43 protein-coding genes, 1 tRNA gene and 2 pseudogenes (1 of these 46 running past the window's edge) are annotated in these 57,671 nt (G+C 39.9%); 25 read left to right on the plus strand and 21 right to left on the minus strand.

Annotation, left to right across the window (positions count from 1 at the left end):
* Positions 1–157: 157 nt before the first annotated feature.
* The 4 genes and pseudogenes from ASL19_RS07660 to ASL19_RS18555 all read right to left on the minus strand — a co-directional run.
* A complete protein-coding gene (locus tag ASL19_RS07660) occupies positions 158–823 on the minus strand; it encodes a hypothetical protein (RefSeq protein WP_057177887.1) in 666 nt (221 codons plus the stop codon).
* 121 nt (positions 824–944) lie between these two features.
* Positions 945–2,558, minus strand: a complete 1,614-nt coding sequence (locus tag ASL19_RS07665) for an iron uptake porin (protein WP_057177888.1) — start codon at positions 2,556–2,558, stop codon at positions 945–947.
* 184 nt (positions 2,559–2,742) lie between these two features.
* Positions 2,743–3,318, minus strand: a complete 576-nt coding sequence (locus tag ASL19_RS07670; RefSeq protein ID WP_057177889.1) for a Crp/Fnr family transcriptional regulator — start codon at positions 3,316–3,318, stop codon at positions 2,743–2,745.
* A 346-nt stretch (positions 3,319–3,664) separates the two neighbouring features.
* A pseudogene (locus ASL19_RS18555) lies at positions 3,665–3,796 on the minus strand (Uma2 family endonuclease); the annotation flags it as partial.
* Between the two features lie 381 nt (positions 3,797–4,177).
* On the opposite strand from ASL19_RS18555, the gene ASL19_RS07675 reads away from it, so the two are divergent.
* Positions 4,178–5,212, plus strand: a complete 1,035-nt coding sequence (locus ASL19_RS07675) for a site-specific DNA-methyltransferase (RefSeq protein ID WP_100068177.1) — start codon at positions 4,178–4,180, stop codon at positions 5,210–5,212.
* Positions 5,213–5,406: 194 nt separating this feature from the next.
* Here the strand turns inward: ASL19_RS07675 and ASL19_RS07680 are convergent, their stop codons facing one another.
* Together ASL19_RS07680 and ASL19_RS07685 are read right to left on the minus strand one after the other, a co-directional pair.
* Entirely contained in the window at positions 5,407–7,011 is a 1,605-nt protein-coding gene (locus tag ASL19_RS07680) for a bifunctional pantoate--beta-alanine ligase/(d)CMP kinase (protein ID WP_057177890.1), read from the minus strand.
* Between the two features lie 143 nt (positions 7,012–7,154).
* A complete protein-coding gene (locus ASL19_RS07685; protein WP_057177891.1) occupies positions 7,155–8,237 on the minus strand; it encodes a septal ring lytic transglycosylase RlpA family protein in 1,083 nt (360 codons plus the stop codon).
* Between the two features lie 1,006 nt (positions 8,238–9,243).
* On the opposite strand from ASL19_RS07685, the gene ASL19_RS07690 reads away from it, so the two are divergent.
* The 5 genes from ASL19_RS07690 to ASL19_RS07710 all read left to right on the plus strand — a co-directional run bounded on the left by ASL19_RS07690 (position 9,244) and on the right by ASL19_RS07710 (position 14,633).
* Entirely contained in the window at positions 9,244–11,250 is a 2,007-nt protein-coding gene (locus tag ASL19_RS07690) for a family 10 glycosylhydrolase (protein ID WP_057177892.1), read from the plus strand.
* A 60-nt stretch (positions 11,251–11,310) separates the two neighbouring features.
* Positions 11,311–12,126, plus strand: a complete 816-nt coding sequence (locus tag ASL19_RS07695; protein ID WP_057177893.1) for a TlyA family RNA methyltransferase — start codon at positions 11,311–11,313, stop codon at positions 12,124–12,126.
* Positions 12,123–12,587, plus strand: coding sequence for a DUF29 domain-containing protein (locus ASL19_RS07700; protein ID WP_057177894.1), 465 nt, complete (start codon positions 12,123–12,125; stop codon positions 12,585–12,587). Before ASL19_RS07695 ends, ASL19_RS07700 begins: the two co-directional genes overlap by 4 nt.
* A gap of 82 nt (positions 12,588–12,669) precedes the next feature.
* Positions 12,670–14,256: a lysine--tRNA ligase gene (gene lysS, locus ASL19_RS07705; protein WP_057177895.1), complete on the plus strand. Its 1,587-nt coding sequence runs from the start codon at positions 12,670–12,672 to the stop codon at positions 14,254–14,256.
* Positions 14,257–14,420: 164 nt separating this feature from the next.
* Positions 14,421–14,633, plus strand: coding sequence for a hypothetical protein (locus ASL19_RS07710; RefSeq protein ID WP_235528948.1), 213 nt, complete (start codon positions 14,421–14,423; stop codon positions 14,631–14,633).
* A gap of 105 nt (positions 14,634–14,738) precedes the next feature.
* On the opposite strand, the gene ASL19_RS07715 is transcribed toward ASL19_RS07710, so the two are convergent.
* The 4 genes from ASL19_RS07715 to ASL19_RS07730 form a co-directional block, all read right to left on the minus strand.
* Complete coding sequence (locus tag ASL19_RS07715) at positions 14,739–16,112, minus strand: D-alanyl-D-alanine carboxypeptidase (RefSeq protein WP_057177896.1); 1,374 nt, start codon at positions 16,110–16,112, stop codon at positions 14,739–14,741.
* Positions 16,113–16,272: 160 nt separating this feature from the next.
* The gene (gene trxA, locus ASL19_RS07720; RefSeq protein ID WP_057177897.1) at positions 16,273–16,611 is read right to left on the minus strand and encodes a thioredoxin; all 339 of its coding nucleotides are present in this window, start codon (positions 16,609–16,611) and stop codon (positions 16,273–16,275) included.
* A 294-nt stretch (positions 16,612–16,905) separates the two neighbouring features.
* Entirely contained in the window at positions 16,906–18,069 is a 1,164-nt protein-coding gene (locus tag ASL19_RS07725) for a GuaB3 family IMP dehydrogenase-related protein (RefSeq protein WP_057177898.1), read from the minus strand.
* 85 nt (positions 18,070–18,154) lie between these two features.
* Positions 18,155–19,213 carry a sulfate ABC transporter substrate-binding protein gene (locus ASL19_RS07730; RefSeq protein ID WP_057177899.1) on the minus strand — a complete coding sequence of 353 codons (1,059 nt, stop codon included), beginning with the start codon at positions 19,211–19,213 and terminating at the stop codon, positions 18,155–18,157.
* Positions 19,214–19,528: 315 nt separating this feature from the next.
* Here ASL19_RS07730 and ASL19_RS07735 point away from each other — a divergent pair, with 315 nt between their 5' ends.
* From ASL19_RS07735 to ileS, 4 genes are all read left to right on the plus strand, one after another.
* Positions 19,529–20,605: a sulfate ABC transporter substrate-binding protein gene (locus ASL19_RS07735; protein WP_057177900.1), complete on the plus strand. Its 1,077-nt coding sequence runs from the start codon at positions 19,529–19,531 to the stop codon at positions 20,603–20,605.
* A gap of 25 nt (positions 20,606–20,630) precedes the next feature.
* Positions 20,631–21,506 carry a sulfate ABC transporter permease subunit CysT gene (gene cysT, locus ASL19_RS07740; protein ID WP_057177901.1) on the plus strand — a complete coding sequence of 292 codons (876 nt, stop codon included), beginning with the start codon at positions 20,631–20,633 and terminating at the stop codon, positions 21,504–21,506.
* Positions 21,493–22,350 carry a sulfate ABC transporter permease subunit CysW gene (gene cysW, locus ASL19_RS07745; protein ID WP_006278420.1) on the plus strand — a complete coding sequence of 286 codons (858 nt, stop codon included), beginning with the start codon at positions 21,493–21,495 and terminating at the stop codon, positions 22,348–22,350. Before cysT ends, cysW begins: the two co-directional genes overlap by 14 nt.
* A gap of 92 nt (positions 22,351–22,442) precedes the next feature.
* Entirely contained in the window at positions 22,443–25,334 is a 2,892-nt protein-coding gene (ileS, locus tag ASL19_RS07750; RefSeq protein ID WP_057177902.1) for an isoleucine--tRNA ligase, read from the plus strand.
* A gap of 159 nt (positions 25,335–25,493) precedes the next feature.
* Here the strand turns inward: ileS and ASL19_RS07755 are convergent, their stop codons facing one another.
* On the minus strand, positions 25,494–26,765 hold the full coding sequence (locus ASL19_RS07755) for a hypothetical protein (RefSeq protein WP_006278690.1): 1,272 nt from the start codon (positions 26,763–26,765) through the stop codon (positions 25,494–25,496).
* An 84-nt stretch (positions 26,766–26,849) separates the two neighbouring features.
* A tRNA-Gln gene (locus ASL19_RS07760) sits at positions 26,850–26,921 on the minus strand.
* A 153-nt stretch (positions 26,922–27,074) separates the two neighbouring features.
* Between ASL19_RS07760 and ASL19_RS07765 the strand changes: the two genes are divergently transcribed.
* Together ASL19_RS07765 and plsY are read left to right on the plus strand one after the other, a co-directional pair.
* Positions 27,075–28,232, plus strand: coding sequence for a DUF3086 domain-containing protein (locus ASL19_RS07765; protein WP_057177925.1), 1,158 nt, complete (start codon positions 27,075–27,077; stop codon positions 28,230–28,232).
* Between the two features lie 17 nt (positions 28,233–28,249).
* Positions 28,250–28,933, plus strand: a complete 684-nt coding sequence (gene plsY / locus ASL19_RS07770) for a glycerol-3-phosphate 1-O-acyltransferase PlsY (RefSeq protein WP_057177903.1) — start codon at positions 28,250–28,252, stop codon at positions 28,931–28,933.
* Here plsY and ASL19_RS18925 read toward each other — a convergent pair.
* Positions 28,830–29,168 (minus strand): Uma2 family endonuclease, encoded by a 339-nt coding sequence (locus ASL19_RS18925; protein ID WP_341275337.1) that lies wholly within the window; start codon positions 29,166–29,168, stop codon positions 28,830–28,832. The two genes, plsY and ASL19_RS18925, sit on opposite strands and share 104 nt — an antisense overlap.
* Before the next feature lie 6 nt (positions 29,169–29,174).
* On the opposite strand from ASL19_RS18925, the pseudogene ASL19_RS17475 reads away from it, so the two are divergent.
* The 3 genes and pseudogenes from ASL19_RS17475 to ASL19_RS07780 all read left to right on the plus strand — a co-directional run.
* A pseudogene (locus ASL19_RS17475) lies at positions 29,175–29,237 on the plus strand (photosystem II protein D1); the annotation flags it as partial.
* 192 nt (positions 29,238–29,429) lie between these two features.
* Positions 29,430–30,974 (plus strand): AAA family ATPase, encoded by a 1,545-nt coding sequence (locus ASL19_RS07775; RefSeq protein ID WP_057177904.1) that lies wholly within the window; start codon positions 29,430–29,432, stop codon positions 30,972–30,974.
* A 156-nt stretch (positions 30,975–31,130) separates the two neighbouring features.
* Complete coding sequence (locus ASL19_RS07780; protein ID WP_057177905.1) at positions 31,131–32,678, plus strand: AAA family ATPase; 1,548 nt, start codon at positions 31,131–31,133, stop codon at positions 32,676–32,678.
* 84 nt (positions 32,679–32,762) lie between these two features.
* On the opposite strand, the gene hpnH is transcribed toward ASL19_RS07780, so the two are convergent.
* From hpnH to ASL19_RS07795, 3 genes are read right to left on the minus strand one after another with little or no spacing between them, the layout of a single operon-like run.
* The gene (hpnH, locus tag ASL19_RS07785; RefSeq protein ID WP_057177906.1) at positions 32,763–33,779 is read right to left on the minus strand and encodes an adenosyl-hopene transferase HpnH; all 1,017 of its coding nucleotides are present in this window, start codon (positions 33,777–33,779) and stop codon (positions 32,763–32,765) included.
* An 11-nt stretch (positions 33,780–33,790) separates the two neighbouring features.
* On the minus strand, positions 33,791–34,777 hold the full coding sequence (gene hpnA / locus ASL19_RS07790) for a hopanoid-associated sugar epimerase (RefSeq protein WP_057177907.1): 987 nt from the start codon (positions 34,775–34,777) through the stop codon (positions 33,791–33,793).
* A gap of 52 nt (positions 34,778–34,829) precedes the next feature.
* Positions 34,830–35,030 carry a hypothetical protein gene (locus ASL19_RS07795; protein ID WP_057177908.1) on the minus strand — a complete coding sequence of 67 codons (201 nt, stop codon included), beginning with the start codon at positions 35,028–35,030 and terminating at the stop codon, positions 34,830–34,832.
* An 11-nt stretch (positions 35,031–35,041) separates the two neighbouring features.
* On the opposite strand from ASL19_RS07795, the gene mnmE reads away from it, so the two are divergent.
* Entirely contained in the window at positions 35,042–36,424 is a 1,383-nt protein-coding gene (mnmE, locus tag ASL19_RS07800) for a tRNA uridine-5-carboxymethylaminomethyl(34) synthesis GTPase MnmE (protein ID WP_057177909.1), read from the plus strand.
* Here mnmE and ASL19_RS07805 read toward each other — a convergent pair.
* Positions 36,383–36,760: a pentapeptide repeat-containing protein gene (locus ASL19_RS07805; protein ID WP_006278681.1), complete on the minus strand. Its 378-nt coding sequence runs from the start codon at positions 36,758–36,760 to the stop codon at positions 36,383–36,385. The genes mnmE and ASL19_RS07805 overlap by 42 nt on opposite strands.
* Before the next feature lie 449 nt (positions 36,761–37,209).
* On the opposite strand from ASL19_RS07805, the gene pflA reads away from it, so the two are divergent.
* From pflA to ASL19_RS07830, 5 genes are all read left to right on the plus strand, one after another.
* Positions 37,210–37,980: a pyruvate formate-lyase-activating protein gene (pflA, locus tag ASL19_RS07810; protein WP_057177910.1), complete on the plus strand. Its 771-nt coding sequence runs from the start codon at positions 37,210–37,212 to the stop codon at positions 37,978–37,980.
* Positions 37,981–38,076: 96 nt separating this feature from the next.
* Entirely contained in the window at positions 38,077–40,692 is a 2,616-nt protein-coding gene (gene adhE, locus ASL19_RS07815) for a bifunctional acetaldehyde-CoA/alcohol dehydrogenase (RefSeq protein ID WP_057177911.1), read from the plus strand.
* A gap of 61 nt (positions 40,693–40,753) precedes the next feature.
* On the plus strand, positions 40,754–43,030 hold the full coding sequence (gene pflB / locus ASL19_RS07820) for a formate C-acetyltransferase (protein WP_057177912.1): 2,277 nt from the start codon (positions 40,754–40,756) through the stop codon (positions 43,028–43,030).
* A 33-nt stretch (positions 43,031–43,063) separates the two neighbouring features.
* Positions 43,064–43,510 (plus strand): hydrogenase maturation protease, encoded by a 447-nt coding sequence (locus ASL19_RS07825; protein ID WP_006278677.1) that lies wholly within the window; start codon positions 43,064–43,066, stop codon positions 43,508–43,510.
* Positions 43,511–43,546: 36 nt separating this feature from the next.
* Positions 43,547–46,315 (plus strand): bifunctional acetate--CoA ligase family protein/GNAT family N-acetyltransferase, encoded by a 2,769-nt coding sequence (locus ASL19_RS07830; protein ID WP_057177913.1) that lies wholly within the window; start codon positions 43,547–43,549, stop codon positions 46,313–46,315.
* 322 nt (positions 46,316–46,637) lie between these two features.
* Here ASL19_RS07830 and ASL19_RS07835 read toward each other — a convergent pair whose 3' ends face one another.
* Positions 46,638–47,678 (minus strand): PstS family phosphate ABC transporter substrate-binding protein, encoded by a 1,041-nt coding sequence (locus ASL19_RS07835; protein WP_057177914.1) that lies wholly within the window; start codon positions 47,676–47,678, stop codon positions 46,638–46,640.
* 28 nt (positions 47,679–47,706) lie between these two features.
* Positions 47,707–49,059, minus strand: coding sequence for a serine/threonine-protein kinase (locus tag ASL19_RS07840; RefSeq protein WP_057177915.1), 1,353 nt, complete (start codon positions 49,057–49,059; stop codon positions 47,707–47,709).
* Positions 49,060–49,364: 305 nt separating this feature from the next.
* On the opposite strand from ASL19_RS07840, the gene ASL19_RS07845 reads away from it, so the two are divergent.
* Positions 49,365–50,150 carry an ABC transporter ATP-binding protein gene (locus ASL19_RS07845; RefSeq protein ID WP_057177916.1) on the plus strand — a complete coding sequence of 262 codons (786 nt, stop codon included), beginning with the start codon at positions 49,365–49,367 and terminating at the stop codon, positions 50,148–50,150.
* 49 nt (positions 50,151–50,199) lie between these two features.
* Here ASL19_RS07845 and ASL19_RS07850 read toward each other — a convergent pair whose 3' ends face one another.
* On the minus strand, positions 50,200–51,519 hold the full coding sequence (locus ASL19_RS07850) for an NYN domain-containing protein (protein WP_006276802.1): 1,320 nt from the start codon (positions 51,517–51,519) through the stop codon (positions 50,200–50,202).
* A 259-nt stretch (positions 51,520–51,778) separates the two neighbouring features.
* On the opposite strand from ASL19_RS07850, the gene ASL19_RS07855 reads away from it, so the two are divergent.
* Entirely contained in the window at positions 51,779–52,444 is a 666-nt protein-coding gene (locus tag ASL19_RS07855) for a PAP/fibrillin family protein (protein WP_057177917.1), read from the plus strand.
* Between the two features lie 7 nt (positions 52,445–52,451).
* Here the strand turns inward: ASL19_RS07855 and pgmB are convergent, their stop codons facing one another.
* On the minus strand, positions 52,452–54,491 hold the full coding sequence (gene pgmB, locus ASL19_RS07860; RefSeq protein ID WP_057177918.1) for a beta-phosphoglucomutase: 2,040 nt from the start codon (positions 54,489–54,491) through the stop codon (positions 52,452–52,454).
* Positions 54,492–54,996: 505 nt separating this feature from the next.
* Between pgmB and ASL19_RS07865 the strand changes: the two genes are divergently transcribed.
* Both ASL19_RS07865 and nifJ read left to right on the plus strand, forming a co-directional pair.
* The gene (locus ASL19_RS07865; RefSeq protein WP_057177919.1) at positions 54,997–55,254 is read left to right on the plus strand and encodes a HetP family heterocyst commitment protein; all 258 of its coding nucleotides are present in this window, start codon (positions 54,997–54,999) and stop codon (positions 55,252–55,254) included.
* Between the two features lie 227 nt (positions 55,255–55,481).
* On the plus strand, positions 55,482–57,671 hold the 5' portion of the coding sequence (gene nifJ, locus ASL19_RS07870) for a pyruvate:ferredoxin (flavodoxin) oxidoreductase (RefSeq protein ID WP_057177920.1). Its footprint extends 1,413 nt past the window's final position; the window shows 2,190 of its 3,603 coding nt (coding positions 1–2,190); its start codon is at positions 55,482–55,484; its stop codon lies off the right edge, out of view.

A 57,671-nucleotide genomic window follows, 5' to 3' on the forward strand; every position in this document is an offset into this window, starting at 1 on the left:
GTGGAGACTTGGACTACTAATCTCTAATGTGGGGGAAGATTTGACACCTTCCCCCAAGTGGGTAAGTGGAATTAAATATAAGATGAACGTAGGTTGGGTTGAAGTATGAAACCCAACACCCCCATGGGTTACGCTCCTACTTATGATTTAAGGAATATTAGCGGGATAGCACCAGATTGCTAGTTAATGTAATAGCCAAATCCTGTTCTGGGCGTAGAACAAACACATCAGCCCTGTTTTTTCTCAGTAACACACTGGCTAAAGCGCCCGCTGCTGCACCACCGATGGGTTCTAAAACCTCCACCTTTTTATTACCAGTGACCAGAGCGATCAAGGTTGCAGCACCAGCACCAATAGCAGCATCGGTTAGAATTTGACCAGTGTTACTTCCCTTAGTGATAGTTTCTGTTCTGGTGATGGTTCTGGAGTTGGCACTAATTGGTTGTGTTTTACCATTAGGAAACACCAATTCTGTAGCGACGAATCTTACCCCCCTTCTATTATTGCCACCTAAATTAACCGGTGTCAATTCTCCTGTTACCTCGCTATTAGCAGGGATTAAGATATTTCTATTACTATCCATAATATCATTAGCTATTCTCAGGGTCAGGGGTATTCTTTCCCCCGGTTGGAGAATTATTTTTTCTTTTTCATAGGTTACAGGTAGGGTCACATTAGCTGGAATGGTAATCGTGCGCGGTTGGTTAAAGTTAAATTGTGCTTGAGCAGGATTAGGGTAGATCCAGGGAATAACAGCCCCTGTGTTAATGGCTATGGTCATTAGTGTAGCTGCAGTTGCTTTCCAAGTTATTAGACCACTCATAAGATATTACCAATAATTGTCTTGGATAGTATGACCTAATCCTGGCAAAATAGGTTCCAAATAATAACCCGCCCTAGGGCGGGTTATTAGAGTTTAACAGGTTACTAAGTCAATGTTGAGCTTAGAAGCTGAAGGTAGTACGTATTGTACCTACATAGATATTGGGGTTATTTTTGTTGTGTTCGGGATCTAGGATCACTAACACACCTGGGGTAATGAGAACATTGTCAGAAACCTTGATTTTATACAAACCTTCTAAGTGGAAGGAAGTATCAGTTTCTCCTTTTATATTAGTACCTCCACTCTTACCGCCAGTGAATTTGGGAGGTTGACCGAAGACGAAACCAAGGGTGTTGCCTTCTCTAACGAAGTCTTTAATTGCCAGATTACCAGCCCAGTACCAAAAATCCCCAGTGCTACGAGTACCAGTTAAGGTGCTAGCAGTTGTGTAGCCGGCCCAACCACCTAGTGAAATCTTAGGAGTAGCTTTTAGGTTCAGTTGCACACCATAGTTACTGGCTTCGACTTTACCAGTAGATAGTCCGGTGCCTACTACACCACCACCGGTACTGTCAAACCCACCACTAAACCCACCAGATGTTTGGTAAACATGGGCGTAGGTTAATCCGAGATTGATAGCCTGATTCGGCTTAAACGCCAACTGACCAATAATGGTACTGTCGCCCTCAAAAAGTCCTTTATTGGGACCCGGGTCAGACGCAGTAGCACTACCTCTAGCATAGTAACCAGCACCCAGGGTGATAGCGTCATTAGCTTTGAGGTTCAGTGCGATACCAGATCCACCACGAGCTTGACGATAGATGGGACTAAAACGTCCGTAACGGGAGATGGAACCTGATCCACTGCTCTTAAAGTCAGGGTTAAAGGCTTCAAAGTTGTCATCTAGGTCAGCACCTATGGCATCAACCTTCACACTAAGATTGGGAAGGGGGTTGAAGGCGTAGTTGAGTTTATCAACTGAAAGCGCGTTATCCGCAGTGCTGTCATAACCCAAACGAGCCATGTTAGTACCCGTGCCACCTGCAGCAGCATTGCCGGATAGACTGCGAATATTCCCAGCATTTAACCTAGTTTGCAACCTATCCTTACCGCTAAAGCTGCTTTCCAAAGTCAACCTTACCCGGTCAGAGAAAGTGAAGTTGGAATTAATTTTCTCAGTACCGCCAGCTACACCGTTTCCAAAAGCTTGGGTAAGACCAAAAATAGCTTCACCCTTCAACTTGGTGGTGGTGGAGAACTGATTAGCTTCCAACTCACCAGTACGTGCTTCCAACGCATCAACTTGACCACGGAGAGTAGCCAATTCAGCGGAAAATTCTTCTTGTAAACGCTGTAAGGTGGCCAAATCTTCTTTTTTAACTGCATCAGCCGTTGAAGAAGCAATTAGCTCACTAACTCTTTCTAAACAAGCATTTAAACTAGCCGCGAATTCAAAGCGGTTTAGGGTGCGGTTACCACGGAATGTACCATCGGGATAACCAGAAATACAATTATAACGCTCAACTAAGGATTGCAATGCTTGGAACGCCCAATCTCTTGGCTGGACGTCACGAAACTGAGAAACAGAAGTTGTTTGACTAATCTTATCAGACGACAATTGAGCAACGCTGGTGGTTGGCTCTTTCACTTCATTTGCTAATACGCTGTTGGCAGAAAGGATGGTAGCTGCAACAACCGGACTCACTCTGAGAACACTCCAAAATAGTTTTGTCATGTTTTTACCTTTTCTCACACCTAAAGAAAATCAGGAAGATTTAAATCCCTATCATCAAATCCATTGATGGTTCGGGGAATTTACATATCATACCCTTACTGACTACTATACACTATTTTTGTTCCGGAACACAAATTATAAATTTTAATTTTTTATAGCCTTGGCTATCTCCAAGCCAGAATGGCTATTCTACCTGGCTCAACCGGAGAATAATACTGCGTTTGTGACGTGATATTTTTCCCTGGACCTCAAATTTCTGCAACAGTCTGGTAATTGTCACCCTGGTTGTGTTCAACACCTCTGAAATATCTTGATGGGTCAGGTTCAAATCAATCAACTTGCCCTGTTCCAAATCCCTACCAAATTTATCCCCTAACCACAGCAAAAAATGCCACAATCTTAACGACGTGGGCTTACAATGCAAAATATGTAAAATTTGTTCTGTCTGTTGAATGTGGGATAGCAAGCACTCAATGTGTTCATGCCACAAATGGGGAGGTATGATTGTTGCTTCTACACTAGTTAAACACTGAATTTGATAAGGTGTGACTTTTGACAAAGCATGACCAGTAATATCTCCAGGTCCCCAGTAACCTAGGGTAATACCCGTGCCCTCTTCATTCCAGGTCAAGGTGCGCACTACACCACGCTCAATCCGCCACAGAACATCATTTCTGACCGGAATAATTGAGTGCTGGGTAAGTATCTGTTGCGGCAAACTCTTTCTTGGTAGATGGATGATATTTTCAGTAGGGTTCATTGCCAGAAATGCCAGAAGGGTTTATTAATAGAGGTTAGTTACTGCAATGTTAAATAGTGACATCTTAATAATTGTTAGACTTTATAATCAGTTATTAAGCTCTACAAGCTTTAGCTATATGGTTTAAAGGCAATTTTAAGAGCCTATCACCCTTTGGCTAAAGCCGTAACATATTGTTTGACAATATCTGACTACAATAGCAAAGATTAATAATTAAAAGGTTAAGAATGAGTTATCATCTGGTAAAAAATTGAACCCAGCTTAAGACCCCCAAGGGTAAGCTGTCGTGCAGGTAATAATTTATTGATCGAGCGCAAAACCCCATCCCCTTGTGGGTGGGGCGGTTGACTTTGACAATCCATGTAAATTGTCTAGTATTGTCCGCCATCGGTTGACCGTCACTTTCTGGGTAGACAATTTCAGGCGTCTTTGCACCCTGATGAACGTCACGTAATAAGGTTGTTTCCAACAACCTTATTACGTCACAACACCTATTCCTTCTTACGAAGGTCAAGACTATTTAAGTCTAATGCGGATGTGTTTGTGGCTGGGGGGTTTCTAGTCGCAATACCTATTCCTTCTTAAGAAGGTCAGGACACTACCATAACACACCTTTTTTTGGTTGTCAACCAATTGTCGCAATACCTATTCCTTCTTACGAAGGTCAAGCTTACGTACAGCAGAAGAAGTGCCAACCGTTTTTTGTTGACCTTCGCACTTTCTTCGTTAATTACTGATTTTTCTGTCTAAAGATAGATGTAACTATTCCTATAGACAGAAGACAAAGTTTTTATTACCAGGTTAATATTATATTTAACCAGTTACGTTCATGTTTAATTCCAATTTTATGCTTATAAATATGCCATTACAAGAAATATCACACTTTAAAAATAAAATTATCTTTGGTGATAACTTATCTGTTCTTAAACAAATAGAAAATGATACTTTTGATTTAATTATTACCTCACCTCCATATTTTCAGCAGCGTAATTATGGCAATGGTGATTTAGAAATCGGTAATGAATCCACAGAAGCAGAATATTTAAACAATATACTAACTGTTTTTCAAGAATGTGTAAGAGTTTTGAAAAGCACAGGAGCAATAGTTTTTAATTTGGGAGATAAATATATTAATGGAAGTTTATCCCTCATACCTTATAAATTTGCTATTCAAGCTACTGAAAATAATAATATTTTTTTGATTAATCAGATTACTTGGTCAAAACTTAACCCTACACCACGTCAGGATAAAAAAAAGTTAATACAAGCTACAGAACCTTTTTTCATATTTGCTAAATCTAAAGATTACTATTTTAATCTAGATAATTATTTACAACATTTAGATACATTCAATAAAACAGCAAAAACTAAACCATCAGATAAATTAGGTAAAAAATACCTGGAATTAATTAAAAATTCTGACTCGAGTGCAGAACAAAAAGCAAATGCCATTAAAGCATTAAACGAGGCAATTTCAGCAGTGCATAATGGCGACATTGAAGGATTTAGAATGAAAATAAACGGCGTGCATAAATTGGCTTATGGTGGTCAAAATGGAGGTAGAAATAACCAAATCAAAAATAATGGATTTACTATTATTAGAATTTTAGGAAATGCCATGAAAAAGGATATTATAGAAAGTCCGGTAGAAGTAACTAAAAATAATCATCATCCAGCAGTTTATCCTTTATATATTATTCAGGAACTTATTAAGTTATTAAGTAAAGAAGGAGATTTTGTCCTTGATCCTTTTTGTGGTAGTGGTACAACTTGTTTAGCAGCTAAAAATTTAAATCGTCATTATTTAGGAATTGAAATCAATCCTGATTATGTTAATCTAGCTAATAGTCGTATGGCAGAATCTAATTTTCAACAACAGGAATTATTTATATAAGCAGAAGTTTTGAATGTTAAAAATATCGGTTCTAGAATAGAATCGGTAAGGTTATTTTTTAAAAACTTCACCATGGCTAAACACTTTAACACTGCTGTTACATCAATTACAGTGGCACCCGTTATCAAAGTTATGTCCCTATTCAAAAGACAAGGTGTGCTTAGGCGATCGCTTCAACTCTATAATAGAAGCAATCAACGGTACAGGTATAAGTTATGATAACAATCCACAATTTTCGCCGTTACCTCCTCCGCACTGAGTCCATCAGTTTCTATTTCTAACGCGTCTGACGCTTTTCTCAAAGGGGAAATCTTTCTGGTGCTATCTTTTTCGTCCCTTTCCTGAATCTCTTGCTTCAACTGCTCTAAACTCACTTCGCCTCGCCCCTGTTTAATAAAGTCTTGCTGGCGACGACGGGCCCGCTCCTCTACTGAAGCTGTAAGAAATATTTTTACTTCCGCATCAGGAAAAACATTAGTACCAATGTCTCTCCCTTCAGCGACTAAACCCCCTTTCTCACCCCATTTTTGCTGTTCTCTCACTAGGAACTGACGAACCGCACTTTGACCAGATACACCTGATACTTTTGCTGTTACTTCTCCACTGCGTATCTCTTTGGTAACATTATGATTGTTTATCCATACCTCTAGCGGAATTTCTGGATTTTCCGTGGCAATCAGTTCTATTTTACACTCTCTCGCTAAACAGGCGATCGCCTGTTCATCTTCAGGATCAGTGCCGGTTTGTAACACTAACCAGGTTATGGCTCTATACATAGCTCCTGTATCTAAATACACTAGCCCTAACTGTGTTGCCACTTGTTTAGCTACAGTAGATTTACCAGCACCAGCGGGACCGTCAATGGCGATAATTGGTTGTCTAGTCTTCACATCAGATAAAATTGTGTTGTCAATTAGTCTTGTATTACCAATGCGGGCTGCGATCGCCAACATTCCTTCTTCCTGAATTTCGTTTAAAGGCATTAGTGTACTTGGTTCAACTAATTCAATATATTCCACGTAGATATTCGTAGATTTTGCTATTTCAGCTTGGACTATTCCTAGAAGCTGATCACTATGGCGAATACCAGATTTGAAAGCTGTCTTGGCTTCAACTAAGCTTTGATGCAATAAGACAGCTTGCTCTTTTTCGGTGTCAGTCAAATACTGATTACGAGAACTCAAAGCTAAACCTGAAGCTTCTCGTACTGTTGGACAAGCAACAATTTCTATAGGAAAATTCAAGTCAGCCACTAGGCGTTTAATAATAGCTAGTTGCTGACCATCCTTGTTTCCAAAGTAAGCTCGATCTGGTTGTACCACATTAAATAGTTTGGTGACAATAGTCGTCACACCTTGAAAGTGTCCTGGTCGATAACTAGCACACAAACCGTTAATCATACCAGATGGAGGCAAAACTTGTGTAACCTGATTTTCTTGTTTGCCAGAAATTCCCATTTCTTCAGGACTAGGTGCAAAAATAACATCTACTCCCGCTTGTTCACAAAGTAATTTATCCTGATCTAAAGTCCGAGGGTAACGTTGATAATCTTCCTGAGGTCCAAATTGAAGCGGATTAACAAAAACACTGACTACTACCGTATGGTTTTCTTCTCTAGCCCTTTGAATTAGGCTTAAATGACCTATATGAAGTGCGCCCATGGTAGGCACTAACCCAACAGGAGTAGGAAACCACTGAGCTTGTTCACTCAATAATTGAGTATTATTTTTATTATTTGTTTGCTGACGACGCTCCTGTAGGTAACATCGTAAACTTGATATAGTTGTTAGTACACGCACAAAATTCCTTTAAAGTGTTCTGGTATAGCTGATAATCTCCAATGAAAAAACCTGATCTCCGAGCCAGGGAATTGAATTCCCTGGCCACCTCCGGAGCTATGCCAAGGTATGGATAAGTGCACAGGTAGAGTCGAGGAAAAGTATTATCTACCTAGAACCTCAATCCGTACTGCAGCAACACCACTACTAACCATCCCTAAGATTCGGGCGGCGCCCACAGAAAGGTCAATAACTCGACCACCTATATATGGTCCACGGTCATTAATTCGCACCACTACGGAACGACCATTGTGAGTGTTTGTGACACGAACTTTTGTCCCCAGAGGTAAACTGCGATGGGCTGCGGTCATGGCCTCCGGATTAAATCTTTCCCCGTTGGCCGTCTTTCTCCCAGCCCAATCATAACCATACCAGGAGGCCATACCTCTAAAGTTGATTCTGATCCCACCAATAGCAACTTTTTGGGGGAGTTTGGGTATAGATATATTTCCTGGCTTGGGTAAGTTGGCAATTTCCCTGACCTCAGCTGTTTCTCCCAGAATTTTTCTCAAATGATTGGTTGCTTGTAAGGCATCCTTTGCCAGATCGTTTGTACCATCTGCTAACCGGGTGGATTCATTGATTTCCACCAGCTCTTTGCCGTCAAATCTAATTGTATAACCTGGATTTACTGAAGTGGGTACACTTTTATTCCCACTCGGACGATTGTTGGTAGAATATTTCCCTTTGGGATTCCAACTGACGGTAACTTGTCTACCGTCTGCACTGTCTAGCACTAGCTGGTTAATTTTCGCTGCTACTAAGCTGGCTCTATATACTGGGTCATTGACCAAAATGGATCTGGGAGACTCCTTCGCACCCCTAATACCGCCCCCGCTGGTAATTTGGGGTGACTTACCGGTGTTTACGTTGCCGTATTTTACAACTTTACTACTCCCCACCTTTGTTTCTCCGCGAGAACCCAAAAAGGTGAGAACTGGAGTATTTCGGATGTAAAGAGTTGCTGCTTGACGACCCTGTAGGCTATGTGGTTGAATTCTGGTCACACCCTCTAGCTCAGGTTCCCGTGTTGGGGACTGGTACTCTCCCACTTTTACCGCATCACCTTTGGTAGATGCTTGTTTAATTGGGGTACTCCCCTTAGCTGTTTGAGTAAAACCCATTGCAGGTAGGCTCGCAACAGATAGAAACACGGCAGCAGTAGTCCACAAATTTTTTTGATTCATGAGTTTGTTTTTAAAGCGACTCTAGAACTTTTGTTTTTTTTACTTCTTGATGTCCTTGTGTCTTTTACCAGGTTTTGGTAACCGAGAGGACAACGCGAAATCGTTCCGTTTTCACTTTTGATTTGTAACCCGATTACACTAACATGAATTTTTGGGATTGGGGATCAGGGATTTACCGTAGGTCTGGCTTTGTTGCTTCCTGTCATTATTCTCTTTTTTCACTCCAAACCTTTTGTAAATCAGCTTTTTGGACGTGTAACATTTTTTTTCAAATGGTAAATAATTTTTTCTTAGGAAGCCATATTAACCTGCTCTTAGCTGACTGGGCTAATATCTTGATCGTTAAATCCGACAATAATTCCCCATACAGTAGTGAGAGTTATATTTGAAACACAAGTTTTATAGAGTATTTAGTTATAAAAAATATGCTTTGATAGAAATCTACGTACTATTTTGGTGGTTATATTCCTGTAAAATACCATAAAAGTCCCATCTTAACTGGCTGGTGGATTTATGGTTCAGTAAGAAAAATGTGATTTAAATGATATAAAAAGTACATCAATCTGATAAAATGTAAAGTATAAAAGTATTTGGAATGATTAACTAAATATATTGATAAGAAATTAATAGCAGTATACATAAGCCGTATTAACGGATTAAATAATACTAGTGGTGAAATAGCCAAAAAATCAGCTCAATCTTAATTCGTGGTTTTTAAGGTAATAAAAGTTACTTCGTTTTTATAAGATTTACTTTATCTATCAAATATATTGATTAAAACCAGGTATTAGCTTGATAGTAACTTTCTATATGCAAAAATTTGGTGTATTTTGTTTGTTTTATTGAAATAAGTTAAAATATGTGTTTTACAATTAGTGCAAAGTCAGTTACCTTTTACATTAGTTTATGTATTTATTAAGTTAGCATTAATGTTGGCTTAGTATGTGGTTCGCATGTAAAGTGTATAGTATAGGATAGATATATTAGTGGGCTTGAGCTAAAAAAAATGGTATCTAACACTACATCATTCAGAGATATTGAAAATCATTGGGCAAGTTTATTCATTCGCGCATTAGCCCAAAGGCGAATTCTCAATGGCTACCTTGATGGTACATTTCGCCCAGATAACCCCGTCAGTCGTGGAGAGTTTGCAGCCATGATGGGGGCGATTATCAACTTACCAGTAAAAAGGGAATATATAACGTTTAAAGACGTTCCGGATAACTACTGGGCTAGAAATGCGATCAGAAGAGTATATGAGACAGGAGTGATGACAGGTTATCCTGATCAAACTTTCCGTCCCAATGATAGGGTGTCCAGAGCCGATGTATTAGTTGTTATAGTTAATGCTTTGGGAATTGCCAGTCAGTTTTCCCCCGAACTGGTGGGTAGACTGGCACAGACCTATGAAGATGCAGCAAATATTCCCAGTTATGCCATTAATTCTATTGCGATCGCATCTGGGAATAGTTTAGTAGTGAACTATCCGAATATCAAACTACTGAACCCCCAAAGTGGAGCGACCCGTGGAGACGTGGCGGTGATGATGTATCAAGCCCTTGTGTACTTAGGTAGAGTGCAAAAGATTAATTCACCATATATTGTCACACTACCTTTAGGGGTCAAGACTGTAAAGGTGAGTCACCAGAGGGAATTTCGGGGCGCCTGGATAACAGTAGTCTGGAACAGTGATTGGCCATCTAAACCGGGATTAAGTGTGGAGCAGCAGAAAACTGAACTACTGGAAATCATCAAACAACTGCAATCCTTAAACTTCAACGCTCTAATCTTGCAAGTACGTCCAGAGGGAGACGCGGTGTATGCTTCCCCCATAGAACCATGGAGTGCTTGGATTACAGGAACTCAAGGCAAAGCTCCCGAACCGATTTACGATCCCCTGGAATTTGCCATTGAGGAATGCCATAAGCGTAATATAGAAGTTCACGCCTGGTTTAATCCCTACCGAGCAAAAACCACCACCAAAAGTGGATCTAATGTTAGTCCCCATATAGCCATAACTAATCCCGAAGTGGTTTATAGATGGGGTAATCAGTTATGGATGGATCCTGGTGCCAAAATTGTTCAAGACAGAGCTTATAATGTTATTATTGATGTACTAACTCGTTATGATGTAGATGGTATTCATCTAGATGATTACTTTTACCCCTATCCCATATCTGGTCAATCATTTCCCGACGAAAAGACATACAGTGCTTATAAAAATAGCGGTGGTAAATTGAGTGTGGAAGATTGGCGAAGAGAGAACGTCAATCAAATGGTGTGGAGGTTATCGGAAGGCATTAAAAAAATCAAAGCCCATGTAAAATTTGGCATTAGTCCCTTTGGTATTTACCGTCCGGGACAACCAGCAGGAATTGTGGGTTTAGATCCCTATAGCGTTCTGTATGCTGATTCAAAAAAATGGTTACAGGAAGGTTGGATTGACTATTTAGCACCTCAGCTATATTGGCGGACAGATCAAACACAACAAAGTTATGAAACCCTGCTAAAATGGTGGACAGAAGTCAACACTAAACAGCGACATATTTACGCTGGTAATAATATTGGACAACTAGATGGTAAAGTATGGAAAAATTCAGAAATTGAAAAACAAATTGTCATTTCTCGCAACCTGGCTGAAAATTTTTCCCTAGGGAATATCTTTTTCAGCATGAAATCCCTAGCGGAAAATCGTCAAGGGATTGGGGATCAATTTAAACAGGTGTATTACCCTCGTCCTTCCATCGTTCCTACTATGTTATGGAGAAATCAAACACCTCCACCGCCTCCTCAAAATATAACCTTTCAAGATGGAAAACTAAATTGGCAAAGGGGAGATAATAGATCTGTACGCTCTTGGACTCTCTATCGTCAAACTGGGGATACCTGGATAATACAAAGAATTTTATCTGCTGGTACTACTTTTGCAACTGTACAACCAGGTAATTATGCAGTATGTGCGGTAGATAGACTGGGTAATGAGAGCTTAGGTGTGACAATTACAGTTTCGTGAACTGAAGAGAGATAAAAAAGGGTAAAATATGTAATTTACCCTTTGTGTTGGATTAAAAAAATGAAAGAAAGACTAGACATATTATTACTAAAACTAGAACTATGTGGTTCCCGTCAGCAAGCTCAAAGACTAATTCAAGCTGGGGAAGTAATGGTCAATCAACAAATAATAGATAAACCAGGAACAGAAATAGACATAAGTGCGGAAATTCAAATTAAAGAGCATCCCCCCTTTGTTTCTCGTGGGGGTGAAAAACTGGCCAAAGCAATAAAACTGTTTGAAATTTCTGTGAGGGAGCGCATTTGCTTAGATGGGGGAATTTCCACGGGAGGTTTTACCGATTGTCTATTACAAAATGGTGCCAAACAGGTGTATGGTATTGATGTTGGTTATGGACAGGTTGACTGGAAAATCAGAAATGATGGTAGGGTGATTTTAAAAGAAAGAACAAATTTACGAGAATTACAACCAGAACAATTATATCTAGGGTTAGATAGCTTTGCTGATTTAGCAGTTGTAGACGTTTCTTTTATTTCTCTTAGTAAAGTTCTACCTGCAGTTTGGCGTTTAACTCAAGCACCAAAAGAGGCGGTGTTATTAGTCAAACCCCAGTTTGAAGTTGGCAAAAATCGTGTAGGTAAAAAGGGAGTAGTACGGGATGCTAAAGACCATGCCCAGGCAATTTTCCAGGTTTTGCAGACTGCTTTACAACTGGGATGGAATTATAGGGGATTGACTTTTTCTCCCATCACAGGACCTGCGGGGAATATTGAATATCTTTTATGGTTGAGCATGATAGGTGAAGTCTCCCAACCGGAGTTAATAACCATCGAGGAGCTAACTAAAAAAGCAGTAAGGGAGTTAACTACTAAATGAGCAATAGTTCAAATATAAGTTCAAATATAAAATCTCTCCATGAAGAGAACTATCAATTGTGGTTAGAATCAACCATTGACAATTTAAAACAGGGCAATTTTGACCATATAGATATTGACAACTTAATAGAAGAGATTTCCGAAATGGGCGGTAGTTTAAAAGATGCCTTAGAAAACAATTTAATTGTGATTTTAGCCCATTTACTCAAGTGGCAATATCAACCCCAAAAGCGTTCTGGTAGTTGGAAAGCTAGTATTAAAGAACATCGACGCCGAATTAATAAATCTATCCAAAAACACCCCTATTTAAAAAAATATTATGAGAAGATTTTTTCAGAATCCTACCTCCCCGCTGTAGATTGGGCCATGGAAGAAACTGGATTATCACCGGAAACTTTCCCATCCCAGTGTCCTTTTACCCCTGAACAGGTGTTGAATGACCAATTTTTGCCCGGAGACTAATGATGAAAAAAGATGAGCAATTGCTATCCGATAAATATAATATAGGTTACAATAGGAAAACTGTAAAAAAATAGAATGTCAAATGTTTTGGGCTGATAAAATCGCTGCTGATGCACAAGGTTACCAGGTAGTTAATGATTCTAAAACCCCTTCAGGAAGGGTTCACGTCGGATCATTGCGGGGTGTAGTTATCCATGATGTTATTTACCGTGCCTTGAAACATGCAGGTAAGCCTGTAAAATTCACCTATGGTGTGGATGACTATGACGCTTTAGATACGGTGCCCAAATATTTAGACCGGGAAAAATTTAAACCTTATTTGGGTTTTCCCTTGTGTAATGTCCCTTCTCCTGGGGAAGGTGCGCCAGACTATGCTAAATATTTCATTGGTGAGTTTTTTGAGATTTTTGAGTATTTAGGAATCCAACCAGAGACCTATTTCCTACGTGATTTATATCGTTCTGGTAAACTTAATTCCCATATCAACATCTTTTTAAAAAACGCTCACCTGGTTAGACAAGTGTATAAACAGGTCAGTAAAGCAGATCGTCCAGAAAACTGGTACCCTTTTCAGGTGATTTGTGAAAATTGTGGCAAGATAGCTACCACTGTGGTTACAGATTATAACGGTTCCGAGGTTTTTTACACTTGTCAACCGGACTCCACTAATTATGTTCAAGGTTGTGGTCATTCTGCTTGGGTGTCTCCTCTTAATGGTAATGGCAAATTACCTTGGAAGGTTGAATGGGTAGCCAAGTGGGACGTTTTGGGTGTAACTATTGAAATGGCCGGTAAAGACCACTCTCAAAAAGGTGGTTCTAGGGATGTGGCTAATGCCATTTGTCGTCAAGTTTTGGAGAAACAACCTCCCTTTCATTCACCTTATGAATTTATTCTTGTCAATGGCACAAAAATGAGTTCTTCTAAGGGTGTGGGTTCTAGCGCTAGGGAAATTGCTAATTTATTACCACCTGAGTTATTAAGGTTTTTAATGTTAAGAACTCAGCCAAGAACGGTTATTAATTTTGCCCCCAATTATGAAACCATTACTCGACTGTTTCGGGATTATGATACCTTAATTAGTAAGTATGAGGTTAATCCTGAATTAACTGAAGAGTTAATGTCTTTATTTTATGCTCAACTAGGGGATGAGGTGAAGGTTTTTCAGCCTTTTGATTACAGCACATTAATTTCTTTGTTGCAAATCCCTCGGTTAAATATTCAAGATGAAGTTGTGCAACGTAGTGCTAATTCTTTAACTGAGTATGACCAATTTATTGTCAATCAAAGAATTGCTTCAGCTCAAAGATGGTTAGAAGATTATGCGGATGAGGAAGAAAAGTTAGTTTTGTACTTAGAACAAGTGCCAGAAAAAGCCCGTGGGTTAAGTTCAGAACAGGTAACTTATATTCAAAAGTTAGCTGAAAATCTGGAATGTGTTACCCCTTGGGAAGCAGAAGCATTACAAACCGTGATTTTCTCCACTACTAAAGAGTTAAACATCCCTCCAGCGGATGCTTTTAAAGCCTTATATCTGGGATTTTTAAACAAGGAAAAAGGACCTAAAGCAGGGGGTTTATTCTCCTATTTGGAAAAATCTTTCGTTATTTCCAGATTACAAGAAATCACAAGAAAATCGCCGAAAGGCACGGAAGCCACTTGGCTTTAGACAGGAAGTGCCAACGGCGAATTTATTCGCCTTGATGTTTAACCGTGATGCGGATCTTCAATATTCCAGTGTTGTCTTCATGTTGTTGGCTGCTATTGACAAGTAAATCATATCTCAACTATACTTTTGAAATCAACAAACATTGAAGGTCGAACAATGTACGGATGCCAACAAGTTCTTATCAAGAACGAGTTAGTCGTGGAGTATATCAAACTTCTGATGGGTTCAAAATTAATGCGGACTGTAATGGTGCTGCTAATATTTTGAAAAAAGTAGCGGTGATGCTAGGAATTGATCTTAGCGGAATCAGTAGAGGCTGTTTAAGCCAGCCTCAGAAAGTTCGTTTATGGACTCTTCAGAAATCTCCGTGTCTTTAGACCGGAGAAGCTTAAAGCCTTATACCATTAGGTTCTTTCCTTTGTTTTTAAAAACAGATTCTAGCTATCCATACTCTATGGGTAGCTTAGATTAGTTAGGAGTTTTTAGCACAATTTTCGTAGGGTTCTATTTTGGCAGGTGTAGTGAACTTTATACACGACTTCATTGCGATTGGGTGATCCCAAGGAGAGTACGGATTTATTCCCCGAATGAGGGGTAAGAGTCTTGGGAAAAATATTATATGTTGCCAACTGCTTAGCCAGTTGTTGTAAAAGCTTGTCCTGTTCAGCTCGAAAACTAGAAACTTGATTACCACGATTGATAATTGTAAACCACACTAAACCGCGATCGCGTGTAGGAAGCACCCCAGCCAAAGCACTAACATCACTGAGAGTGCCAGTTTTCATGACAGTAGCATTTGGCATATTCCGATGCTGCATTGTTCCGCGATTATCTAATCCAGAGGTAGGAAACAAATCAGCTAAGCTCAAATTACTCGCCATTGCTTCTCGCTGAAGTGCCATAAACATAGCAGCAACTGCTCTGGGAGAAATGCGATTTTCCCTTCCTAGTCCAGAACCATTAATTAATTGAATTTCTGACTGAGGAACCATAGCCAATTGAGATGAGATGGATCTAACCACATCTGCACCACCTATATACTGCGATAACATTTCAGCTATTTCATTATTACTATACACATTCATCTCTTTGATGATTTGATGTAGTGGTAAAGAAAGATGACGTATTAATAAAGTTTGAGGTAGTAGTTGATTGTGGCGAGATGGTGGAGCGACCTTTATGGCACCATTAATTACCAGTTGAGGTTTCAATGTTCCCTTAGGCATAATAGAATGCTGGTAGGTTAAATTACGGTTCCAAGTTTTGTGATTGAGGGCTTGTTTAAAGATTTGACCTGCTACATTGGGATCGCTAGAGAAATTCATCGCAAACTTGCCACTAACAACCAAATTACCCTTTATCTGTTGAATACCCATTTTATTTAAAGTATTACCAATAGCAATAGCTTCTTCCCCCACAAACATAGGATCGCCACCACCACTAACAACTAAGTCACCATTGACCACCCGATTAACTATAGGACTAGTAATACCAACTAGTGTTTGAAACTGATAATTGGGACCCAAGGTTTTAAAGCTCGCTAAAGAAGTAGCTACCTTAGTTAGGGATGCAGCAGGTAGGGGTACAGTACCTTGGTGATTGGCCATTAATATGGGACCTGATTGTAGCCAAATTCCCTGATGACCGACTAAATTGGGCTCGATTAACTTAGAAGATACTAACCCTTGAAGATATTGCCTTGTGGTCATAGCTCCTACCAGACTTGGATCTGGGGCAATCACAAAGCCCGGACTGGTTTGTCCTGCTAGTGTTTCTAGAGCGCTGACAGGTTGAATTTTAATTCCCGCTAAATCCAGCCAAATAGAAATTAAACCTGAACCCAATAATTCCAGCATATTTAATTCCCTTACATTAGAATATGTAATATAATCTTATATTCAATAGATTAATATATAGATTTCCTGGGCAAGAAGAACGCGCCCAGGTTGAAATTATAGCTTTTTTTTGCCAAGTTTGCAACAGGGTGGATTTAGACACCACACCCACAATCCACCTTTACCCCTGCTTTGGTTCGAGTATCTCTTCCACAGTTTTAGACAAAGTGGATTTAGGTACTGCACCTACATGGAAACCAACCTTTTCTCCTCCTTTAAAAACTATCAGTGTAGGAATACTGCGAATACCATACTTACTTGCAACATTTGGGCTTTCGTCTGTATTGATTTTAACGACTTTCAGTTTTCCTGCATACTGTATAGCAATTTCCTCCACCACAGGGGCAACCATACGACAAGGACCACACCAGGGGGCCCAAAAATCAACCAATACGGGAATTGGACTGTCAATAACTTCTTGTTCGAAAGAAGCGTCTGTAACTTCTAATGCTGCTGACATTGCTAAAAACCTTCATCTGATATAGTTGTGAGCTTTATGACAATTCTATCACACCTTGACATATTGGAGATTTGATCAGAGACTTTTGCCGAAAGTGCCTCATTTTTCCTTCTAAGATTCTAAGATCTAATAATTAAGAAACCGCCCGAAATAAAGTTCAGGCGGAGTGTGGTGTGAGGAGTGAACGGAAACATTTGTCTCCGCTATTTCTATTGTAAGCTACAGATATGGTTTTTCGCAGGTTTGTTGACAGTAGTGGCAAATTTTTTTTCCACAACCTAACTTAACTGACCTTTACTTACCCATACCCAGTTGTTGAGCTTTTTGATAAACCTTACCCTCTGTTAGTAAAGAAGGAGCAATTATAACTTCCACCTGTTGCATCTCTTTGAGGTTTTTAGCCCCTAGGGTGCCCATACTGGTTTTTAAAGCCCCTAACAGGTTATGAGTTCCATCATCCAGTCCAGCTGGACCTTTGAGAATTTGTTCTAGGGTACCTGTTGTACCAACGCGAATGCGAGTACCACGGGGAAGAACAGGACTAGGAGTTGCCATACCCCAATGATAACCCCGACCTGGCGCCTCTGCTGCTCTAGCAAAGGGTGAACCAATCATCACTCCGTCAGCACCGCAGGCAATACACTTACAAATGTCTCCACCAGTAATTAAACCTCCATCGGCAATAATGGGAACATATTTACCAGTTTCTTGATAAAAATCCTCCCTAGCTGCAGCACAATCAGCAACTGCGGTAGCCTGGGGTACGCCTACACCCAAGACACCACGGGATGTACAAGCAGCACCTGGTCCAATACCTACTAAGACGGCTGCAGCACCAGCTTTCATTAAGTTCAAGGTTACTTCGTATGTAACACAGTTACCTAAAATAACTGGTATGGGCATAGAATGGCAGAACTGCACTAAATCAAGTGGGGTGATGGACTCTGGTGAAATGTGGTCAGTAGAGACCACTGTGGCTTGGATGAAAAATAAATCTGCTCCACTTCTAGATACCACTTCACCATATTTGCCAGCTCCTGCTGGTGTAGCACTAACTGCGGCGATCGCACCCTGTTGTTTAATTTCCTGAATACGTTTTTCAATTAGTTCGGGCTTGATTGGTTCGGCATAGAGATCTTGCATGAGGGAAACAAACTCTTCTTTACCCACAGAGGCAATCTTATCCAAAATGGGATTTGGATCGTCATAGCGAGTTTGAATTCCTTCTAGGTTGAGAACCCCTAAAGCTCCCAACTCAGATAACTTTACAGCCATATCCACATCAACCACCCCGTCCATGGCACTGGCAATAATTGGTATTTCTCTTTCGATCTTACCAATTTTCCATCTAGTATCCGCCAAACTGGGATCTACTGTTCTTTTACCGGGGACTAGGGCAATTTCATCAATGCCATAGGCTCGGCGAGCCTTTTTTCCCCGCCCAAGTTGAATTTCCACTCTTGCACCTTTCTCAAATCAGTTTAAGCTAGGGTATCAAAATTAGGGGGATATTGGGGGAGGAAAAAACTATGAACATTAATAATTATCTTGCAGACTGGATTCTATCAAATATGGCACCATCAGCAAAGAATTGCTTCTGCACTGCATCCCAACCACCTAAATTGGAAACTGTATAAAGCTTAACAATTTTGGGAAATTTATTGGCTACCTCTTTGGCTACCGTGGGATCAACTGGTCTAAATCCAACCTTGGCAAATTCCCTTTGTGCTTGTGGCGTAAATAAAAATTCCACAAATGCTTCCGAAACTTCACGAGTACCTCGTTTATCCACAATTTTATCCACTACGGTTACAGGACCCTCTATAGAAATATTCGTTGGTGGCACTGCGTAGGTTGTATCTGCTTTACCCTGTTGTGCTGCTAAAATTAGTTCGTTCTCATAATTCAGTAGTACATCTCCCTGATTCTTTTTATAAAATGCGTCACTTGCTTCTCTAGCATCTTTGGGTAACACTACTACATTTTTGAACACCTTTTGCACAAAGTCTAGGGCTTGTTTTTCATTACCTCCATTTCGAGTCACTGACCCCCATAAAGCTAAAAAGTTCCATCTTGCCCCTCCTGATGTTTTGGGATTAGCTGTGACTATTTTTACTCCTGGTTTAATTAAATCTTTCCAAGTGTTAATACCTTTAGGATTTCCTGCTCGTGTTTCGATGGCTACAACTGAACGGGTAACTATAGAATTATTAGGTGCTTCCTTTTCCCACCCTGGGTTAATCAAACCTGCTTTTTCTATTCTCTTAGTGTCCAGTGCTAGTGCTAATCCTACTACGTCTGCTTGTAATCCATCAATCACCGCACGAGTTTGAGTACCGGAACCACCATAACTTTCTTTGATGATTACATCTTGACCTTTTTCCCTTTTCCACTTGGCTACGAACTCGGGAATAATTTTACTGTAAGCAGCTTTTGTAACTGCATAAGTTACAAGAGTAATCTCTACGGTCTTGGGTTTCTGACTAATTAACTTGTTTTGATTTGCACTTCCCGCCAATACGGGTAATACGGTGCTAACACCTAAAATAACCGCCAACACTGTATTGGTAGTTTTTAAAAACGCTACATTTTTGATAGACATGGTAACTTTTCCTCTGATTGTTGTAATCCACTGTAAGTTGATAGGCAATTTGTAATTAGCCTACTGATTGGACTCTATCAAACCGCTCACTCAAAATCAATAGTTAAAAGACTAAATATCTACCGTATAATCGGTGTATTTAATTAAATCATAGATTATAGCTTTATTATAAGTAATACTTATCTAATAATTTTCTAATAATTTTTTTGATCTAGTGGGCAACTTTTGTCCCTAACCTGCTAGAATCACCTCATTGTCTATCGTCAAAGTCAGGTTTTCTTTCCCATATTTTTAAAATTACCAAGGAGAACACAAATGGGTTGGGGTTGTAGATTACCCGTAAGCATACTGCGCGTAAAACCGACCAAGAGTTTTATTTCACCTTGCTTAATAGGTATATTTTTAGGTGTGGTGGTTAGTGGTTGTGGAGATAGGGGAACTAATTCCTCTAGTAAGAAAGAGGTGGAAATCACTTTAGTGTCCTTCGCCGTGACAAAGACCGCCCATGAAGCGATTATTCCTAAATTTGTGGAAAAATGGCAACAAGAGCATGGGCAAAAAGTGATATTTAAACAAAGCTATGGGGGTTCTGGTTCACAAACTCGTGCGGTAATTGATGGTTTACCCGCTGATGTTGTGCACCTAGCTTTGGGCTTGGACACTAAAAAGATTGAAAAAGCAGGTTTAATTCAACCAGGTTGGGAAAAAGAAGCTCCGAATAATGCTATAGTTTCCCAGTCTGTAGCTGCTTTGGTAACCCGCCCAGGCAATCCTAAAAATATTAATACCTGGGCTGATTTATCAAGGGATGATGTAAAACTAATTACTGCTGATCCTAAAACATCCGGGGTAGCACGTTGGAACTTTCTGACTTTGTGGAACTCAGTGATTAGGATTGGTGGTGATGAAGCCAAGGCTAAGGAATTTGTGAGCCAAGCATATAAAAATGTTCCCATTTTAACAAAGGATGCGAGGGAAGCCACAGATACTTTCTTTAAACAGGGTCAAGGGGATGCTTTGATTAACTATGAAAATGAGATATTTTTAGCGCAGGAAAATGGAATGAAGGTTAATTACACAATTCCTGACGTGAATATTTCCATTGATAATCCCATTGCGATTGTAGATAGGAATGTTGATAAACATAACAATAGGGAAGTAGTGGAGGCTTTTGTTCAGTTCTTATTTACTCCCCAAGCTCAAGAGGAATTTGCCAAAGTTGGTTTTCGTCCAGTAAATACTACCGTAGCAAAAAGTAAAATCTTTGTAGATAAGTATCCTCCCGTTAAGACTTTGAGTACAGTGAAAGATTTAGGCGGTTGGGGAACCGTGCAGAAAAAGTTTTTTGATGATGGAGCCTTATTTGACCAGATTCAAGCCCGGGGCAAATAGTTGAATCAATTATGAATTTAGAATTATGACCTTATCCACACCCACAGATGTGAGCAACTCCAACAGACCAGGTTTTGCCAGAACATTGTTAAATAGCGCGACTCGTTTATCTTGGACATGGCGAATTACTATTTTTTACCTGTTGGTCATGTTATTTTTACCCGTTTTGGCTATGTTTCTCAAAGCTGGTACGGAACCACCAACAAAGTTTTGGCAAATTGCTACCAGTGAAATAGCTTTAGCCACTTATAATGTGACTTTTATTACTTCCCTTTTGGCGGCGGCGGTTAATGGGGTGTTTGGAACCCTAGTGGCCTGGGTTCTGGTCAGGTATGATTTTCCCTTAAAACGAATTGTGGATGCCACCGTAGATTTACCATTTGCCTTACCCACTTCAGTAGCTGGTTTAACCTTAGCGACTGTTTACAGTGATAATGGTTGGTTAGGCTCTCTATTGGCACCTTGGGGAATTAAAGTTTCTTTTACTCGGTTAGGTGTAGGTGTAGCAATGGTATTTATATCCTTGCCTTTTGTGGTGCGAACTGTACAACCTGTACTGCAAGAAATGGAAAAGGATGTGGAAGAAGCTGCGTGGAGTTTGGGCGCTTCCCCATGGCAGACATTTATGAAAGTGATTTTGCCACCCCTATTACCGACAATTTTAACCGGAGTGGCTTTAGGTTTTTCCCGTGCTGTGGGTGAATATGGCTCCACAGTCATTATTTCTTCTAACACACCATTTCAAGACTTAATTGCACCAGTATTGATTTTCCAAAGATTGGAACAATACGATTATTCGGGTGCAACAGTAATAGGGGTGGTCTTACTGCTGATTTCCCTGGTTTTATTGGTGGCAATTAATTTATTACAGGCTTGGGCAAGAAGATATGACAACAAATAAATCACGACAAAAATCACAATATCAAAAACAGCAAAGTTGGGTACCATCTGTTTTAATTGCCATAGCAGTTGGTTATTTATTTCTGGTACAGTATATTCCAGCTATTAATGTTTTTGTTCAAGCCTTTATTAAAGGTGTTGAACCTTTCTGGAATAACTTAACCAAAACAGACTTTCTTCATGCGGCCTGGTTAACTCTCTTGTTAGCAGTAATTTCCGTACCTATTAACGCTGTATTTGGTCTATGTGCAGCCTGGGCGATCGCACGGCATAAATTTCCTGGGCGTGCAATAGTTTTAAGTATTATTGACCTTCCCTTTTCCATTTCCCCCGTAGTAGCGGGTCTAATGATTGTTCTGCTATACGGGAGACAGGGATGGTTTGGAGGTTGGTTGCAATCCCATGATATTCAAATTATCTTTGCCTTTCCTGGGATGGTTCTAGCGACTTGTTTTGTCAGTATGCCATTTGTTGCTAGAGAAGTGATTCCAGTATTGGAGGAGTTTGGTAAAGATCAGGAAGAAGCAGCAAAAACCCTAGGAGCTAATGAGTGGCAAACATTTTGGCGTGTTACACTACCCAGCATTCGTTGGGGTTTACTTTATGGTTTAATCTTAACTAATGCCAGATCCATGGGGGAATTTGGGGCGGTTTCTGTAGTATCTGGAAACATCGCTAATACTACCCAAAGTTTACCTTTATTTGTAGAGGATGCCTATAAACAATATGAAACGGAGGCGGCTTTTTCTGCAGCAGTTTTGTTAGCACTTTTGGCAGTGGTCACCTTGGTGTTAAAAGAGATTTTAGAGCGCAAAACTCGTATTAAGGATGATGGGGAAAACTAGAAAACTAATTGTGGGATAGGCGTTCTTTCCCACCTTCACCTGGTTGACGGCTATAATTGACCAAATAACAGCAAATATATAGGCATGAAACCGTGACCGAAACTGGAAAGTACAAGGATACCGTTAATCTCCCCCAAACTGATTTTGATATGCGGGCAAACGCAATAAAACGCGAGCCAGAAATCCAAACATTTTGGGCGGAAAATAACATTTACTCGCGCCTGGCTCAAGAAAACCCGGGCGAACTATTTATACTTCATGATGGACCTCCCTATGCCAATGGCTCATTGCATATTGGTCACGCTTTAAACAAGATTCTCAAAGATATTATTAACCGTTACCAATTACTGCAAGGTCGTAAAGTTAGATACGTGGCTGGGTGGGATTGTCACGGACTGCCAATTGAATTGAAAGTCCTGCAAGCTATGAAGTCCGCAGAACGGCAAAATCTCACTCCCTTACAGTTACGTCAAAAAGCAAAAGATTTTGCTTTAGTAGCAGTTAGGGAACAACTAAATAGTTTTAAACGTTATGGGATATGGAGTGATTGGGATCATCCCTATTTAACCCTACAGCCAGAGTATGAAGCCGCCCAAATTGGTGTATTTGGCAGAATGTACTTAAAAGGATATATCTACCGAGGTCTCAAGCCTGTGCATTGGAGTCCCAGTTCTAAAACCGCTTTAGCAGAAGCTGAATTAGAATATCCAGAAGGACACGTTTCTAGGAGTATTTACACCGTTTTTCCAGTAATTAAGGTTTCGGAAAAGCTGAAATCAGTTTTGGCACATTTTATGCCCGATTTGGCACTGGCTGTGTGGACAACTACTCCCTGGACCATACCTGGCAATTTAGCCATCGCAGTTAATGGGTCATTAAATTATGCGGTGGTGGAGGTTTTACCTAATGAAACTTCCCTTTTCCACCACAAATATCTGATTGTGGCCACTGATTTAGTTCCCCGCTTGACCACCATTCTCAATGTGGATTTGAGAGTGCAGGTGAGTTTTGCTGGTGAGGATTTAGAACATACTATCTACCGTCATCCCCTATTTGACCGGGAAAGTCCTGTGCTTATTGGTGGTGATTATATTACTACCGATTCCGGTACGGGTCTGGTACATACAGCTCCCGGTCATGGTCAAGAAGATTACATTGTCGGACAGCGTTATGGCTTACCAATCCTCGCTCCCGTAGATGAAAATGGTAATTTTACTCAGGATGCTGGTAAATTTGCTGGCTTGAATGTTCTAGGGGAAGGTAACCAAGCAATTATTGATGCTCTTGCACAAGCAGGTTCTTTACTAAAAGAAGAGGCTTATCAACATAAATATCCCTATGACTGGCGTACTAATAAACCAACTATCTTCCGAGCTACAGAACAGTGGTTTGCTTCAGTTCATGGCTTTAGAGAGGATGCTTTAAAGGCGATCGCCTCAGTAAGGTGGATTCCTCCCCAAGGGGAAAACCGTATTACCCCCATGGTAGCAGAGCGATCGGATTGGTGTATTTCTCGTCAACGGGCTTGGGGTCTTCCTATTCCCGTATTCTACGACCAAGAAACGGGGGAGGTATTGCTAAACGAGGACACCATTAATCACGTTCAAGCTATTATTGCCCAGCGAGGTTCTGATGCTTGGTGGGAACTAGAAATTGCAGAACTCTTACCAGAACCCTACCGTAGTAATGGGCATAAATATCGTCGAGGTATGGATACTATGGATGTGTGGTTTGACTCTGGTTCTTCTTGGGCAGCTGTAGCTAATCAGCGACAGGAACTAACCTATCCCGTTGATATGTATTTAGAAGGCTCAGATCAACATCGAGGGTGGTTCCAGTCTTCCCTATTAACCAGCGTAGCAGTAAATGGCATTGCTCCCTATAAAACCGTATTGACCCATGGATTTGTCCTTGATGAACAAGGAAGAAAAATGAGTAAGTCAATTGGTAATGTGGTAGATCCACAAATTATCATTAATGGTGGTAAGGATCAGAAAAAAGACCCCGCCTACGGTGCAGATGTGTTGCGATTATGGGTTTCCTCCGTTGATTATTCCGGGGATGTCCGTTTAGGGGGTAATATCATTAAGCAACTAGCTGATATCAGGAATAAAATCCGTAATACGGCAAGATTTTTATTGGGTAGTCTACATGACTTTGACCCGGAAAAAAATGCGGTTTCTCTGGAAAAATTGCCGGAATTGGATCGGTACATGTTGCATCGTATATACGAGGTGTTTAGTGAAGTAACAGCAGCCTTTGAAACCTTTCAATTTTTCCGATTTTTCCAAACAGTTCAGAATTTTTGCGTTGTAGACCTGTCTAACTTTTATTTGGATATTGCCAAGGATAGATTATATATTAGCGCAGCTGATAGTTTTAGAAGGCGCAGTTGTCAAACAATCCTACATATAGCCCTGGAAAACCTAGTCAGGGCGATCGCTCCAGTGTTGTGTCATACTGCGGAAGACATTTGGCAATTTATTCCCTATTCCAGAAGTGAGAAATCAGTGTTTCAAGCTGGGTGGGTAAAGGTTGATCCCCAGTGGAAAAATCCTGAATTGGAAAATAAATGGCATACTTTGAGGATGCTGCGCACGGATGTTAATAAGGTCTTGGAACAGGTGCGGATGGAAAAAAGGATTGGTTCCTCCTTAGAGGCCAAAATATTAGTTCACCTTACCAATTCGCATTCACCCCTATCTCAAACCATCAAAGACTTCCATTTCAACCCGGATAGGGAGAATGGAGTGGATGAACTGAGATACCTGCTCATAGTATCACAAGTAGAAATCCCAGAGGATTTAACCCAACTCTCCCAATTGCAATATACAACAACTACAGAAAATTGGACCATAGGGGTGGTAAATGCGGAGGGAGAGAAATGCGATAGGTGTTGGAATTATTCCACTCATCTGGGAGAGTCCTCAGACCATCCCCTGTTGTGTGAGAGATGTATTTTGTCCCTAGCGGGTGAGTTTTAGACCTGTCTAAGTAGGTGGGTGGAATTAAATATAAGATGAACGTAGGTTGGGTTGAAGTATGAAACCCAACACCCGCACGGGTTACGCCACCGCTAATCCATCCTACAAATAATTGTGAAATTGTGCCTCCCTACTTAATGGAACTAAGCTGAGATTGAGCTATTCTTCCTCCTGTTCACGAGGGGGAATAAGCTCAAATTCTTGTTCTAGCAGATCTCTGTCACTACCATAAATTACATTTTCTTTGCCAATAACTGTTTCTTGGGCAAAGTTACGGGTGAAGTCTATTTTCTTTTGTAAACTCTCACTAGGATCTGCGAGAACTCTTACTCGCTCTAAACGCTCGCGGTTGCGACTGGCAATTTTTTGGTTGCGCGATTGAATCCAAAAATAACGTCCCAAGGGTATCCCCAAAAAGCCAATTCCATAACTCAACAGTAACCAATAAATACTTTGCACAAAACCTACTAGTCCCCCCGCTTCTAAGCCAACTGTCTGAGTGAGTAAATTACCTAGCACTAAAGCTCCTACCAGATTTAGCGCTCCCAAACCGGCACTCATCATAATTTGTCCAGAATTAGCAGCACTAAATTGCCATGGGTTCTCTTCTAAGAATAAATCTACTGGTTCATCTATTTTTTTGCTGGCTTGTACCTGCAATTCAGGAAAATAATACACAATTTGTCCATCTGGACTTACCTGAGGTTTACCATTGTACCTGACCAAAACTGGTAACATATAATCTTCATATTCCTGTTGGTATTTTTCCCCTAAATTATCTAAATAGGGGGCAATTTGTTCAGCAACTACTGCTCCTTGATTATTAGTAATTACACTGCCAATTTGTTGCCAACGTCTTTCCTCTAATTTGCTGTTAGGATTACCATCACCAAATAAAAAGGAAAATACTGCTTCCAAAAAGTTTAACTCCCCATTCCCCCGATTTTCTTTTCTTTCTATTCGTCTTTCTTGACTATAATAATTCGGACTAAAATACCAAAACAAATCTGGAAAAAAGAAGATATCAAATCCCCTAAATCCTCCATCCCTATTATCTTCATCCCGATTTGAGCTGCTGGCAGTAATAATGATAATTATAGTTAAAGTGATGATGACAATTGAAGCAATCAGTAAAACACCAAAAGAAATCCTAATTATATAAAACAGCACCTGCCAAATCTTTGCCCACCACTCCTGTAAGCGCAATTGCACATACTTGTTTCTTAAAATTGTTCTAAAATTCTGTGGAAATTGATAAACAATGTCCCCCGTATCTGCTACTTGTAAATGCCCACCTGCGTCAGCAGCTAAAACTAACATTCCTTCATTTGCTTCAGCAAGTCCCAAACCAGATCTAGCAGCTACATCACCTACTGTAACACGGTAGCCGAGCTTTTCTATGGCTCCCATAATAGCGGGATTAGGTATCATTCTCCCCTCCTATTGTATTCCATGAAGCAGGTTGTTTTTTTTGACTTCATGGTAGTGATTATAGCATTTTTGGGAAGCTAAAAACTGGGGCGCTAGGATTCGAACCTAGGGATGGCGGGACCAAAACCCGCTGCCTTACCGCTTGGCTACGCCCCATTGATTTCACTTCACTACTATAGCAGTTACCCCTGGGATGGTGTCAAGTATTTTTTTAAAAAATTTTTTCTGTCAACATCTAAGGTCACCTTGTTGGTCAGGGAGTATGTCAAGATAGTGATAGACTCGCTTGATTTATTTTATGATGAGATTATGAGCCAAGAGGAATCTTCTACTGCAAAACTGACGGATGACGGGTGGGAGGAACCAACTACTCCTGTAACCCCACCGCCGACGGAAATTTTATCGCCAATTGAATCTTATGTCAGTCAGGTGGTGGAATCAGATCCCCATCTCAATTCTTTGTATACGGTTACAGCAGAACAGGTAGCTGATTTACAATCTACTCAAGCTGCACTAAAAACGGAAATCTCCCAACTACAAGTAACTTATATTGCGCTTCAAAGTCAAGTATCGGAGACCCAAACCAATCTTTCTAGAATAGTGCAGGAGTCATTATCTCTTTTAGAACAACGTAAACAAAATCTACAAATATCCGTGGAGCAATTAGAACGGAGACAAGAACGCATTAAAAATGAAATGCGCACAAGTTTTGCAGGAACTTCCCAGGATCTGGCAATTCGGGTACAGGGTTTTAAGGACTACCTCACAGGGAGTTTACAGGACTTGGTGACCGCAGCGGAGCAATTACCTCTTGTTCCCATTCCAGAAAAACTTAAATCGGTAACTACGGAAGTTAAGCAGGATTTTGCCAAAGAAGTTAAATCTAATGTAAGCCAGTCTGTTAGTGTACAGTTCGCTCAACAACAGTTTCAAGAAACAACCAAGCAGATTCAGCGACTACTAGAACAGTATCGCAATCAACCAGACTATTATGGTCCTCCATGGCAACTAAGACGCACTTTTGAACCCGTCCATGTAGAACGAGTTTCTAAATGGTTTTTTACTCTGGGTGGACGTGGTGCTTTACAAACCATGAGTAGTCGTCTGCAAAATGTTTTGATTTCTTCCGCAGCAGTATCAATTCTACACAAACTATATGGCGATCGCCTGCGTACACTAATTTTAGCGAATAGTCCTGAAAGGTTAGGGGAATGGCGCAGGGGTTTACAAGATTGTTTGGGTATTGGTCGTTCTGATTTTGGTCCGGACAGAGGTGTGGTATTATTTGAAGCAGCTACCGCTTTAGCCCAAAAGGCGGATAGACTAATTAAGTCTAATCAAATGCCTTTGATTATCATTGATGATTCTGAAGAGCAGGTTAGTTTAGGACTATTGCAATTTCCTTTGTGGTTAGCTTTTGCGCCTGATCCTAAAATGATGCGAGATAGATATGATGAAGATTTCTAATAACTAGGTTGTAAATTATGACTATTTGGTTTGTGTGGTGTGGGTTGGTAATTATATTAGCCTATCTATTGGGTTCCTTTCCCACAGGATATCTGGTGGGTAAAATATTAAAAGGCATTGATATTAGACAAGTCGGATCTGGCTCTACTGGTGCAACTAATGTTTTGAGAACTTTAGGTAAAGGTCCAGGTGCTTTTGTACTAATCATTGACTGTTTGAAAGGAGTTCTAGCCATTAATTTAGTGTATATATTATACAGTAGTCAATTGAACTTAATGGATAGCAGTTTAAATGTGGAAGCATGGCAATCGTGGTTAGTCACCTTAGTAGGGTTGATGGCAATATTGGGACATAGCAAGTCCATATTTTTAGGTTTTACTGGTGGTAAGTCAGTAGCTACCAGCTTAGGTATTTTATTAGCAATAAATTGGCAAGTAGGTCTAGGTACTCTGGGTGTGTTTGTAGTGATGATTGCCATATCTAAAATTGTTTCTTTAAGTTCCATTGCTGGTGCAATTGCTGTTTCCATTTTGATGGTAGTTTTTCAACAACCCTTGGCTTATATTATATTTAGCTTGCTTGGTGGTTTGTATGTAATTATTCGTCACCGTAGTAATATTGACAGACTATTAGCAGGTAAAGAACCAAAAATTGGACAAAAGGTGGAAACTCAGTCAGAACAACTAACCGGGGAAGGTTGACGTTGCGATCGCCTGGGCGATAGCTCAGAATTAACCAATCCCCTGTCTCATTTTTGTGGTAAATATCAATTGCGATCGCACTGTGATTTTTTGTGCCACCACTCATTGCATACACGCGACCATCGATTAGCTCGTGCTTTTCTAACTGCTGTTCTTCCCAACAAAAATACTCTTCAGGTGTGAAATACTGGTTCTCTTCTTTGACTGCAATCATAGGAATATGAAAGTTTCTCATATCTTCTTAGACCTAGCTGCTGGTGAAGTAGCACCTGTAGCATTAACCGCTCCCGCAATCAACGGTTAATAATTTAATAACCAATACTGGTAAATGAAAAGCTCCTCACCTGGTGGGGGGCTTTTTTTATGGCGTATTATTTGAGTAATGCCATGAGTTGAGGGTGTTGGGTGCTGGTTTCAATGAAGATCCCTTATGAGCTGGTCTATAGAGGTTCTAGAATAAAATCGGTAAGGTTATTTTTAAAAACTCCTTCTCACCATGCCCAAACACTTTAATACTGCTGGTCCTTGCCAATCTGATATCCACTATATGCTCTCCCCAACGGTTCGACTACCGGATTTGAAAGCACTAATTGATGGTCGCAATTACTTTATCATTCATGCGCCGCGACAAGTAGGCAAAACCACCGCTATGATAGCTCTAGCTCAAGAATTGACTGATAGTGGGGAATACACCGCCGTCATGCTCTCTGTGGAAGTAGGATCGGGATTTTCCCATAATCCCCAGCAAGCGGAGCAGGTTATTTTACAAGAATGGAAACAGGCAATTAAGTTTTACTTACCCAAAGAACTACAACCATCCTATTGGCCAGAGGGTGAAACAGACTCAGGAATAGGCAAAACTTTAAGTGAGTGGTCTACCCAATCTCCAAGACCTCTTGTAATCTTTTTAGATGAAATAGATTCCCTGACAGATGAAGCTTTAATCTTTATTTTAAGACAATTACGTTCGGGTTTTCCCCGTCGTCCCCGGGCGTTTCCCCATTCGGTGGGGTTGATTGGTATGCGGGATGTGCGGGACTATAAGGTTAAATCCGGTGGAAGTGAAAGACTTAATACTTCCAGTCCTTTCAATATCAAGGCTGAGTCTTTAACCCTCAGTAATTTTACTTTATCAGAAGTAGAAGAACTTTACTTACAACATACACAAGCTACAGGACAGGTGTTTACTCCGGAAGCGATCCACCAGGCATTTTATTTGACCGATGGACAACCGTGGTTAGTCAACGCCCTAGCTCGTCAAGCTACCCAGGTTTTGGTGAAAGATATTACCCAACCCATTACTGCTGAAGTCATTAACCGAGCCAAAGAAATTCTCATTCAGCGCCAGGATACCCATTTAGACAGCTTAGCAGAAAGATTACGGGAAGATAGAGTCAAAACCATTATTGAACCAATTTTAGCAGGTGAAGATTTACCTGATGTACCCCAGGATGATATTCGTTACGTCCTGGATTTAGGACTGTGTCGAGACCGAGGACAGGGTTTGGAAATTGCCAATCCAATTTATCGGGAAGTTCTACCCTTGGTGTTAAGTTACACAACCAGAGCTTCCATTGGAGTTATTGAACCTCGTTGGTTAAATGAACAGGGGGAGCTATTACCCGATGAATTATTGGAAGCATTTCTGGAGTTTTGGCGACAACATGGGGAACCACTACTCAAAAGTGCGCCCTATCATGAAATCGCTCCCCATTTAGTTTTAATGGCATTTTTACATCGGGTGGTAAATGGTGGTGGTACGTTAGAACGGGAATATGCCATTGGTTCTGGAAGGATGGATATTTGTTTACGCTATGGCAAAGTGGTGATGGGCATAGAGTTAAAGGTGCGGAAAGAAAAGTTAGATCCCTTAACCAAGGGTTTGACCCAACTGGATAAATACTTGGGTGGGCTAGGATTGGATACAGGTTGGTTAGTGATTTTTGATCGCCGTGCGGGATTACCACCCATGGGCGAGAGAATTAGTACGGAAGAGGTCATTAGTCCAGGGGGACGAACCATTACCGTTATTCGTAGTTAGTCGCGAAGCACTGGGTATGCGTCGCCATTGTTGTTTAAATCATTAATGTTGGGTTTCATACTTCAACCCAACCTACGTTCATCTTATATTTAATTCCACCCACCTACTTAGGTTCTAGAATAAAGTTGTTAAGGTTATTTTTTCAAAACCTCCACCATGCCCAAACACTTTAACACTGCTGGACCATGTAAAGCTAACATCCACTATATGCTCTCCCCCACCGCTCGCTTACCGGAGTTAAAAGCGCTAATTGATGGAGAAAATTACTTTATCATTTATGCGCCGCGACAAGTAGGCAAAACCACCGCTATGATAGCCCTCGCTCAAGAATTGACTGATAGTGGGGAATACACCGCCGTCATGCTCTCTGTGGAAGTAGGATCAGGATTTTCCCATAATCCCCAGCAAGCGGAGCAGGTTATTTTACAAGAATGGAAACAGGCAATTAAGTTTTACTTACCCAAAGAACTACAACCATCCTATTGGCCAGAGGGTGAAACAGACTCAGGAATAGGCAAAACTTTAAGTGAGTGGTCTACCCAATCTCCAAGACCTCTTGTAATCTTTTTAGATGAAATAGATTCCCTAACAGATGAAGCTTTAATCTTTATTTTAAGACAATTACGTTCAGGTTTTCCCCGTCGTCCCCGGGCGTTTCCCCATTCGGTGGGGTTGATTGGTATGCGGGATGTGCGGGACTATAAGGTTAAATCCGGTGGAAGTAAAAGACTTAATACTTCCAGTCCTTTCAATATCAAGGCTGAGTCTTTAACCCTCAGTAATTTTACTTTATCAGAAGTAGAAGAACTTTACTTACAACATACGCAAGCTACGGGACAGGTGTTTACCCCGGAAGCGATCCACCAGGCATTTTATTTGACCGATGGACAACCGTGGTTAGTTAACGCCCTAGCTCGTCAAGCTACTCAGGTTTTAGTGAAAGATATCACCCAACCCATTACTGCTGAAGTGATTAACCAAGCCAAGGAAATTCTGATTCGACGCCAGGATACCCATTTAGATAGCTTGGCAGAAAGATTACGGGAAGATAGGGTCAGGGACATTATTCAACCTATGTTAGCTGGTGAAGACTTAGCTGATACGCCAGAAGATAACTTACGATACGTGTTAGATCTGGGTTTATGCCGTCGCGATCGCGGGGGTGGACTGGAAATTGCTAACCCTATTTATCGAGAGATTTTACCTAAAGCTTTAGCCTCCGTGGCGATCGCCTCTTTAACTTCGGTGGAACCCAACTGGTTAAACCCTGATGGCACACTCAACCCTCAAATCCTATTAGACTCTTTTTTGGAATTTTGGCGACAACATGGGGAACCACTGCTCAAAAGTGCGCCCTACCATGAGATTGCTCCCCATTTGGTATTAATGGCATTTTTGCATCGGGTAGTGAATGGTGGTGGTACGTTAGAACGAGAATATGCCATTGGTTCTGGGAGGATGGATATTTGTTTACGCTATGGCAAAGTAGTGATGGGCATAGAGTTAAAGGTGCGGAAGGAAAAGTTAGATCCGTTAACCAAGGGTTTAACCCAACTGGATAAATACCTGGATGGGTTAGGATTAGATACAGGTTGGTTAGTGATTTTTGATCGCCGTGCGGGGTTACCACCCATGGGAGAGAGAATGAGTACGGAGGAAGCTATTAGTCCGGGGGGACGAACCATTACTGTCATTCGCAGTTAGGGCGATTGCCATTGTTGTTTAAATAATTAATGTTGGATCTTCCCCCCATATCTAGGGACAGGGGCTAGATCGCCCCATTTATGCTTATCTACCAAAAACAGTGCTGAGAGAACGAGCTATATTTTGTGGTTGCATAGCATCTATTGCTGCAGTTGGTTCATAACCACAATGCACCATACAATCGGCACATTTAGGATTACCACTAGCGCGCCCATACTTACTCCAATCGGTTTGGTCTAGCAACTCTTGGAAAGTTTGATAATAACCTTCGTTTAATAGGTAACAGGGTTTTTGCCATCCCAAAACACTGTAACTGGGACTACCCCAAGGAGTACATTCATAGTCCTTCTCACCAATGAGAAAATCCAAAAACAGGGGGTTGTGATTGAAGTTCCAGTTTTTCTTTCCTGATTGATAGGGGGCGAGAATTTCTCGGAATAATGCTCTAGTTTGTTCCCTTTGTAAAAAGTGATCTTGGTCTGGAGCCCATTCATAACTGTAACCGGGAGAAATCATCATCCCATCAACTTTCAAGGTTTCTAGAAAATCAAAGAACCCTTGCATTTCTTCTACATTACAACCGGTGAAAATAGTGGTGTTGGTTGTAACGCGAAAACCTTGGGATTTAGCAGCACGAATTGCCGCTACAGCAACATCAAACACTCCTTTTCTATCTACACAGTGATCATGCCACTCTTTCATTCCATCTAAATGAACACTAAAGGTAAGATAGGGAGATGGTTTGAACTTATGCAGGCTCTTTTCTAAAAGCAATCCGTTGGTACATAAGTATACGTATTTTTTACGATCTACTAAACCCTGGACAATTTGATCAATTTGTGGGTGTAATAGGGGTTCTCCTCCCGGAATGGAAACTACTGGTGCACCACATTCTTCCACTGCTGCAAAACACTGCTCTGGTGACAAGTTTTGTTTAAGAACTTCCGTGGGATGCTGGATTTTTCCACACCCTGAACAGGCTAAGTTACAACGAAACAGTGGTTCTAACATCAAAACTAAAGGGAAGCGTTTTTTTCCTGATAGACGTTGTTTGAATAGGTACTTCCCAATATCCATCGCTTGTTGCAGATTAATTGCCATACAAAACCCCTCTAGTATTTTACATAACCATTAGACACAAACCAACGGACAGCATCTTGGAGTGCTACCCGAACAGAAGACTGGGGTAGTCCTAAGATGCGGATGGCCTTGGAAGCATTATAATACATTGGTTGCTGTGCCATGCGAACTCCGTCTATAGGAACTGTGGGGGTTTTTCCTAAAGGTGCCAAAACCTTCTCTTCTATCCAAGCTACACTTAATGGGATAAAAGATGGTAGGGACAATTGTGGTGCTTTGATTCCTGTGATTTCTGATAGTGTGTCTAGCAGTTGTTTTAAACTCAGATTTTCATTCCCTAAAATATAGCGATCGCCTGTTTTTCCTTTTTCTAGGGCCAGTAAATGTCCTTGAGCTACATCTCGCACATCAATAAAGTTTAAACCTGTGTTTACGTAAGCTGGCATTTGCTGGCGCAAAAATCTGAGAATAATATCTCCTGTGGGTGTGGGTTTAATGTCTAAAGGACCTATGGGACTGCTAGGATTGACTATTACTATGTCTTGACCTTCTTGAACAGCTGTTTTTGCCACCTGCTCTGCTAGAAATTTGGACTTTTTATAATCTCCTACTAGTTTGTTTAAGGGACTTTGGTGAGTCTCATCTACAATTTCTCCTGACTTTCCCACTCCTATAGCTGCTACAGAGCTGGTATAAACTGTCCGTTCAATTCCCGCTTTTTGAGCTGATCTTAAAAGATTGCGCGTCCCCTCTACATTATGATGATATAATAAGTGACGGTCTTTTTGCCACAGGGAATAATGAGCTGCTAGGTGAAACAGGTAATGACAACCCCGCATCTGCTCCCAGATTCCTGGGTCATTCAGATCCCCTATCACCATGTCTATTTCTAAACCCTTTAAGTTTTCTAGGCGGCTATTTTTACGTACTAGTGCTGTTACTTTATATTCCGATTGCAGTAAACATCTAACTACGTGAGCACCTACAAAACCCGTACCACCAGTGACAAAAGCCCGCATGTTATCCCCCCTCTATCTCGTCAATTTTGTATCTCTAGTTTGGATGTTAATCTTAGGGATCTTCAGGAAAAACCCATTTGGGTGGTTCCATTATCTTTTTCCGCAGTCTCTCCTCAGCTATTTCTAACATTTTATCGAGGGGGGTGTCCTGAATGAATTTTGTTGTGGCTGCTCTATACTCAGTATGGGGACATTTATCTCCTAGTACACAGCCATTAACACAGGCTTCGGCGCAATTAATTGTTGGTTCCATAGTTAGTTTTTATGACAAAGTTATTATCTCATGCTGGGACGATCGCCGCTATAGCTACTGCTGTTGTTCCCCAACAGGGTAGTGTGGGTATTGTGCGGGTTTCGGGTGACCAAGCAATGGCGATCGCCCATACTTTATTTTATACTCCAGGGAAACAGATTTGGGAAAGTCACCGGATTTTGTATGGGTTTGTGCGTCAACCTGAAACCAAACAGGTTGTAGATGAAGCTTTATTACTGATTATGAAAGCACCTCGGTCTTTCACTAGGGAAGACGTGGTAGAATTTCATTGTCATGGGGGAATCATACCAGTACAACAGGTATTACAGCTGTGTTTAGAAAATGGTGCAAGATTAGCTCAACCGGGGGAATTTACCCTGAGAGCTTTTTTAAATGGTAGATTGGATTTAACCCAAGCTGAGAGCATAGCTGATTTAGTGGGTGCTAAATCTCCTCAAGCAGCACAAACAGCATTAGCGGGTTTGCGGGGGAAATTGGCTCAACCGATTAGATCCCTACGTAATCAGTGCTTGGATATTTTAGCGGAGATAGAAGCTAGAATTGACTTTGAAGAGGACTTACCCCCTCTAGACCAGGAAAGAATAATTACTCAAATAAATCAAATTAGTGTGAAAATTGCTAGGTTATTGAGCACTAAAGAGAAAGGTGAATTATTAAGAAGCGGTTTAAAAGTTGCTATTGTTGGTCGTCCTAATGTGGGAAAATCTAGTTTGTTAAATGCTTGGAGTCAATGCGATCGCGCTATAGTGACCGATTTACCGGGTACCACCCGGGATATAGTAGAGTCCCAGTTAGTGGTGGGGGGAATACCCATTCAAGTTTTGGATACTGCGGGAATTAGGGAAACAGTAGATCAGGTGGAAAAAATTGGGGTTGAGCGTTCCCGTCAAGCTGCTAACAGTGCGGATTTAGTATTATTGACCATTGATGCTACAGCGGGTTGGCAAAGTGGAGATGAGGAAATTTATCAACAAGTAAAACACCGTCCATTGATCCTAGTTATCAACAAAATTGATCTAGTGGAAGATTTAGGGGGTATATGTAGTCCAAACATAGAGAAAGCGGTGAAAACTGCTGCTGCTCAAAACCGAGGAATTGAAGATTTAGAGCAAGCGATTCTAGAAGTAGTACAAACTCAAAAGATTGTAGCTGGGGATCTAGACCTAGCTATTAATCAAAGACAAGCAGCAGCTCTAATCAAAGCTCAAATAGATCTAGTACAAGTGCAGAAAACCATTGTAGACCAATTACCCCTGGATTTTTGGACAATTGATTTAAGAGGAGCAATTCACGCACTGGGAGAAATTACCGGAGAAGAAGTAACCGAATCATTATTGGATCTTATCTTTAGTAGATTCTGTATTGGGAAATAGAGGAGAGTTTTTATTGCAATCAGCATTATCTAACTTAGCACCCCGTAAATTAGCCTGGCGTAAATTTGTATAAAAGAGCATAGCGCCCCGCAGATCTGCATCTTCTAAGTTCGCATCACTTAGGTCAGCATAGCTTAAATCGCATCCGCGCAAATTAGCATTACTTAGATTAGCCCTGCTCAAATCGGCATAACTTAAATCGGAACCCTTTAAATCCAGATTATGCAAATCAGCTCCCATTAATTGTGCATTTTGGAAATATCTGATTCCCCCCGTGTAACTTTTCACCAGTTCATCAGCACTATTAATTGGACGTGGAGTACTTACTTCGGACATATAAAAGCCTCACATTTATAACTTCATGAAGATTTTGGTTTAATTTATTAATTTTTGGGGATGTTTCCTCACAAGTTCCTCAAATTTTGCCAGTAGTCTTAAGGTAAATCAAAAATCAATCAGCAGAATTTAGAATTTCTGGTTGTTGACTACCTTATAATCGCAATTTTATCACATTCACGACAACTTAGGGGGTGCAAAATGTATCAACACTTAGAAATACCGGTAGGCGATTCAAATCTCTCTATGTCCTGTATACGGAATAACTCATGTACATCATCATATACTAAAACATTTAATTCAGTTGACTTTGACTCAAAAATGGTCACTGGCAATTGTTTTCCCACAGGTAAAACACAAACAAATGCTAATGTATAATTTTGCCTACTTAATATGAAAGAAAACAGATCTTTGAATTCACCAATCTGTCTAATTGTATTATATATCCCATGAATGCCAGAACTTCTCAAAGTCTCAATCATTCGGGTTCTCAAATATTAGGTCACATTCACTCACTAGAAACCTGTGGTACGGTGGATGGTCCAGGTATAAGATTTGTCGTTTTCACCCAAGGCTGTTTATTAAGATGTTTGTATTGTCACAATCCTGACACCCGTGACATGAAAACAGGAAAAGAAATAACTGTAGGAGAACTAGTCACAGAAATAGAAAAATATAGGTCCTACATGAAATTTACTGGTGGGGGAGTTACCATTAGTGGTGGTGAACCCCTATTACAACCGGAATTTGTCCGAGAGGTTTTTCGTCAGTGTCAAAAATTAAACATTCATACTGCCTTAGATACTTCTGGATTTCCCGATTTAACCACCTCCAAGTCCGTACTAGAATTTGTAGACCTAGTTTTATTAGACATCAAGTCTTTTGATCCTAACACCTATCTTCATGTTACGGGAGTTTCCATCGAACCAACCTTGAGATTTGCCGAATATTTACAGGAGATTAATAAGCCAACATGGGTAAGATTTGTTCTAGTTCCCCATGTGACAGATGGTAATGAAAACGTCCATCAACTAGCAAAGTTTGTATCCCAATTAAACAATGTGGAAAAAGTAGAAATTTTACCTTTTCACAAATTAGGTGAATACAAATGGCATGAACTAGGATATCACTATGAACTGGGGAATACTATTCCTCCTAGTCTGGAAGAAATAGAGAAAGTCAAAGATATTTTCAAGCACTATGGAGTTAAGGTGGAATGAATCGGATTTTTAAAAACAAATCAAGTAACTGACACCCAATTTTCCATACCTAAGTTGACAACCTATATAGCTCATAAATTTACTAAAATTACCACCATGTATACAACCCAAAAAACTACAAACCCAGTCAAAACTTCAGAAGATCTACAAATTCTCATTCAAGAGGTTAAAACAGCTCAAGCCAAATATGCCGAATATACCCAAGAACGGGTAGATCACATTTTTAAACAAGCTGCTCGTGCTGCTAATGCGGGGAGAATACCCCTGGCCAAAATGGCAGTAGAAGAGACAGGAATGGGGGTTGTAGAAGATAAAGTAATTAAGAACCACTTTGCCTCCGAATATATCTACAACAAATACAAAAATGAAAAAACCTGTGGCATTATCGAAGATGATAAACAGTTTGGAATTCAGCGAATTGCCGAACCTGTGGGCATATTAGCAGGGATTGTACCCACTACCAACCCCACCTCAACTGCTATTTTTAAAGCCTTACTGGCTCTTAAAACCCGTAATGGGATAATCTTTTCACCCCATCCTCGTGCCAAAAAATGCACAATTGAAGCGGCCAAAATAGTTCTGGATGCTGCAGTAGCAGCTGGAGCTCCTGCAGGAATTATTGGATGGATTGATGAACCAACAGTAGCATTATCACAACAGTTAATGCAGCATCCACAGATAAATTTAATTCTAGCCACTGGTGGACCTGCAATGGTTCGTGCAGCTTATTCTTCAGGTCATGCTTCCTTGGGTGTGGGTTCGGGTAATACCCCAGCAGTAATTGATGAAACTGCCCATATTAAAATGGCAGTCTCTTCAATTTTGATTAGCAAGACTTTTGACAATGGCATGATTTGTGCTAGTGAGCAATCCGTAATAGTTTTAGATGATGTTTACGAAGATGTGCGACAAGAATTTTTTAGCCGTGGTGCTTACTTCTTAAATGACCTAGAAAAGCAAAAGATTAGAGATTTAATTTTCATTAATGGTCGGTTAAATCCAGAAATAGTTGGTCAATCTGTGGCCAAATTGGCTCAAATGTCTGGACTAGATATAGCTAAAGAAGCTAAAGTTTTAATTGCAGAAGTAGATGAAGTGGGCACCCAGGAACCATTATCTTATGAGAAACTTTCCCCCATTTTAGCTATGTACCGAGCCAAAAATTTTCTGGAAGCTGTAACTATAGCTGAAAAATTAATTGAGTTTGCTGGAATGGGACACACCTCTGTCCTTTATACAGCACCAGAAAGACGAGATAGAATTACGGAGTTTGAAAATACCCTGCGCACTAGTCGAGTGTTAGTTAATACGCCTTCATCTCAAGGTGCAATTGGTGATTTATATAACTTTCGTCTTGATCCCTCCCTTACTTTAGGGTGTGGTAGTTGGGGAAACAATTCCGTTAGTGATAATGTGGGTCCCCGTCACCTGATCAACATCAAAACTGTAACGGAAAGACGGGAGAACATGTTATGGTTTCGAGTTCCCCCAAAAGTATATTTCAAATATGGTTGTTTACCAGTTGCACTAGGGGACTTAAGAGGGAAAAGTCGGGCTTTGATTATTACAGATCAACCATTATTTGAATTGGGAATCGCAACTAAAGTCAGCAGCGTACTGGAAGAAATTGGCATTAAGACCCAGGTGTTTTGTGATGTGGAACCTGATCCATCTTTAACTACGATTCATAAAGGACTAGCTCAAACTAATGGTTTTCAACCAGATGTAATTATTGCAGTTGGTGGTGGTTCCCCAATGGATGCAGCTAAGGTGATCTGGTTAATGTATGAACATCCAGAAACGGAATTTGATGGGTTAGCGATGCGGTTTATGGATATTCGCAAACGAGTATACGAACTACCTAGCTTGGGACAAAAAGCCATATTTGTCGCCATTCCAACCACATCAGGAACCGGTTCAGAAGTGACACCATTTGCAGTGGTGACGGATGATCGAACGGGGATCAAATACCCTTTAGCTGATTATGCACTAACTCCTAGTATGGCAATTGTGGATCCGGAATTAGTGCTAAATATGCCTAAGTCACTAACAGCTTATGGTGGAATTGACGCGCTGACTCATGCTCTTGAATCCTATGTTTCTATCTGCGCTTCTGAATACACTAAGGGATTGGCTTTAGAAGCAATTCGACTACTGTTTAAATACTTACCATCTGCATATAAAAATGGAGTTAAAGATACTAAAGCTAGAGAAAAAGTTCATTATGCAGCTACAATAGCTGGCATGTCGTTTGCAAATGCTTTTTTGGGTATATGTCATTCCCTTGCCCATCAACTAGGTGCCCGATTCCATGTTCCCCATGGCCTAGCTAATGCTTTGATGATTTCCCACGTGATTCGCTACAATGCAACCGATGCACCTTTTAAACAGGCTATTTTTCCCCAATATGAATATCCAAATGCCAAGTGGCGCTATGCCAAAATTGCAGATCACTTACATTTGGGAGGTGCTACGGAAGATGAGAAGGTAGATCTATTAATTGCTGCTGTGGAAAAACTGAAACAGGATGTGGAGATTCCAGCAACTATTAAGGATGTGATTAAAACTGATGAAAAAACTTTCTACGAGAAATTAGAAACAATGGCTGAGCAAGCATTTGATGATCAATGTACAGGTGCTAATCCCCGTTATCCACTGATTAGTGATTTACAAGATTTGTATATCAAAGCCTATTGGGGAAATTTGGGTTAATAAATAAGAGAGGGAAATGGGGAATATGTGAGAATTGAATTAGATGACATTGGAGGTAATTATGATAGCAAATGTAGAACATTCAACGCAAAATATATCCGACAGTAATTTACATCCACAGTGGCAAGATTTTTGTGGTGGTAACTGGGATGAACAAATTAATGTTCGGGATTTTATTCAATGTAATTATCAACCCTATACGGGAGATGATAGCTTTTTAACTGCTCCAACTGAACGCACTCAGAAATTATGGACTATGGTCTGTGATTTGATGAAATTAGAGCGAGAAAAAGGAATCTTAGATGCTGATACTAAAGTGCCATCAAATATTGTTTCTCATGCTCCCGGTTATATTGATTCTCATCTAGAGCAGATTGTGGGGTTACAAACGGAAAAACCCCTAAAACGAGCTATTATGCCTTTTGGTGGTATTCGGGTGGTAAAAAACTCCTTAGAATCCTACGGTTATCACCTTGATGCTCAAACGGAAGAAACATTCACAAAATATCGTAAAACCCATAATGATGGTGTTTTTGACGGTTACACCCAAGAAATGAAATTGGCTAGACATTCTGGGATTATTACTGGATTACCAGATGCTTATGGGAGAGGAAGAATTATTGGTGATTATCGTCGGGTAGCATTGTATGGAGTTGATCGGTTAATTCTGGATAAAAAAGAACAGTTAGCCTCATTAGAATCAGATGATATGCTAGAGTCTACAATTAGACTACATGAGGAACTTGTTGAGCAAATTCGAGCCTTAACAGAATTGAAAGTTATGGCTAATAGCCACGGATTTGATATTAGTTTACCTGCTGCTAGTGCTAAGGAAGCTGTACAGTGGACATACTTTGCTTATTTGGGTGCTGTTAAAGAACAAAATGGTGCAGCTATGTCCTTGGGTAGGGTTTCTACATTCCTAGATATCTACTTTCATCGCGATTTAAAAAATGGGATTCTGACAGAATCTGAAGCTCAGGAAATCATCGATCATTTTGTAATTAAACTGCGCATGGTAAGGTTTTTAAGAACGCCTGAATATAATCAATTATTCTCCGGTGATCCCACCTGGGTAACAGAATGTATTGGTGGAATGGGTGAAGATGGTAGGACTCTGGTGACAAAAACTAGTTTCCGATTTCTCCACACCTTATCTAATTTAGGCACTGCACCAGAACCAAATTTAACTATCTTGTGGTCACAGGATTTGCCGATTAATTTTAAACATTTTTGCACCAAGGTATCTATTAACAGCAGTTCCATTCAGTACGAAAATGATGATCTCATGCGCCCAGAATATGGGGATGATTATGGCATTGCTTGCTGTGTTTCTGCCATGAAAATTGGTAAACAAATGCAATTTTTTGGAGCTCGTGCCAACTTAGCTAAGGCTTTATTATATGCTATTAATGGTGGTAAAGATGAAAAAACTGGGCAGTTAATTGTTGCAGGTTTTGATGCCATTACTTCAGAATATTTGGATTACTCAGAAGTAGTAGATAAGTTTGATAAAATTATGAACTGGTTGGCTAGGTTATATGTAAACACGCTCAATGTGATTCACTATATGCACGATAAATACTGTTATGAACGTTTGGAAATGGCGTTACATGATCGTGATATTTATCGAACCTTGGCTTGTGGAATTGCTGGCTTATCCGTAGTAGTAGATTCCCTTTCAGCAATTAAATATGCCAAAGTCAAGGTAATTCGAGATGAAAAAGGCTTGGCAATAGATTATGCTATTGAGGGGAATTATCCTCAGTTTGGTAATAATGACCATCAAGTTGACGAAATAGCTGTCAATCTTGTTCGCAGTTTTATGGATAAACTGCGTCAACAAAAAACCTATCGTCAAGCAGTACCAACCCAATCAATTTTGACCATTACCTCCAATGTGGTTTATGGCAAAATAACTGGTAACACCCCTGATGGGAGAAAAGCTGGCGAACCTTTTGCTCCCGGAGCAAATCCCCTACATGGTAGAGATACAAAAGGAGCGATCGCATCTTTAGAATCCGTAGCCAAACTTCCTTATCAACACGCTCAAGATGGAATTTCTTACACTTTTTCTATTGTTCCCAATGCTTTAGGTAAAAATTCCCAAGACAAAATTAATAATCTACGAGGAATGCTGGATGCTTATTTCTATAATGGTGGTCATCATATCAATGTCAACGTTCTAGACCAAGATATACTTGTTGATGCTATGGAACATCCAGAAAAATATCCTCAACTGACAATTCGTGTTTCTGGATATGCTGTAAATTTCATTAAGTTAACTCGGGAACAGCAATTAGATGTGATTAAACGGACATTCCACAAAAGCATTTAACATCCAACAATTCTGATAAAAAAGGTAAAAACTATGGGAACCGCAATAGTCATTGGTTATGGTAACGAATTATTTGGTGATGACGGAATAGGACCACTAATAGCCAAAGTGATACAAAGGTGGCGTTTACCATGCGTCCAATCACTTGCGGTTCACCAGTTAACACCTGAACTAGCTGAACCCATAGCTAATTCTCGATTAGCAATTTTTGTGGACACTTGTATTAATTCCCTGTATAATCAGGTTCAGGTACAATCACTATTACCATCACCGCTGAATTACACTCACACCCATAGCAGTGATCCACAATCTCTACTAACTTTATCTCAATTTCTCTATGGTAATTGTCCTTCCGCGTGGTTAGTCATAGTCCCAGGAGAAAAATTTCAATTGGGTGACCCTATTTCACCCCTGGGAAAAAAGGCCATAGGGATCGCCCTCAATAAAATCACTCAAAAACTAGACACATTAGTTCATTGATTGAGGTAAGTACATGTTAAAAAACAAGGAGCAGTCATGGAAACATCTATACCCTTGAGATTAGATAAAGCATCTGATATATTGCGCACTGAGAAAACTAGTGCACTGGATGGGATCTTTGCACCCCAAACCGTAGCAGTTATTGGTGCAAGTGAAAAACCTGGGAGTGTGGGTAGAACCTTGTTATGGAACTTAATTACCAATCCATTCAATGGTACAGTTTTCCCCATTAATCCCCATCGTCACAGTGTATTGGGTATAAAAGCCTATCCAACAATTTTTGATATTTCCGAAAAAATTGACCTAGCTGTAATTGCTACTCCTGCACCCACAGTGCCAAAAATTATTGCCGACTGCGTGCAAGCTGGAATCAAAGGAGCAATTATTATTTCTGCTGGTTTTAAGGAAGCAGGTGAAAAAGGAATTGCTTTAGAGAAAGAAATATTATCTGTAGCACAGGGAGGAAAGATCAGAATTATTGGACCAAACTGTTTAGGAATGATGAATCCCATTTCTGGTTTAAACGCCACCTTTGCTAGTAAAATGGCCCAACCAGGGAGTGTGGGTTTTCTGAGTCAAAGTGGTGCATTATGCACATCAATTTTGGACTGGAGTTTACAGGAAAATGTAGGTTTTAGCGCCTTTGTTTCCCTAGGTTCAATGTTAGATATTAGTTGGGGAGACTTAATTTATTATCTAGGAGACGATCCCCACACTAAAAGTATAGTTATTTATATGGAATCTATTGGTAATGCTCGTTCTTTTTTATCAGCAGCACGGGAAGTAGCATTAACCAAACCAATTATAGTAATTAAAGCAGGTCGTACAGCAGCAGCAGCAAAAGCAGCAGCTTCCCATACGGGGTCATTAGCAGGAAGTGATGCGGTTTTAGATGCAGCATTTAAAAGATGTGGAGTATTAAGGGTTAATAGTATTTCTGATTTATTTGATATGTCAGAAGTATTAGCAAAACAACCTTATCCTCAAGGTCCTAGATTAACCATTCTCACCAATGCGGGTGGACCGGGAGTATTAGCGACGGACTCATTGATAGAAAGTGGGGGAGAACTAGCAGCAATTTCTCCCCAAACTATGGAAAATTTAAATCATATATTACCTCCCCAATGGAGTCATAATAACCCCATAGATATTTTGGGAGATGCGGATCCACAACGTTATACAAAAGCTTTAGAAATTGCCAGTAAGGATACCAATAGTGATGGTTTATTAGTAATTTTGACTCCTCAAGCTATGACTGATCCCACCAAGATTGCTGAGGAATTAAAGCCCTATTCTCAAATGCAGGACAAACCTATTTTAGCCAGTTGGATGGGTGGAGAGGATATTGCAGAAGGGCAAAAAATTCTCAACCTTGAGGGGATTCCCACATATTCCTATCCTGATACTGCTGCTAGGATATTTAGTTATATGTGGCGCTATAGTTATAACTTAAAGGGGATTTATGAAACTCCCGTATTACCCGCATTGGAATGTGATAGTAATACTCGCAATTGTGGTTTAGTGACAACTATTATTGCAGAAGCTAGAAAAGCGGGAAGAACAATTTTAACTGAATTTGAATCCAAGGAAATTTTAGCAGCTTATGGTATTCCCGTAGTAAGAGGAAGCATTGCCCAAAGTCCGGAAGAAGCGGTAGAGTGGGCAGAAAAAATTGGCTATCCTGTAGTATTAAAATTGTATTCCCATACAATTACCCATAAAACAGATGTGGGGGGAGTTCAGTTAAATTTAAGAAATGCTGAATCAGTAAAAAAAGCCTATCATTTTATAGAAACCTCAGTTATAGAAAAAGCTAGATCAGAGGATTTTTTAGGTGTAACCGTACAACCCATGGTCAAAACCAATGGCTATGAATTAATTATTGGTAGTAGCTTGGATCCCCAATTTGGTCCAGTATTATTATTTGGCACTGGAGGACAATTGGTAGAAGTCTTTCAAGATAGTTCTATTGCTCTACCACCCCTAAATACCACCCTAGCACGTCGGATGATGGAGCAGACTAAAATTTATCAAGCTTTAAGGGGTGTCAGGGGTAGACAAAGTATTGATATGCAAGCTTTAGAGGAACTGTTAGTAGTTTTTAGTCATTTGGTAGTAGAACAACCGTGGATTAAAGAAATAGATATTAATCCTTTATTAGCAATTCCCCCCACACCCGATCATCCCGGTGGTTTAATTGCATTAGATGGAAGAATAGTATTACATCCAGCTGAGGTGCAAGAGCAGCAATTACCCAAATTAGCCATTCGTCCCTATCCCCATCAATACGTGGCTAATTGGAGCTTGAAAAATGGCACGGAGGTGATTATTCGTCCTATTCGTCCTGAAGATGAACCATTGATGGTCAAGTTTCACCAAACATTATCGGAGGAAACTATTTATTTTCGTTATTTTCATCTAATCAAACTAAGTCAAAGAATTGCCCATGAAAGACTGACTAGGATTTGTTTTATTGATTATGACCGAGAAATGGCCTTAATTGCTGAACAGGAAGATCCACACACTCAACAGAGGCAAATTTTAGCAGTAGGAAGATTAAGTAAATTACATGGTAGTAATAGTGCGGAATTTGCCATGCTGGTCACTGATGGTTACCAGCGCAACGGGTTAGGTACAGAAATTCTCACAAGGTTAATGGAAATAGCCAAGAATGAGAAAATATCTGTGATTTTTGCGGAGATCCTAGCGGAAAATATAGCTATGCAGAAGGTGTGTCAAAACTTAGGTTTTGAGATTTTACCAACTGACGATGGAACTATCTTGAAAGCAGAAATCTATCTATAACTGGGTGGGTAGAATTAAATATAAGATGAACGTAGGTTGGGTTGAAGTATGAAACCCAACGCCCGCATGGGTCTCGTTCCTCCACCCATCCTACAAATAATTGTGCCTCCCTAATTAGTAAGGTCTGACATCGAGGTTGGAAATTGAGGAGACCGCTTTTGGGATTTATTTTGATTTACGGAACTAATCCCAGATTTAATAAAGTTCACAAATACTTGTTCAACTTTTTCATATTCCTCCAATTTTAGAGATGGCGATGGTGCCCCAACTACCTGAACCATTTTTTTAAAAACTATAAGGAATCAGGGCTAAGAGGTGTTCATCATCTAATCCTCACAAATCCAGATTTTTCAATTAATTCCTGACCCTCATTGGTTAAAAGCCAGTTGGCGTATGCTTCTCCCACCTGTTGATCTATTTGATTATTCTGCTTAGTTATAACAAACAAATTTCGGGTTATGGGATAGTTACCATTGCGAAAATCTTCAATGTTTAACCGGTTGCGCTCTTTAGGACAGTTGAAGCGAGGAACCTCTGGTTTTTGATAGGGCGCTATAAATTTTCCACTAACTCTACCCACTGGTAAGGATTTGACCCCACATTGGGGAACAACCTCGGGTGCAGAACCATAGTAAATTCCCCCGGGAGTAGCATCTATTTTCCTCAGAGCTTCCGTTGTCGTACCAATATAAATTACCTGAGCGCCAAAGTTCTCCTTATTTAGGATATTTTCCACAAAAAACTCCACTGTACCGCCAGCTTGTTTATCACGAGAGATGGGCTTAATCCCTAAATTAGGACCCCCTACCTGTTGCCAATTGGTAATTTTACCGGTATAAATATCTTTGATTTGAACAATGGTTAGTCCAGGAATATTCAAACTATGATTAACTGCGATCGCAATGCCATCAATTCCCACAGGAATCTCTCGCAGACTAAAACCTTTTTGTTGAGCTTTGACATTTTCTTCTGGTTTTAATGGACGGGAAGACTGAGAAAAAGTTAGTTGATTATCTATCAACATTCGAATACCTGTTCCTGAACCTGGACTCTGATTTACAGGTTGGGTGTAGCGCAGGATAAACTGGGGGCAATTCCGCTGCAAAATACTATCAGCAATTGTACGCACGGGTGCCCAGGTTGTACTTCCACCATAGCTATATGTTCCTTCTAGTGAGTTTGATATATCACAAGTGTTAAAAACCTTGAAAATATTAAATTTTTGGGCTGAGTTTTGATTATTAGTTTGATGGTTCACAATTTGTCCCCACCGTTCCATTAGAAACCATGAACCTCCAAAAATTAGGGTGGTGGTAGCAACTAGAGATAGCAGATTAATTAAGGTTTGGTTTTTTTGAGTCATAAGTAGTTTTTTACCCTTTTTAAGTTCTTCAAAGAATTGTTGATAGAATTTTATGAATCAGACTAAATAAGGTAATTGCGCCAATACAAATCAATGCAGAGGCTATACCTAACACAACCACTATTTGAATATCTAACCCCCCTGGCAATAAAGCAATCAAGAATATGACTAAAAAACTAATTAATAGAATAAGTAACAGGTCTTTTACCGCTAACCACCCCTGACTTTGCACCACCACTAAACTGCTTACCATCACTAGGGAAATAGCCAGTCTAATTATCGGTGTCTCGACTAAAAGACCAACCGCAATTACAATTAATGCTCCCTCAAAACCAGTAACGGCGCCTCTCAATAGCAATTCCCCAAATGAAAACTTTTTAACCATTAGGCCTTTAAAAGGGAGATTCGATGGCTGGGGTTGATCAGGTATGGTTATGGAAGGTATTAAAGCTGATAATACCTCTGTAGCTGAACTAAAACGTTCATTAATAGCAGGCATCAGCATTTTATCTAGTATACCACTTAGATGGGGACTAATTTTTACCTCCTGTCGCCATCGCCACTGATTGATCTGGGGATCAAATAACTCTGTGGCTTCTTTTCCAGTGAGTAGAGTTAGAATTGTTACCCCAAGTGCATATATGTCTGTAGAAGGAAACACCTGACCTCTGGTTGTCTGTTCTGGCGCAGCAAAGCCTGGAGTATAAATAGCAGTGGAAGCACTAGATACTTTAGCACTAGTGACTTGTTTAACAGAGCCAAAATCTAACAAAAATAGTCTACCATCTTGTCGGCGCATAATATTAGATGGTTTAATATCTCTATGAATAATACCTCTATCGTGGATAAATTGTAGGACGGGTAAAATTTCTTTGAGAATAACCAAGACCTCTGTTTCGGAAAAATTGCCTCGATGCTGTAGTTCCTCTTCAAGATTTTTTCCGTCAATATATTCTTGTACCAGATAAAAAAACTGATCTTGTCTTCCCGGTTGCAAGCTAGGAACCACTACGGGAAAGAACGCAAATAAATAGGGAATTTGGTCATGGTTCATACCAACATCGGCTAGAACCGTTGCTTCTCTTTCAAATAACTCTTGTGCTAGATCTAACTGAGCCGCATTCAAGCTTGTGGACGGTTGAAATTGTTTAACTACACAATTTGGTATTCCCGGGATACGGCGATCCCGTGCCAAAAATGCTGCTCCGAATCCTCCTATTCCCAGTAATTTTACAGGCAGATAGCGACCATCTAATAACAGTGGCATACCACAACTAACACAGTATTTTTGTTGGGCAGCTTGCAGGGTAGTAATGTTGTCTAAGTCCGGGAAGTAATTTTGCGGACGTGGACAGTGAGGACGAGTGCAGTAGACTTCCATATCATTAGTTATAAGGTATTCATAGGCGTAAAAATAATACTAATCACTTGACATTATAGCTGCTTGCAGGTTTAAATTACCGAGAGAGTTATCAAACTTTACCTATTTCCGGCAAAAAATACCGCTAATTCAAATTTAAGCTGTAGCTTAAACTACTTCAAATTTAGAATTGCTGGGGGTTGACTGGCAAATTTCACCATGATATACTCGTGTGCTATAATGATAAAATCTGTGCCCCCATATAATTGACTCCGCTCATTAACGTCTGATATTTCCCAAAGACTAACTCAAAAATTAAAATCACTGTGGTAACTAATATAAAAATTCCCCAACTCCCCCTATTATCAGCAACTGGACTTTGTAAAAGTTTTGGTGGAATTCAAGCTGTAAAAAATGCCAATATTGAGGTTAACCAGGGTAGTATTACCGGACTCATAGGTCCTAATGGCGCTGGTAAAACAACTCTGTTTAATTTACTATCCAATTTCATCCGTCCAGATCAAGGGAGAGTAATTTTTAACGGGGAACCAATTCATAACTTACAACCCTTTCAAATCGCTCAGCAAGGTCTAACTCGCACCTTTCAAGTGGCTAAAACCCTTTCCCGTTTATCAGTCCTAGAAAACATGTTGTTAGCAGGACAAAAACAAACGGGTGAGAATTTTTGGCGGGTACAATTCGAGCATCATATAGTCCTCAGACAAGAAAAACAAATCACCCAAAGAGCAATGTCTTTGTTGACATCCGTCGGTTTAGCACACAAAGCTCATGATTACGCAGGTAGTCTATCCGGTGGACAGCGAAAATTATTAGAAATGGGAAGGGCCTTAATGACAAACCCCAAACTAATACTATTAGATGAACCAGCAGCTGGAGTAAACCCTAAACTAATAGATGATATATGCGATCGCATTATTAAGTGGAATCGGGAAGAAAAACTAACTTTTTTAATTATTGAACATAACATGGATGTGATTATGTCCCTATGTGACCGTGTTTGGGTACTAGCAGAAGGTCAAAATTTAGCCGTTGGCACTCCCGTAGAAATTCAGACCAACCCCCAAGTTTTGGAAGCATATTTGGGATGCTAACAAACTAAGTTTTCTTTCCTCACAACTGCGATCGCTAAGTAGGGAGAATTTAAAAGGAAATAACCTCTTCAAAAACATTTGTTTTGAAGTCATCAACCAGGATAGAAATTAGTTTATTTAGACTTGTTTGTTTGACATGTTCCAAAATTTGTGCCGTGTCTTTAAAATCCGGACTAATGTGAAATTTTTGCTCTGATATGTTGTCGTCTTCTGGGTATCCTTTCAAAATATTACAGTGAATTAAAGATAAACAAAGATTATTCAGCTTATTACTTTCAAAAGTAGGAAGCTCCTGACTAAAAATATCCAATATTTCAGAGATATTCATTAATATGTCACGTTTTGAAATCAAAGTATCAACAAATATTTCTAGACTGTATTTGTCCTCAATTGTGATTCTAGGTTTGCCACTGGCCAATAAGCTCTGATAGCGTTCGGGTGTGTGTAAATCTTCATTTAATATATCTGAGAGTATAACCACCCCATTGGGAATAGAGTTTCTAAAAACCAGTAGTGTGTTTGATGGTGGAAGAGTTCCCACACACAATTCTGTATTTGCACAAATAAATTGCAAGAATTCTGCAAATCTCATAAAGCCTACCATTTCTGGTTTGAATTCTGGTATGGCATATTTGAATGCTTCCCTGACCGTAGAAAGAGGAATTCCATGACCATACATTTGTCTTCTGGATTCTGGGTCTTGACCAAACCAACTAATAATTTTTTGACCATGAGAAAAAATCGTTTTCTTATCTGCTTGATGAATGGTTTGAATATTGTTTGCCATCCTAACCACCAAAGGATGATTTATGCCAACGCCTAACCCTTTATTATTGCCAAAGGTTGTATTTTTAGGATCTGTGTTGATATCTTCTGGAGAATATTCTTCAGGAAGTTCTAGTTTTATAAAGTAATCACATACTGATTTAAAAATATCATTGGCTGAATTCTCGTAAGCACAACCAATAACTTGCTTACCATACTCATGTAATTTCTTTGCTAGAGAAGCAAAACCTCCATCTCCGGATACAATTACGTACACTTCAATGTGGGGAAAACGAATAGTTATATCCATGGTATCAACTACTAGTTGAATATCAGCAGCATTTTTTTTGTGATAACGTGCGAATCCAAAAATTTGAATTGGGTCTATACCTAATTCGTTAATTTCTCCTCTGAGTAAACTTAATCTATGGTCACTCCAATTTGCATAAGCTCTCTGTAAACAGATTTTATTAACAATATCTACCTCTAGAATTTGGCGATATATCTGCTTTAATGATAATTCCTTAATAAAGTCTTTAGAAAAGCTATAGCCCTTAGTTAGGTTTTCAATGTCATAAAATATGGCTGTGTTAAATATCGACATATAATTTTACCTTTGTAAACTACAGTAAGCCTAAATATTTATTGTGAAAGGATTTGACGAGTCTTGTCTCAAGGGGTGCAACTATTCCCGTTTATGGCAATATTTAAGGGGAGCGATCGCATGGTTACATTGACATATTGGGGACAAAATGTCAATATATAGAAAGTTGGTTAGAACCGCCGTGGGATGCTTCATCTCTCGCTTATAAAGATAATAATTTTGGCAATTCCCTACTTCTCCGTAAGTTAACTACTATTCTATGAATTATCAAACAGTTAAGGAACAATTACAAGCGTTAATTGAATCACTACGTGAGTCACTGACTAAACAGAACGGTGGTCAGCCCATGGGTGCCCCAATTACTAATATAAAGATAGAGGAGAATCAAGCATTCCGAATGGAGGAGTTGACGGTTGAACTAGAAAGACTGAATCCCAATCCTCAACCCCTGCGCAATGCTATTAATCTACTTAATGGAGCTTGGAAGTTAGAATACTCCACAGCTAGGGAAATTAGGGTTTTAGATTCTCTCCCCCTGGGACTACAGGTAGGTCAGGTATTTCAGGTGATTAACGTAGCACAAGCAGAATTTTTCAATCTTGCTGAGGTGAAACACCCATGGAAAATTGTCTCTGGTGGTGTTAAGGTAACAGCTAGATTTGAAGCAGATTTGGATGACTCCGGGTTACCTAATCAACGTATTAATGTCTATTTTGATAAACGTTATTTAGCCATTGATGAAGTTTTGGGTATTAGCACTCCCATGCTTAACCCATTAAACGTTGCACCTGCTAATAATCCTAAAGGAAGAGTTCCCAGTCTGGATATCACTTACCTGGATGAGAATTTCCGAATTGGTAGGGGAGGTGATCAAGGTCTATTTATTTTACACAAGGTCAATGATATCCACAATATTAATTTTTGACCTGTTGTTAAGCAAGATCTTGTAATTTCCTTTGCAGTTTTTCCCAGGTCATACCCACTAAATTGGGTACCACAATGTGGGCACTTCCTACCTTTTCCGGTGATCCTATTCCTACTACCCACATACCTGCAGCTAGGGCTGCGTCTATACCTGATGCTCCATCTTCAAATACTACACATTGTCGTGGAATAACTCCTAATTGTTGAGCTGCAAATAAAAACAAATCAGGTGCTGGTTTTGGTTTGCTTACATTATAACCATCTGTAATAGAATCGATTTCTTCCCCAATTCCTAGTTTCTCTACAAGTAATCGAGCATTTTTGCTGGAGGAACCTAAAGCTATTTTTAAACCCACCCGACGTAGATCATTTATTAGGTACTTGACCCCTGGGAGTAAATTGTCAGGGGTAATATTTTGGATGAGTTGAATATAATATCTGTTCCTCCGCTCCATTATCTCCCTTAATTGCGATTCTGAATATTGGCGATCGCCTATTATGGAAGTTAAAAAATCCCAATCGGAGATTCCTCGGAGACTTTCATTAATTTCCCGGTTAAAAGGTATTTTTTCTTCATTGGCTAATTTTTGCCAAGACTGGTAGTGATATTCACAAGTGTCTATCAACACTCCATCCAAATCAAAAATAATCCCCCCTATGGGACGAGATTTTTTTTGAGTAACTATTCCCGGGTGTAAATCAAAATTATGCCATTCACCATTCCAGTATAATTTAAACTGTAATCTTGTCCAACCTGGGGGTAAATGGGGATAAGCAACGGGTTGATCATCGATAAATTGAATACCTCCAAAAGCAAAAACTACAGTTTGCCAAACAGCACCTGCGCTAGCGCCATGAATACCATCTATGGTACTTCCCATAATTTCTTCTAAACCTAACATTGCTGTTTGCATAAATTTTTGATATGCTTCATCGGATCTAGCTAAGTCCGTTGCTAAAACATGGTAGCGATAATTTAGTAGATTACGAGCTATGACTGGTTGGGTAAAAATCAGAAATGGCAAGATAAAAATTTCTGTGTCCCAAGACACATGACTGTGGTAGAAAAAAGCGGAGATGGTTTTAGCTGGTATGGTGACCTTCTCATCGTAATGAGAAACAGCAGTTAGCATTTGAAAAATATTATAACGGATAGCAAAAGCTGCTTTACTATCCCCCTCAATCAAAATATCACTTTGTTGCCAAATTTGATTCCATTCTTGTTGATTAGCATTATGTAAGGTAACGTAGTCTGGAAGATAATAGAGTTTAGACTTTGCAGCTAATAGTGGATCTGGAACATCTCTTGAGGTAAATAGGGTGATAATCTTCTCAATGGTGATGGTCTGATTTGGTGAGCACCTAAAAGTTGCACTAATACCAGGATAACTAGGAGCAGCATTGACTTGCGAATGGCCCTCTACTCCCAAAAGATTAATTTTTCCCGCTATTCCCATATCAAGTCGACTTTGACGATTACGACTGTGTAACCAGAATCCCTGGTCCAGCTTTCCTTGATCTAGTCGTTCCCAATGATTAAATTCCCTATTTTCTGGATACCCATTAATCCCACTTTGCAATTCAATTCTCCCATCAAAGTCTAAGAAAGTTAAAGTGCAACGTTGACATAGCACATGCTGATCTGCCATGCTGGCAAATCTTTCAAGATAGATATCTATAGTTTTACCACTGGGACTGCGCCATTGTAAAGAACGACTCAGAATTCCTTGGCGCAAATCAAGTTCCCGATTGTACTGTAGTATTGTACCTTGATCTAGACCAAAGCGATCGCCCTCAATTGTAATTACTAATGGTAGACAATCTGGACAGTTAGCCATTTCTGTGTAAAGGGGGGGAATAGGATCATAAACCCCATGAATAAAGGTAGCAGGTGAAGCACAAGGATAACCTTCTTCAAAACTACCTCGTATCCCTAGGTAACCATTACCAATAGTGAAAATAGTTTCTCTGGTATGTAGTTGTTCTGGTCTAAAATTAGTTTCAATTAAAATCCAATCTGTGTAGATAAAATCTTGATTTTTTTCCATTTTTTAGTCAAAAACTGCTTTTTTAGTATCATTATATTCAGGAGCAATAAAATTCAAATAGTGAACGTTTTTGCCAACAAAATCACTGATATGCTGAATATATAGAAGCTTTCTATTTAAGTGGGGAGGCACAATTATTTGTAGGATGGGTTAGCGGTAGGTAACCCATGCGGGTGTTGGGTTTCATACTTCAACCCAACCTACGTTGATCTTATATTTAATTCCGCTCACCCACTTACATTGACTCAATGTAAATAAATTATTAAAGTAATTGCATCTGACTCAAGTATGAAAATATTACTTCCTGAAATAATTCTTGAAGTATAAGCTTGAGGATTGTGACTTTTGATATAATTTGCCAGATTGGCTAAAAAAAACCAAAAAACATAGTATTCTACATATCATCACAATTGTTTTCCTATTAAATCAAGACTTCTCTTGGATGGCTAAATCTTTCACCTAAGGATTTAGACCCATATCCGACCAAAATAATATCAGGGTTATTATGAACTACTCCACTTCTTCCACTAGTAATTTCGAAAGTCCCATTACCCCAGAAGAACTCAATCACATACTTACTGCTATTTCTAATGGTAGATATTCTTGGGCTTGTGTCCTTATTTTAAGATCTATGGGTTATAACCCGCTTCACTATATACCTCAGCGTACCTATAGTCGAATCGCTAAAGAAAACAACTCAGTAGTCACCACAGCTATTTCCACCCCACAAGAAGTATTGGAGACCATCAATAGTCATTCTTAACAACCTCCGGTAAAAACCTATGAAATCTTTTGGTGCGAAACCCCTATATAATCTACTTGGGCGATCGCACTAATTTTACATTAAATTACTCTCTATCCTCACAAGTTCCTCAACTTTTTCTTATATCCTAAAAGGGAATCTGGGAATATTAATGCCTACACGGTATTACATATATCTATTAAGCACGTATGTTTACTAAAGTCAATAATCAATTAGGTTAGGGAATTATGCCCGAAAATAAAGGTAAAAATCAAATCCACGCCATAATAGATGGTAACGAAGCAGTTGCTAGAGTTACTTATCCACTGAATGAGGTGATTGCCATCTATCCAATTACACCATCTTCACCCATGGCCGAATCCTCCGATGGATGGATGAGTGATAACCAACCAAATGTTTGGGGGATTGTTCCCACGGTGGTACAGTTACAAAGTGAAGGTGGTGTTGCGGGTGCTGTACATGGAGCTTTACAAACCGGTTCCCTGACCACCACATTTACTGCTTCCCAGGGATTAATGCTAATGATCCCCAATATGTATAAAATTGCTGGTGAACTTACCTCCACCGTATTCCACGTCGCAGCGCGATCGCTCGCAGCGCAAGCATTATCAATTTTTGGGGATCATAGCGATGTCATGGCTACCAGAAGCACTGGTTTTGCCATGTTATGTGCAGCATCAGTGCAGGAAGCACAGGATTTGGCAGTGATTTCTACCCGCACCAGTTTAGAGTCTCGCATACCGTTTCTACACTTTTTTGATGGTTTTCGCACTTCCCACGAGGTAAATAAAATAGAAATCCTCACCAATGAGGAGTTAAAAAGTTTCATTCCCATAGAGTTAGTTATAGCCCATCGTAAAAGAGCTTTAACACCTGATAATCCAGTATTAAGGGGAACTGCCCAAAATCCTGATGTTTACTTTCAAGCAAGGGAAACAGTGAATCCATTTTACTTAGCTTGTCCGGACATTACCCAAAGAGTAATGGATGAGTTTGGTCAAATGACAGGTCGTCAATATCAACTGTTTGAATACCATGGGGATCCACAAGCTGAGAGAATAATTGTCCTCATGGGTTCAGGTTGTGAAACAGTCCATGAAACAGTGGACTATCTCAATCAACAGGGAGAAAAAGTGGGTGTGGTTAAAGTAAGACTATATAGACCTTTTGACACCCAGAGGTTTATTGATGCTCTACCAGAGACCACCCTAAGTATGGCAGTTTTAGATAGAACTAAGGAACCGGGAGCAATTGGTGAACCTCTATATATAGATGTTGTTACAGCATTAAGAGAAGCCCAACTCCATAAAATTCAGGTGGTAGGTGGTAGATATGGGTTATCATCAAAAGAATTTACACCTGCTATGGTAAAAGCTGTGTTTGACCATTTACTTCCCAGAGTCCCAAATCAGAATATATCTAATAATACATATCCTAAGAATCATTTTACTGTTGGTATCAGGGATGATGTGACCCATAGTAGTTTAGAATATGATCCTGAATTTAACATTGAAGCGGATAGTATTGTGAGAGCCATATTCTATGGTTTAGGTGCTGATGGTACAGTTGGTGCGAACAAAAACTCAATTAAAATTATTGGCGAGGAAACTGACAATTATGCCCAGGGTTACTTTGTCTATGATTCTAAAAAATCTGGCTCAGTTACCGTTTCTCATTTACGATTTGGTTCTCAACCAATTCGTGCCACTTATTTAATCACCAAGGCTAATTTCCTAGCTTGTCATCAATGGGAATTTGTGGAAAAATTTCCCCTGTTGAAAGACCTTGTTCCCGGTGGCACATTTCTCCTCAATTCCCCGTATAACCCAGAAGAAGTATGGGATAAATTACCCACCTCTTTGCAAGTAGAAATTATCAATAAACAAATCAAATTCTATGTAATTAATGCCTACAAAGTTGCCAGAGAATCAGGTATGGGTGGATATATTAACACCGTCATGCAGGTCTGTTTCTTTGCTGTTTCTGGTGTTTTGCCTAGGGAAGAAGCCATAGAAAAGATTAAAAAATCCATTCGCAAAACCTACGGTAAAAAGGGTGAAGAAATTGTGGCTATGAATATACAAGCAGTGGATAAAACCCTAGACAATTTACACCAAATTACCCCAAAAGCAGCATTAGCTACCTCCCCCCTAGAATCACCTATCCCCGATCATGCACCCATATTCGTTAAAGATGTGTTAAGCAAAATGATGGCTCGAGAAGGGGATGATTTACCAGTTAGTTGTTTACCTGTGGATGGTACATATCCCACGGGAACATCAAAATGGGAAAAACGCAACATTGCCCAGGAAATACCAGTTTGGGATCCCCAAGTTTGTATTCAATGTGGTAAATGTGTCATGGTGTGTCCTCATGGGGTAATTAGAAGTAAGGTTTATCAACCTGAAGAACTGGTA

The organism is Cylindrospermopsis sp. CR12 (assembly GCF_001432185.1).
Taxonomy (GTDB): Bacteria; Cyanobacteriota; Cyanobacteriia; order Cyanobacteriales; family Nostocaceae; genus Raphidiopsis; species Raphidiopsis raciborskii.

Excerpts from the sequence above, each read along its gene's own strand:
- ASL19_RS07660 (WP_057177887.1), bottom strand. The coding sequence starts at position 823 with ATGAGTGGTCTAATAACTTGGAAAGCAACTGCAGCTACACTAATGACC.
- ASL19_RS07665 (WP_057177888.1), bottom strand. The coding sequence starts at position 2,558 with ATGACAAAACTATTTTGGAGTGTTCTCAGAGTGAGTCCGGTTGTTGCA.
- ASL19_RS07670 (WP_057177889.1), bottom strand. The coding sequence starts at position 3,318 with ATGAACCCTACTGAAAATATCATCCATCTACCAAGAAAGAGTTTGCCG.
- ASL19_RS07675 (WP_100068177.1), top strand. The coding sequence starts at position 4,178 with ATGCCATTACAAGAAATATCACACTTTAAAAATAAAATTATCTTTGGT.
- ASL19_RS07685 (WP_057177891.1), bottom strand. The coding sequence starts at position 8,237 with ATGAATCAAAAAAATTTGTGGACTACTGCTGCCGTGTTTCTATCTGTT.
- ASL19_RS07690 (WP_057177892.1), top strand. The coding sequence starts at position 9,244 with ATGGTATCTAACACTACATCATTCAGAGATATTGAAAATCATTGGGCA.
- ASL19_RS07695 (WP_057177893.1), top strand. The coding sequence starts at position 11,311 with ATGAAAGAAAGACTAGACATATTATTACTAAAACTAGAACTATGTGGT.
- ASL19_RS07700 (WP_057177894.1), top strand. The coding sequence starts at position 12,123 with ATGAGCAATAGTTCAAATATAAGTTCAAATATAAAATCTCTCCATGAA.
- lysS (WP_057177895.1), top strand. The coding sequence starts at position 12,670 with ATGTTTTGGGCTGATAAAATCGCTGCTGATGCACAAGGTTACCAGGTA.
- ASL19_RS07710 (WP_235528948.1), top strand. The coding sequence starts at position 14,421 with ATGCCAACAAGTTCTTATCAAGAACGAGTTAGTCGTGGAGTATATCAA.
- ASL19_RS07715 (WP_057177896.1), bottom strand. The coding sequence starts at position 16,112 with ATGCTGGAATTATTGGGTTCAGGTTTAATTTCTATTTGGCTGGATTTA.
- trxA (WP_057177897.1), bottom strand. The coding sequence starts at position 16,611 with ATGTCAGCAGCATTAGAAGTTACAGACGCTTCTTTCGAACAAGAAGTT.
- ASL19_RS07730 (WP_057177899.1), bottom strand. The coding sequence starts at position 19,213 with ATGTCTATCAAAAATGTAGCGTTTTTAAAAACTACCAATACAGTGTTG.
- ASL19_RS07735 (WP_057177900.1), top strand. The coding sequence starts at position 19,529 with ATGGGTTGGGGTTGTAGATTACCCGTAAGCATACTGCGCGTAAAACCG.
- cysT (WP_057177901.1), top strand. The coding sequence starts at position 20,631 with ATGACCTTATCCACACCCACAGATGTGAGCAACTCCAACAGACCAGGT.
- cysW (WP_006278420.1), top strand. The coding sequence starts at position 21,493 with ATGACAACAAATAAATCACGACAAAAATCACAATATCAAAAACAGCAA.
- ASL19_RS07755 (WP_006278690.1), bottom strand. The coding sequence starts at position 26,765 with ATGATACCTAATCCCGCTATTATGGGAGCCATAGAAAAGCTCGGCTAC.
- ASL19_RS07765 (WP_057177925.1), top strand. The coding sequence starts at position 27,075 with ATGAGCCAAGAGGAATCTTCTACTGCAAAACTGACGGATGACGGGTGG.
- plsY (WP_057177903.1), top strand. The coding sequence starts at position 28,250 with ATGACTATTTGGTTTGTGTGGTGTGGGTTGGTAATTATATTAGCCTAT.
- ASL19_RS18925 (WP_341275337.1), bottom strand. The coding sequence starts at position 29,168 with ATGAGAAACTTTCATATTCCTATGATTGCAGTCAAAGAAGAGAACCAG.
- ASL19_RS07775 (WP_057177904.1), top strand. The coding sequence starts at position 29,430 with ATGCCCAAACACTTTAATACTGCTGGTCCTTGCCAATCTGATATCCAC.
- ASL19_RS07780 (WP_057177905.1), top strand. The coding sequence starts at position 31,131 with ATGCCCAAACACTTTAACACTGCTGGACCATGTAAAGCTAACATCCAC.
- hpnH (WP_057177906.1), bottom strand. The coding sequence starts at position 33,779 with ATGGCAATTAATCTGCAACAAGCGATGGATATTGGGAAGTACCTATTC.
- hpnA (WP_057177907.1), bottom strand. The coding sequence starts at position 34,777 with ATGCGGGCTTTTGTCACTGGTGGTACGGGTTTTGTAGGTGCTCACGTA.
- ASL19_RS07795 (WP_057177908.1), bottom strand. The coding sequence starts at position 35,030 with ATGGAACCAACAATTAATTGCGCCGAAGCCTGTGTTAATGGCTGTGTA.
- mnmE (WP_057177909.1), top strand. The coding sequence starts at position 35,042 with ATGACAAAGTTATTATCTCATGCTGGGACGATCGCCGCTATAGCTACT.
- ASL19_RS07805 (WP_006278681.1), bottom strand. The coding sequence starts at position 36,760 with ATGTCCGAAGTAAGTACTCCACGTCCAATTAATAGTGCTGATGAACTG.
- pflA (WP_057177910.1), top strand. The coding sequence starts at position 37,210 with ATGAATGCCAGAACTTCTCAAAGTCTCAATCATTCGGGTTCTCAAATA.
- adhE (WP_057177911.1), top strand. The coding sequence starts at position 38,077 with ATGTATACAACCCAAAAAACTACAAACCCAGTCAAAACTTCAGAAGAT.
- pflB (WP_057177912.1), top strand. The coding sequence starts at position 40,754 with ATGATAGCAAATGTAGAACATTCAACGCAAAATATATCCGACAGTAAT.
- ASL19_RS07825 (WP_006278677.1), top strand. The coding sequence starts at position 43,064 with ATGGGAACCGCAATAGTCATTGGTTATGGTAACGAATTATTTGGTGAT.
- ASL19_RS07830 (WP_057177913.1), top strand. The coding sequence starts at position 43,547 with ATGGAAACATCTATACCCTTGAGATTAGATAAAGCATCTGATATATTG.
- ASL19_RS07835 (WP_057177914.1), bottom strand. The coding sequence starts at position 47,678 with ATGACTCAAAAAAACCAAACCTTAATTAATCTGCTATCTCTAGTTGCT.
- ASL19_RS07840 (WP_057177915.1), bottom strand. The coding sequence starts at position 49,059 with ATGGAAGTCTACTGCACTCGTCCTCACTGTCCACGTCCGCAAAATTAC.
- ASL19_RS07850 (WP_006276802.1), bottom strand. The coding sequence starts at position 51,519 with ATGTCGATATTTAACACAGCCATATTTTATGACATTGAAAACCTAACT.
- ASL19_RS07855 (WP_057177917.1), top strand. The coding sequence starts at position 51,779 with ATGAATTATCAAACAGTTAAGGAACAATTACAAGCGTTAATTGAATCA.
- pgmB (WP_057177918.1), bottom strand. The coding sequence starts at position 54,491 with ATGGAAAAAAATCAAGATTTTATCTACACAGATTGGATTTTAATTGAA.
- ASL19_RS07865 (WP_057177919.1), top strand. The coding sequence starts at position 54,997 with ATGAACTACTCCACTTCTTCCACTAGTAATTTCGAAAGTCCCATTACC.